General features: G+C 44.9%; 47 protein-coding genes and 2 pseudogenes (1 of these 49 running past the window's edge). 28 read left to right on the top strand and 21 right to left on the bottom strand.

Features of this window, described 5'->3' with window-relative positions:
• The 6 genes and pseudogenes from AB4493_RS05660 to xsc all read right to left on the bottom strand — a co-directional run.
• Positions 1 to 467, bottom strand: partial view of a BCCT family transporter gene (locus AB4493_RS05660; protein WP_017064293.1) — the beginning only. 1,141 nt of this gene lie to the left of the window's left edge; 467 of the gene's 1,608 nt are visible here — the first part of the coding sequence; it begins with the start codon at positions 465 to 467; the stop codon falls past the left edge of the window.
• Between the two features lie 486 nt (positions 468 to 953).
• Positions 954 to 1,526 (bottom strand): malate synthase, encoded by a 573-nt coding sequence (locus AB4493_RS05655; RefSeq protein WP_017070684.1) that lies wholly within the window; start codon positions 1,524 to 1,526, stop codon positions 954 to 956.
• A 236-nt stretch (positions 1,527 to 1,762) separates the two neighbouring features.
• Positions 1,763 to 1,954 (bottom strand): annotated as a pseudogene (locus AB4493_RS05650) (cache domain-containing protein); the annotation flags it as partial.
• Positions 1,948 to 2,334 (bottom strand): nuclear transport factor 2 family protein, encoded by a 387-nt coding sequence (locus tag AB4493_RS05645; RefSeq protein ID WP_372154650.1) that lies wholly within the window; start codon positions 2,332 to 2,334, stop codon positions 1,948 to 1,950. The pseudogene AB4493_RS05650 and the gene AB4493_RS05645, both read right to left, overlap by 7 nt.
• 264 nt (positions 2,335 to 2,598) lie before the next feature.
• Positions 2,599 to 3,414 carry an FRG domain-containing protein gene (locus AB4493_RS05640; RefSeq protein ID WP_372154649.1) on the bottom strand — a complete coding sequence of 272 codons (816 nt, stop codon included), beginning with the start codon at positions 3,412 to 3,414 and terminating at the stop codon, positions 2,599 to 2,601.
• A gap of 400 nt (positions 3,415 to 3,814) precedes the next feature.
• Positions 3,815 to 5,626, bottom strand: coding sequence for a sulfoacetaldehyde acetyltransferase (xsc, locus tag AB4493_RS05635; protein ID WP_372154648.1), 1,812 nt, complete (start codon positions 5,624 to 5,626; stop codon positions 3,815 to 3,817).
• A 262-nt stretch (positions 5,627 to 5,888) separates the two neighbouring features.
• On the opposite strand from xsc, the gene AB4493_RS05630 reads away from it, so the two are divergent.
• Positions 5,889 to 6,872, top strand: a complete 984-nt coding sequence (locus AB4493_RS05630) for a MoxR family ATPase (protein ID WP_017077362.1) — start codon at positions 5,889 to 5,891, stop codon at positions 6,870 to 6,872.
• Positions 6,873 to 6,875: 3 nt separating this feature from the next.
• Positions 6,876 to 8,597, top strand: a complete 1,722-nt coding sequence (locus AB4493_RS05625) for a cobaltochelatase CobT-related protein (RefSeq protein WP_372154647.1) — start codon at positions 6,876 to 6,878, stop codon at positions 8,595 to 8,597.
• A gap of 50 nt (positions 8,598 to 8,647) precedes the next feature.
• On the opposite strand, the gene AB4493_RS05620 is transcribed toward AB4493_RS05625, so the two are convergent.
• Both AB4493_RS05620 and pta read right to left on the bottom strand, forming a co-directional pair.
• Entirely contained in the window at positions 8,648 to 9,415 is a 768-nt protein-coding gene (locus AB4493_RS05620) for a TSUP family transporter (protein ID WP_372154646.1), read from the bottom strand.
• A gap of 71 nt (positions 9,416 to 9,486) precedes the next feature.
• Positions 9,487 to 10,560: a phosphate acetyltransferase gene (pta, locus tag AB4493_RS05615; RefSeq protein WP_372154645.1), complete on the bottom strand. Its 1,074-nt coding sequence runs from the start codon at positions 10,558 to 10,560 to the stop codon at positions 9,487 to 9,489.
• Positions 10,561 to 10,714: 154 nt separating this feature from the next.
• Between pta and AB4493_RS05610 the strand changes: the two genes are divergently transcribed.
• Together AB4493_RS05610 and AB4493_RS05605 are read left to right on the top strand one after the other, a co-directional pair.
• Positions 10,715 to 11,503, top strand: coding sequence for an IclR family transcriptional regulator (locus AB4493_RS05610; RefSeq protein WP_372154644.1), 789 nt, complete (start codon positions 10,715 to 10,717; stop codon positions 11,501 to 11,503).
• A gap of 216 nt (positions 11,504 to 11,719) precedes the next feature.
• A complete protein-coding gene (locus tag AB4493_RS05605; protein ID WP_372154643.1) occupies positions 11,720 to 13,147 on the top strand; it encodes an NAD-dependent succinate-semialdehyde dehydrogenase in 1,428 nt (475 codons plus the stop codon).
• A gap of 211 nt (positions 13,148 to 13,358) precedes the next feature.
• On the opposite strand, the gene AB4493_RS05600 is transcribed toward AB4493_RS05605, so the two are convergent.
• Both AB4493_RS05600 and AB4493_RS05595 read right to left on the bottom strand, forming a co-directional pair.
• Positions 13,359 to 15,542, bottom strand: a complete 2,184-nt coding sequence (locus AB4493_RS05600) for a malate synthase G (RefSeq protein WP_136981763.1) — start codon at positions 15,540 to 15,542, stop codon at positions 13,359 to 13,361.
• 155 nt (positions 15,543 to 15,697) lie between these two features.
• Complete coding sequence (locus AB4493_RS05595) at positions 15,698 to 16,651, bottom strand: LysR family transcriptional regulator (protein ID WP_017033103.1); 954 nt, start codon at positions 16,649 to 16,651, stop codon at positions 15,698 to 15,700.
• A gap of 130 nt (positions 16,652 to 16,781) precedes the next feature.
• On the opposite strand from AB4493_RS05595, the gene AB4493_RS05590 reads away from it, so the two are divergent.
• On the top strand, positions 16,782 to 18,380 hold the full coding sequence (locus AB4493_RS05590; protein WP_372154642.1) for an isocitrate lyase: 1,599 nt from the start codon (positions 16,782 to 16,784) through the stop codon (positions 18,378 to 18,380).
• Between the two features lie 196 nt (positions 18,381 to 18,576).
• Complete coding sequence (locus AB4493_RS05585; protein WP_017067975.1) at positions 18,577 to 19,155, top strand: hypothetical protein; 579 nt, start codon at positions 18,577 to 18,579, stop codon at positions 19,153 to 19,155.
• 103 nt (positions 19,156 to 19,258) lie between these two features.
• Here AB4493_RS05585 and AB4493_RS05580 read toward each other — a convergent pair whose 3' ends face one another.
• Positions 19,259 to 19,651 carry a cystatin domain-containing protein gene (locus AB4493_RS05580; RefSeq protein WP_017064277.1) on the bottom strand — a complete coding sequence of 131 codons (393 nt, stop codon included), beginning with the start codon at positions 19,649 to 19,651 and terminating at the stop codon, positions 19,259 to 19,261.
• Between the two features lie 668 nt (positions 19,652 to 20,319).
• Here AB4493_RS05580 and AB4493_RS05575 point away from each other — a divergent pair.
• Both AB4493_RS05575 and AB4493_RS05570 read left to right on the top strand, forming a co-directional pair.
• Complete coding sequence (locus AB4493_RS05575; protein WP_372057264.1) at positions 20,320 to 21,549, top strand: acyl-homoserine-lactone synthase; 1,230 nt, start codon at positions 20,320 to 20,322, stop codon at positions 21,547 to 21,549.
• Positions 21,542 to 24,151 (top strand): response regulator, encoded by a 2,610-nt coding sequence (locus AB4493_RS05570; RefSeq protein WP_372123924.1) that lies wholly within the window; start codon positions 21,542 to 21,544, stop codon positions 24,149 to 24,151. Before AB4493_RS05575 ends, AB4493_RS05570 begins: the two co-directional genes overlap by 8 nt.
• Positions 24,152 to 24,273: 122 nt before the next feature.
• Here the strand turns inward: AB4493_RS05570 and AB4493_RS05565 are convergent, their stop codons facing one another.
• Positions 24,274 to 24,912, bottom strand: coding sequence for an RpiB/LacA/LacB family sugar-phosphate isomerase (locus tag AB4493_RS05565; RefSeq protein ID WP_017067927.1), 639 nt, complete (start codon positions 24,910 to 24,912; stop codon positions 24,274 to 24,276).
• A 53-nt stretch (positions 24,913 to 24,965) separates the two neighbouring features.
• Positions 24,966 to 25,727, bottom strand: coding sequence for a 2-dehydro-3-deoxy-D-gluconate 5-dehydrogenase KduD (gene kduD, locus AB4493_RS05560; RefSeq protein WP_017067926.1), 762 nt, complete (start codon positions 25,725 to 25,727; stop codon positions 24,966 to 24,968).
• 317 nt (positions 25,728 to 26,044) lie between these two features.
• Between kduD and AB4493_RS05555 the strand changes: the two genes are divergently transcribed.
• Both AB4493_RS05555 and AB4493_RS05550 read left to right on the top strand, forming a co-directional pair.
• A complete protein-coding gene (locus tag AB4493_RS05555) occupies positions 26,045 to 27,376 on the top strand; it encodes an MFS transporter (RefSeq protein ID WP_017067925.1) in 1,332 nt (443 codons plus the stop codon).
• Positions 27,377 to 27,519: 143 nt separating this feature from the next.
• On the top strand, positions 27,520 to 28,401 hold the full coding sequence (locus AB4493_RS05550) for a multidrug transporter (RefSeq protein ID WP_372099890.1): 882 nt from the start codon (positions 27,520 to 27,522) through the stop codon (positions 28,399 to 28,401).
• Here AB4493_RS05550 and AB4493_RS05545 read toward each other — a convergent pair.
• Entirely contained in the window at positions 28,388 to 29,578 is a 1,191-nt protein-coding gene (locus AB4493_RS05545) for a GGDEF domain-containing protein (protein WP_372154641.1), read from the bottom strand. The two genes, AB4493_RS05550 and AB4493_RS05545, sit on opposite strands and share 14 nt — an antisense overlap.
• 319 nt (positions 29,579 to 29,897) lie before the next feature.
• Here AB4493_RS05545 and AB4493_RS05540 point away from each other — a divergent pair, with 319 nt between their 5' ends.
• The 3 genes from AB4493_RS05540 (at position 29,898) to AB4493_RS05530 (ending at position 33,902) form a co-directional block, all read left to right on the top strand.
• Complete coding sequence (locus AB4493_RS05540) at positions 29,898 to 30,686, top strand: phytanoyl-CoA dioxygenase family protein (protein ID WP_017059991.1); 789 nt, start codon at positions 29,898 to 29,900, stop codon at positions 30,684 to 30,686.
• 20 nt (positions 30,687 to 30,706) lie between these two features.
• Positions 30,707 to 31,696 (top strand): zinc-dependent alcohol dehydrogenase family protein, encoded by a 990-nt coding sequence (locus AB4493_RS05535; protein WP_017067922.1) that lies wholly within the window; start codon positions 30,707 to 30,709, stop codon positions 31,694 to 31,696.
• Positions 31,697 to 31,997: 301 nt separating this feature from the next.
• The gene (locus AB4493_RS05530) at positions 31,998 to 33,902 is read left to right on the top strand and encodes a bifunctional UDP-sugar hydrolase/5'-nucleotidase (protein WP_102321296.1); all 1,905 of its coding nucleotides are present in this window, start codon (positions 31,998 to 32,000) and stop codon (positions 33,900 to 33,902) included.
• Between the two features lie 190 nt (positions 33,903 to 34,092).
• On the opposite strand, the gene AB4493_RS05525 is transcribed toward AB4493_RS05530, so the two are convergent.
• Positions 34,093 to 34,722, bottom strand: coding sequence for a hypothetical protein (locus AB4493_RS05525; protein WP_372154640.1), 630 nt, complete (start codon positions 34,720 to 34,722; stop codon positions 34,093 to 34,095).
• A 542-nt stretch (positions 34,723 to 35,264) separates the two neighbouring features.
• Here AB4493_RS05525 and AB4493_RS05520 point away from each other — a divergent pair.
• The 5 genes from AB4493_RS05520 to AB4493_RS05500 all read left to right on the top strand — a co-directional run bounded on the left by AB4493_RS05520 (position 35,265) and on the right by AB4493_RS05500 (position 40,232).
• Entirely contained in the window at positions 35,265 to 35,963 is a 699-nt protein-coding gene (locus AB4493_RS05520; RefSeq protein ID WP_372154639.1) for an ABC transporter ATP-binding protein, read from the top strand.
• A gap of 8 nt (positions 35,964 to 35,971) precedes the next feature.
• Positions 35,972 to 38,506: an FtsX-like permease family protein gene (locus AB4493_RS05515; RefSeq protein ID WP_372154659.1), complete on the top strand. Its 2,535-nt coding sequence runs from the start codon at positions 35,972 to 35,974 to the stop codon at positions 38,504 to 38,506.
• A complete protein-coding gene (locus AB4493_RS05510) occupies positions 38,506 to 39,639 on the top strand; it encodes a lipocalin-like domain-containing protein (RefSeq protein ID WP_372154638.1) in 1,134 nt (377 codons plus the stop codon). The genes AB4493_RS05515 and AB4493_RS05510 overlap by 1 nt, the downstream gene beginning before the upstream one ends.
• Positions 39,640 to 39,843: 204 nt before the next feature.
• Entirely contained in the window at positions 39,844 to 40,053 is a 210-nt protein-coding gene (locus AB4493_RS05505; RefSeq protein WP_048609786.1) for a hypothetical protein, read from the top strand.
• Positions 40,050 to 40,232, top strand: coding sequence for a hypothetical protein (locus tag AB4493_RS05500; protein ID WP_065583542.1), 183 nt, complete (start codon positions 40,050 to 40,052; stop codon positions 40,230 to 40,232). Before AB4493_RS05505 ends, AB4493_RS05500 begins: the two co-directional genes overlap by 4 nt.
• Positions 40,233 to 40,332: 100 nt before the next feature.
• On the opposite strand, the gene AB4493_RS05495 is transcribed toward AB4493_RS05500, so the two are convergent.
• A complete protein-coding gene (locus tag AB4493_RS05495; protein ID WP_029235520.1) occupies positions 40,333 to 41,121 on the bottom strand; it encodes a helix-turn-helix domain-containing protein in 789 nt (262 codons plus the stop codon).
• 98 nt (positions 41,122 to 41,219) lie between these two features.
• On the opposite strand from AB4493_RS05495, the gene AB4493_RS05490 reads away from it, so the two are divergent.
• The 4 genes and pseudogenes from AB4493_RS05490 (at position 41,220) to AB4493_RS05475 (ending at position 43,836) form a co-directional block, all read left to right on the top strand.
• Entirely contained in the window at positions 41,220 to 42,113 is an 894-nt protein-coding gene (locus tag AB4493_RS05490; RefSeq protein WP_017064264.1) for a DMT family transporter, read from the top strand.
• Positions 42,114 to 42,161: 48 nt separating this feature from the next.
• Positions 42,162 to 42,416: pseudogene (locus tag AB4493_RS05485) on the top strand (peptide ABC transporter substrate-binding protein); the annotation flags it as partial.
• A gap of 406 nt (positions 42,417 to 42,822) precedes the next feature.
• Entirely contained in the window at positions 42,823 to 43,326 is a 504-nt protein-coding gene (locus AB4493_RS05480; RefSeq protein ID WP_019822926.1) for an acyl-CoA thioesterase, read from the top strand.
• Between the two features lie 237 nt (positions 43,327 to 43,563).
• Complete coding sequence (locus AB4493_RS05475) at positions 43,564 to 43,836, top strand: hypothetical protein (protein WP_019822928.1); 273 nt, start codon at positions 43,564 to 43,566, stop codon at positions 43,834 to 43,836.
• A gap of 561 nt (positions 43,837 to 44,397) precedes the next feature.
• Here AB4493_RS05475 and malG read toward each other — a convergent pair.
• From malG to malE, 3 genes are all read right to left on the bottom strand, one after another.
• Positions 44,398 to 45,288, bottom strand: a complete 891-nt coding sequence (gene malG, locus AB4493_RS05470) for a maltose ABC transporter permease MalG (RefSeq protein WP_017060050.1) — start codon at positions 45,286 to 45,288, stop codon at positions 44,398 to 44,400.
• Positions 45,289 to 45,299: 11 nt separating this feature from the next.
• Entirely contained in the window at positions 45,300 to 46,871 is a 1,572-nt protein-coding gene (gene malF / locus AB4493_RS05465; protein WP_372154637.1) for a maltose ABC transporter permease MalF, read from the bottom strand.
• 81 nt (positions 46,872 to 46,952) lie between these two features.
• Positions 46,953 to 48,137 carry a maltose/maltodextrin ABC transporter substrate-binding protein MalE gene (gene malE, locus AB4493_RS05460; protein ID WP_372154636.1) on the bottom strand — a complete coding sequence of 395 codons (1,185 nt, stop codon included), beginning with the start codon at positions 48,135 to 48,137 and terminating at the stop codon, positions 46,953 to 46,955.
• Positions 48,138 to 48,801: 664 nt separating this feature from the next.
• On the opposite strand from malE, the gene malK reads away from it, so the two are divergent.
• Positions 48,802 to 49,914, top strand: coding sequence for a maltose/maltodextrin ABC transporter ATP-binding protein MalK (gene malK / locus AB4493_RS05455; protein ID WP_017060047.1), 1,113 nt, complete (start codon positions 48,802 to 48,804; stop codon positions 49,912 to 49,914).
• A gap of 258 nt (positions 49,915 to 50,172) precedes the next feature.
• Here malK and AB4493_RS05450 read toward each other — a convergent pair whose 3' ends face one another.
• The gene (locus AB4493_RS05450; protein WP_010431457.1) at positions 50,173 to 50,373 is read right to left on the bottom strand and encodes a hypothetical protein; all 201 of its coding nucleotides are present in this window, start codon (positions 50,371 to 50,373) and stop codon (positions 50,173 to 50,175) included.
• 208 nt (positions 50,374 to 50,581) lie between these two features.
• On the bottom strand, positions 50,582 to 52,498 hold the full coding sequence (locus AB4493_RS05445; RefSeq protein ID WP_372154635.1) for a methyl-accepting chemotaxis protein: 1,917 nt from the start codon (positions 52,496 to 52,498) through the stop codon (positions 50,582 to 50,584).
• A gap of 456 nt (positions 52,499 to 52,954) precedes the next feature.
• Here AB4493_RS05445 and AB4493_RS05440 point away from each other — a divergent pair, with 456 nt between their 5' ends.
• The 5 genes from AB4493_RS05440 to AB4493_RS05420 all read left to right on the top strand — a co-directional run.
• On the top strand, positions 52,955 to 53,911 hold the full coding sequence (locus AB4493_RS05440; protein ID WP_017064262.1) for a MoxR family ATPase: 957 nt from the start codon (positions 52,955 to 52,957) through the stop codon (positions 53,909 to 53,911).
• Between the two features lie 10 nt (positions 53,912 to 53,921).
• Entirely contained in the window at positions 53,922 to 54,848 is a 927-nt protein-coding gene (locus AB4493_RS05435) for a DUF58 domain-containing protein (RefSeq protein WP_372154634.1), read from the top strand.
• Complete coding sequence (locus AB4493_RS05430; RefSeq protein WP_372154633.1) at positions 54,845 to 55,330, top strand: DUF4381 domain-containing protein; 486 nt, start codon at positions 54,845 to 54,847, stop codon at positions 55,328 to 55,330. The genes AB4493_RS05435 and AB4493_RS05430 overlap by 4 nt, the downstream gene beginning before the upstream one ends.
• On the top strand, positions 55,323 to 56,330 hold the full coding sequence (locus AB4493_RS05425) for a VWA domain-containing protein (RefSeq protein WP_017065686.1): 1,008 nt from the start codon (positions 55,323 to 55,325) through the stop codon (positions 56,328 to 56,330). Before AB4493_RS05430 ends, AB4493_RS05425 begins: the two co-directional genes overlap by 8 nt.
• Positions 56,323 to 57,671 (top strand): VWA domain-containing protein (locus AB4493_RS05420; protein WP_102428539.1); only part of this gene is annotated, 1,349 nt, incomplete at its 3' end. The genes AB4493_RS05425 and AB4493_RS05420, both read left to right, overlap by 8 nt.

The following is a 57,671-nucleotide window of genomic DNA, read 5'->3' as shown; positions in this document are numbered from 1 at the left end:
CGACCAGCGGCTGTGAAAGGTTCTGCGTCTAATGGCGTTCCGAACCAGTTAGTGAAGAACGCAGTTGGCTCTGCAACACCCCAGAAGATAAGTCCAATACCCATACCTGCTGCGAATAACATCGCAATCCAAGATGACATTGAATAGTCCGCCGTCGCGTCTTCGCCACCTAAACGGATTTTACCCAACGGTGAAAAAGCAAGAACAACAGCAAACGCTAGCATGATGTTAGCTCCCCACATAAACAGGAAGTCAAACTTTGATAGAACAGCACCCTTAATAGAATCAATTGCAGCTTTAGCATCTGCAGGAGGAAGAGCAAGAAGAGTGATGATGAAGAGAAGAGATAAGCCAACTGAGGCTACGAAAACTGTGTTATGGACATCCATGCCCCATTTACTGACGTTGTCTTGACCAACTTGATAGTCAGTAGAATCAATACTGTACTTTTTTGATTTAAAACTCATAAATTATGATGTTCGCATATCCGATTCAACGAATATAAGGACGCTCTCCATATCCAACTACTACTTGATTGGCTCGCCGCATCGCCTAAATAAAAGGCAATAAAAATCACAATAGTTAGTGATAAATGGACTTACAGGCTCAATCCCAAGGCGCACATTATAGCACAGCTCAAAGCATTTTGACTGATTTTTAGCTCAATAGTCACCCAAACCACCGTTGATAGTGATAGTTAACCCAATAAAAACAGAATAAAACAAAAGAATAAAAACCTTCAAATACAACAATTTAAATTAAAATGACGCACCGTAAAATCACATCCAAACTTTTTGCAGATAATTTTAATAATCACCCAATTTACTTATAGCTCTAATAAAAAAGCCCCGCTATAGGGGCGGGGAAAGTTACCAAAGGTAAAAGAGAAATCAGTGCTCAAATGTCAGCGCTGCGTCTCACAGATCAGCACTGCACATTTCAAAGACAGTTCGTTAGATTGCGAAGCAAAAACCTAGGTTATAGTCTTCACCATTTTTCGCAGTGAACTCTTTGTCTTCACTTGATGCATTCGGGCGGCCACTTTCATCGCCTTTTACTAAGCTCACCCAGTGACGGATGCCAGAAGAACGGCTGGCCTCAGTTTGACCAAACGTAGTGCACGTCTCTAATTGGATATCTTGAATATCAACCAACTCCAGACGGCCAGTGCCTTTACGAGCACCGATTGTCACTTCAACGTGCGTACCGCTTTCATCACGGAATAGGATTGCTGAAGGCTTAGATTTATCACCTGTGTAAGCCACAAAGTGTTTAGCGCGTTTCAGTCCAGTATGTTCGCCATTCTTGAAGTAAACCTGAACGTGTCGGTAATCGATCTCGTAGCTCACCGCGTCTTCGTGTGAACCCGCCTCAAGAGGAAATAAAGTATCAAGCAACTGTTTCGCCATTTTCTGTTTTTCGAGTTGCTTGTCTGCTTTCACCATTTCGACGGCAAAGACAGCTTCAGCAATAAATGTTGAATGGTTTCTGTGAAGTTCTGTTTTGTCTAGTGTCAGCATATTCATAGTCTATCCCTCGTACGGCTTTAAATTTCATTTAGGTCAAACATCCCAATAGACCCTTTTCAAAATTGTTCTTTACTGTGTGGTTTCCATGTTTTTCATACTACTGTTATTTTTGAAACAATTTCACAACAAAAATTACACAGTGTGAATTTTACTAAATTGCTTTTTTACACAAACCGGCATTTCGAGCCCCCAGCCCTTTATTTAACTGGGTTGAGGGTTCCGTAGAAACGCGTTTACGTGTTGTTTGAATTTGTGTAATAACCCACCCCAACCAACTTATTGTCGATAATTCGATAGTAAGTGTGCTTAGTTTCCACTTTGCTCGACAGCGGATTTAACCATCGATAGGTGTAAACGCCACGACCATTTTCTTTGGCTCGATTTAACATCTCAGTAAGAATTGGCTTATCGTCAGGGCTTAGATTTTTACGCTGATTTTTCCATCTTTCAGGGTAAACACATCAACCATACGAGCTTCGATGACGGTGCCATCTGGGTTAGTCGCAGAGAACGTTGATTCGCTTACCGCGCGGTCTCCACACACAAAGTGGACAGGATCGCTCCAGGCTGCATCTGGAAAGTTCTGCCAAACCAATTCAAAGCTATTGCGAACGGCTTCGTACCCTTCGATAGTGTTTCCAAGTTCGCCTTCTCCTGCCACGGTGTGGAAGACACAGTCTTCGGTCATAAACGACATTAGCGCTTCAATATCATGGTTATTCCATGCATCACTAAAAGACTGTAAAAAGGCGGTGTCGACTTGGTTTTCCAGCACGAATGTCGCTGCATTGGTTTGCATATTCATATTCCAGAATCCTTTATGTTTTCGTTATTGGTTTAAATTTCAGTAGCTTTTCGCCACTTTTTTATTAGAGTGTTTAAACTAGATCTGTAAAAATTTAACAACTTGATAACAAGATTCATCACTCTAACTTCGAGTTACTTTATAAACAATCTTTAAGCTCACAGATTTCATCTTTTTATAAATTAATTGGTGTTCTAATTTTATTTATCTCGTAATCACTAGATCTATATGAGCTCTAAATAAAATCAGTAGAAATATTAGACTTTAGTCGAAATCAAAATCTTGATGGTACTTTCGGCCATACTGCTCAAGCTGGCGATCATGAGTATTCACTTGTAATTCAATATTACCCTCACCTTTATTAATAACTTGATTGTTATCTACATGGGCTTCATTTTTTATATCAGTTAGCTTCTCTTCGATATAATCAGTCGGTTCATTTAAAACATTCATGGATATTAACTCCTTTATCAGGTTTACTTTCGCTGACGGAAAAATATGAACGAATACTAGACCGTTTGAATATTCTTTCTCATCGTACAAAGGCTGAATGGCATCATTACTGCCGTCCTTAAATGGATGAATGGAATACCACTTATCCGTTCGTTGCTCTTGCTTATCGCAGTCGGCTACTTTGAAGATCTGAGTTCTTTCAAGTTCATAGGGTGAGTTAAAAACACTAACCCTATGATAATTAATCGCTTTAACAATATTGATGCAGTCTTTACTTTGGCTATGGCACACAGACCACAACGCATTAATCAGGCTATCTGTCCATTCAAGTAAACGGGTGGGAAAGCCCTGCTTTTTGGCTAAACACATCAATAACCAATCATTTATGTCGTATGAGCTCAGCGAGTGACCACCGTAAACTCTCACTGTTGAAAGCAACTCTTGTTCGACACGGCGTATGTTCTTACGATTGGAACGGCCTAAACTTGGCATTAGATTATTATTTTCATAATCACACACGTTATACATCAAACCACGTTGGTCACTGCATTCATTCATTAATGAATTAATTATTTTATACATCTCTTCGAGTGAGCTTATATAACGTTTATTGTTCACAGCATGCATGTAATAGGTCACTTAATTTAAATTTATTACAATTAAAAATTAACTATCATGGTTAATCAGTATCGTTACGAATAATTTTAAAAATGACAATAGGTATATGTCTTTATCAATGGCCATATATCCTCATCAATAACTAACAGTTATAAAACCATTAACTAAGGAGCAATTAGCTAAGGGTCGATTAATAAGGAACGACAAAGTTTATATAACTAAAACCACTTATATATACAACAGTCATTTAATTCATGTTCTAACGTTTGACTAAGGATTATTGAAATACGGGTTGCCGGTATTCACTTAAGTACATTGCCAATACCCGTTAATATTGCCCGACCACATTCTCGATAGCACTTTCTCTAACACTCTCGAGATATCTACGGCCGGACAAACTTCCTATGACTTATACGTAATCTTTGTATTTATCTAGGAAACGAACCGGTGTTGATAGTGCATCTCGGCGGAACGGGTCACCCAATTCCTGAGTACACATGATTTCAATGATGGTTGTTTTGCCTTCGTTCATCTGCATGTCGATGGCTTTTTGCAAGGTTGGACCTACATCTTCTAGCTTATCAACCGTGATACCTTCAGCGCCCATTGCTCGTGCGATTTCAGCAAAGCTTTGGTTATCTAGCTCACCGGCAACAAAGCGTCGGTTGTAGAAGTCGACTTGGTTCTTCTTCTCTGCACCCCATTGACGGTTGTGGAATACCACGGCTGTCACTGGAATGTTATGACGAACACATGTCATGGTTTCCATCAGGCTCATGCCCCACGCACCGTCGCCTGCATAAGAGATAGCTGGGCGATGAGGTGCTGCTGCTTTCGCGCCAATGATGGTCGGGAACGCGTAACCACAGTTACCAAAACTCATTGCCGCAAAGAAACTACGTGGTTTTTCAAAGCGTAAGTAGCTGTTTGCCACCGAGTTGATGTTACCGATATCGGTTGAGACCATTACGTCTTCTGGCATCGCTTTTTCTAGCTCACGCAATACTTGGCGCGGGTGAAGGTATTCACCACCAGAGAACGGAGTCTCGTGTGAGTTTTCTTCAATCATATCCAAGCTGAACGAGTCACGTTCGTGTGTCCACTCATCAAGCTCTTTTTCCCAAAGTGCTTTCTCTGTTGCGACCGTGTCTTGACGATCGCCTTTATTGTCATCACACAACAATGCACGGCCTTCCAATCTTTCAGATAGAGCAACCGCAGCTGCTTTCGCATCACCACAGATACCAACTGAAATCTTCTTAACCAGACCTAGCATCTTGTTGTCGGCATCAATCTGAATGATTTTCGCGTTCTTCGGCCAGTAGTCCATACCATGTTGAGGCAAGGTACCAAATGGACCAAGACGTGTACCCAAAGCGATAACCACATCCGCTTGAGCCATCAACTTCATTGCTGCTTTCGAACCTTGGTAGCCTAAAGGACCACACCATAATGGGTGACTAGCAGGGAACGAGTCATTGTGCAGGTAGCTGTTCACTACGGGTGCGCCTAATCTTTCTGCCAGTGCCGCACACTCTTGAACTGCATCAGCCATTACCACACCGCCACCAGAAATGATGACTGGGAATTTCGCTTCAGCTATCAGGTCTGCTGCTTCATTCAGAGATTTCTCACCACCTGGACCACGGTCTAAACGCGCGGGTTTAGGGATCTCGGTTTGAGTTTCACCGTAGAAATAGTCACGTGGAATGTTCAGTTGAGTTGGACCCATTTCACTCATCGCACGGTCGAAGCATCGGCCTGTGTATTCCGCCATACGGTCTGGGTGCGTTACGTGTCCTTGATACTTAGTAAACTCTTGGAACATTGGAAGCTGGTTACATTCTTGGAAACCACCTAAGCCCATTGTTTTAGTGCCTGTCTCTGGCGTCACAATTACGACCGGGCTATGTGCCCAGAACGCAGCTGCAATTGCTGTTACACAGTTACTAATACCAGGGCCATTTTGCCCGATGACTACACCGTGGCGACCCGATACACGAGAATAACCATCTGCCATGTGGGCAGCGCCTTGCTCGTGTACTACTGGAACCAATCGAATGCCAGCAGGAGCAAAGATATCCATTGCGTCCATAAATGCCGACCCCATGATGCCGAACATATCGGTAACATCATTAGCAACCATAGTTTCAACGAACGCTTCTGATGGTGTCATTGTTACTGTGCCGGAAACAACCGTACGTTTTTCTTGCTCGCTCATTCTTCCATTCTCCTTGAGTTAACCAAAATTTCATTTTTCGGAATGAATTGTCTCTTTTTCGAATTCATTTTCACCTTGGTAGTAGAATTTTTGCGCGTCAACTTTTTATATTAAATTGGAACAATTCATTCTAATTAATAAAACTGGATCACATTATTGGTAGTTTTTCGTACAAAAAGTGCCGTTAACTTAACTGGAGCTGTTAATAATCGATGACATATCGCGATAGCAGCGACAAGTGATGAGCTATATAGAGGGAAATATGATGAAAGAGGCGGAATTGGTACCAACGCAGCCGGTAAGCGTGAGAGAACGCTTTGGCATCGACAGCAACCTAACGGTGATGGCATTTGAACACCCGGGTGAATATGTGCCGAAAGTCGACCCAAATTACTGTTTTGATCCTGAAGTGACGTTGGCTATATTAGCGGGGTTCACTTCAAATCGTCGTACATTGATACAAGGCACGCACGGAACGGGCAAGTCGTCTCACATTGAGCAAATTGCCGCGAGATTGAATTGGCCGTGTTTGAGGATCAACCTAGACGGACACTTAAGTCGATTGGATTTCATAGGTAAAGACAGCATCGTCATTAAAGACGGAATGCAGGTGACTGAGTTTAAAGAAGGCATTCTTCCGCAAAGCATTCAACAACCCATCGCACTGGTATTAGATGAGTACGACGCTGGTCGCCCTGACGTGATGTTTGTGATTCAGCAGTTATTAGAGCAAGACGGAAAGTACACCTCTTTAGAGCAAAACCGAGTGATCACACCTCACCCTTCTTTCCGCCTGTTTGCTACCTGCAACACGCTTGGCTTGGGTAACTTTTCAGGTTTGTATTCGGGTACTCAAGTGCTTAACCACAGTCAGTTAGATAGATGGAACATCATCGCCACGCTCAACTATTTAGATCCACAACATGAAACCAAGATCGTGTTATCCAAGCTTCCAGAGCTGAATAATGAAAGTGGCCGACAACTGGTTGAGAAAATGATCGCAACGGCAGGGTTAACGCGCAACGGGTTTCGGGCTGGCGACCTTTCAACGGTGATGTCTCCGCGAACGGTGCTCACTTGGGCTGAAAACATCCAAATATTCGATGATGTAGCCACCGCATTTAGGTTGTCATTCTTGAATCGCTGTGAAGACGAAGAGAAAGAACTGGTTAGCGAATACTATTTCCGTTGCTTTGGTGAAGCCTTGGAAACGCATACTCAAAACTATTCGCACTCGGAGTCGTAAACCATGGCCAATATTTCTTCTCAGCAGAAAAAGATCCTCGATATTGGAGTGTCTGTCGCCAGAGCAATCAGTGGTGAACTCGATCTGAACTATCGGGGAGAACGACTCTATAAAGGCAATAAGCCCTGTTATTACCAGTCTGCCCACACCAACGATCTCACCTTTGTATCTCGCCACGAGCTGAAAAACAGTAAGCTTTCGATGCAAGGCAAGATCGATTCATCGGCATTACGACTCTTGCTTTCAGATGCTGATCTTCACTACTCATTGCGACCGAAAAACGAGGTCGAACGTCTGTTATATGACTTCTGCGAGCAGGTGCGAATTGAATCGCAAGTTCCATCTTATCTAAAAGGCGTTACCACCAGCATTCAGTTCAACTTTGCGTATTGGAGCGACCAATATCATCAGAATGGCTTCACCGAATCACGAATAGGCATGTTGCTGTTTACTCTGATGCAAGTCATCCACACCCGCTTAACCGGTGTTCCGGTTTCGGAACCCATTGCTGAGACCATTGAATCGACTCGCGCCGGCATCGTGCCTACCTTCGGTCACAGCTTTAAACGCTTAAAGCAACATAGAACAGACCAAGAACAGTTTGCACACAGTGCCAATGAGCTTGCAGCCCTTGCACAAGAGTTAATCATCCAAGAACAGGAAAGTGATAACTCACCCACACCAACCGTTGAAGAAGACATCAAGCTCCTTGCACAGCTTGCCTTGATTGTTGATGGTGACATTCAAGATCAAGACGTCGATACCGACATCACAGGCAGTAGCAAGGTATTCGAGTTGTCGGGCGCCAATTATCAGGTCTTTAATTCAGAATTTGATCAAGTCATCGCCGCAGACAAACTCGTCAGGCGTACCCTATTACTCGAACTGAGGCAAAAGCTAACCGATGACATCATGGCGAGACAAGTCAACACTCACCGTTTAGCCGCTATGCTTACTAGCTTTGTTGCCACACCACAGAGGAACCGACGTCAGGACCATTTAGAAGAAGGCATTGTTAACGCCACCACCATCACCAAGCTCGTCACATCGCCATTGGATAGCACTGTCTTTTATCAACCTGACATCGGTACATCTCATCAATGTGCCACCACATTTTTGATGGACTGCTCTGGCTCAATGCAAAAGCACAGTCACAAGCTAAGCCTACTGATTGATACAATTCTCAAATCCGTTGGACTGGCCAACATCCCTTTCGAGATTATTGGCTTTACGACCAATAACTGGAACGGTGGCAAGGTCTATCGGCAGTGGCTTAAACAAGGCCAACCAAAGCACCCGGGCCGCTTAAACGAAGTTCGGCACATCGTGTTTAAGGATTTTGATACCCATTGGAGACGTTCTCGACTTGGCATTGCGAGTCTTCGTAAAGCCGACATCTTTAAAGAAGGGATTGATGGCGAAGCGGTTCAGTTCGCGAGTCATCGATTGCAGCAGCACACCGCCCAGCGAAAGGTTTTGATTGTGTTCTCAGACGGCTGCCCGATGGATACCGCTACCAGTACCGCCAACGATCAGTTCTATTTAGATAACCATCTCAAACAGGTGATTGAACGTGAGTCGACCAAAAACGGTATTGAGATTCATGGTGTGGGAATGGGAATGGATTTGAGCCCGTACTATCGCAGCAACATCACGTTAGATGTACAAGAGAGCTGCTTGTTTGGGCTATCTAGGAGCATATTTGAGATGCTAAAGCGTGTTTAAACAGGGAAGCTTAGGCTAGCGAATCACTAGCCTCCTTTGTCGAGAATGGTTTACGAGGAGCCAAACAACGACCATGCAGAGACAGCCATCAAATATCCGCCTATCAGCATTAACACCGTAAACACCAGCTTTCTGAGTTGATCATTAGACAACAGCGGTGGGAAACGCCGAGCAAACATTGTGACAAGCGCCACCAGAGGAACAGCAATAGCGGATAACCACAATATGCTCTGTTCCATGTCGCCCGCCGCATAGACATTGACCGTACGGGACATCGACGTACAAGCGAAAACCATCAGCAGTGTGCTTCGCACCAGATCGAGCGAAAAAGGTTGCCGATAGAGATGATAAACAATCGGTGGACCTGCCATCCCAAATAATCCCCCCGCTAACCCAGAGCTAAATCCTGAGACAAGGAAAGATACGGTTGTCGAACGGACCGTTCTAGTTTTAGGTTTAAACATAAAGCTCAAACCAGCGAACAACACCATGGCACCCAATAGCCCTCGTAGGATTTGGGTTGCCGACTCGCTCAACGCGTCCAGCAAGTACACGCCCATCGATACGCCGGGAATAATACCGATGACTAACACCACCAGAATCTTGAGTTCCCCAAGCAGTGGCTTACCCATCAACGCCACCAAGCAATTGAACAAGGTCACAATACTGACCACCCCGGCTATAACGGGTAGGGATACCAAATTAAGGCTGACCGTTAGCCCAATCACAATGATACCGAGACCAAATCCAGTGACAGTTTGGAAATAAGTACCTACCGCAATGGTGGCAAGAATGGCGAGTAAAACAGGTAACTCCATTAGCTATCCTAATTAGGTTATTTGGGGGTAAATATGAGTGCAAGATTCCGCATTAGTTTAAGCAACGAGTGTTAATACCGGAATTCAAACTCCGACTCTTCTCTTTCTTCAACATCAGCTTCAGAGTCAGCCTTAGAGTCAGATGCTTTCCCTTGCTGCGCTTGTACCGCGGTAACGGCAATGACATTAAAGATATCTTCGGCACTACAGCCTCTGGACAAGTCATTCGCTGGTTGATTCAGCCCTTGCAGCAACGGGCCAATCGCAACAGCCCCACCTAGCCTTTCCGCAAGCTTATAACCGATATTACCTGCTTCTAAGTTAGGAAATATCAACACGTTAGATTGACCTTTGACCTTTGAATCAGGCAACTTTTTCGCCGCTATTTCAGTGACAATCGCCGCATCTAATTGAACATCTTGGTCTACAGCGATTCCCAGGCAACGCTGTTTAACTATCTGCGCAGCACTGCGCACCTTGTCTACCGACTCATGTTTCGCGCTACCATTGGTAGAGAATGAAAGCATCGCCAACTTAGGCTCTTCCATTAACAATGCCTCAGCACTTTGAGAAGCGGCTACCGCGATTGATGCCAGCTCGGTTTCATTGGGGTTAATAACCAAACCACAATCGCTGAAAATCATACCGCCTTTAAGATTATGGAAAGGCTCACACAGCATCATCAAGAAGAAGCTGGACACCAACTCGCTGTCTGGCGCTGGCCCAATAATCTGCAGCGCAGCTCGCACCACATCAGACGTGGTATAAACCGCGCCATTAACTGTGCCGTCGACCAGCCCTTCCCTTACCATCAAATTGGCAAAAACAAGTGGGTCTTGAACCAGCTCTAGTGCGTCATCATAAGTCATGCCTTTGGCTTTCCTTAATGTATACAGCCGCTCAGCGAGCACCTCTTTGAGTGACGACGCCTGTGGAGAAACAATATGAATGCCAGCCAGGTTAATGTGATGCAGTTCTGCAGCAGCGATGATCGCCGATTCATCGCCTACAAGTGTGATGTGAGCGAGCTGTTTATCGATTGCCATTCTTGCAGCAGCTAGCACTCGCGGGTCCTCCGCTTCACTCAAAACAACACGCTTACGATCTAAATGAGCTTTATCAATAATCCGTCCAATCGCCCTCATCTTTAAATTCCATTTATTGAGATTAATTGTTCCATAATTTACATTTATATTATTTGAATAATAAAAAAGATCAAATTTTATTCAGATAATTGAAGAATAATGATTTGGTATGTACACTCTTAGGCATAGACATATCGCAAGGATGAATCACTGTATGCAAACAGAAACACCGCAAGTTCAAGGGGATACACCGACCCTCCGACTTTTTGCACTATTAGAGGTGATAGCGCAAAAAGACGAGTTTATTTCTCTGCAAGGTTTAGTCGAAGAGACCGGATTACCAAAACCCACGCTGCACCGAATGCTTCAGCAATTAGAAGCGGCGGGCATCATTCAAAGAGATGGCGACGAAAAGCACTACAGCTCAGGCATTCGACTAAGAAAACTTGCCGAAAACCTACTTTTGAATAGCACCATGCACAGCGCGCGACGCACTATCCTTGAGAACCTGAGAGCAGAGGTCGGTGAGAGTTGTAACCTGACGGCTCTTTCAAGTGGTGAAATCATCTATCTCGATCGTGCAGAAACTGAAGCTCCCCTTCGCTTTCACCTGCACCCCTGCTCTCGCGTTCCCGTACACTGCTCAGCTACAGGCAAGCTGTTTTTAGCGCACATGTCTAAGTCGCAGCGCAGACGATTAATTGAAAACGTGCCGCTGACTCAATACACCGTGAACACGATTACCGACTATTCGACTCTAGAGAAAGACATCGAAGAAGCAAAAATCCAAGGTTTTGCTATTGATGATGAAGAGTTTTTACCAGGCTTAGTCTGTATCGCTGTGCTGATACCCTCACCAACTGGTCAATCAAACCTAGGCCTAGCGATCCAAGCACCTGTGATTCGAGTGAAACCGGATGAAGCAATAAAATTCTTGCCCGCACTTCAAAAAGCAGCAAAAGCGCTGGCGAAAATCGAAGCTGATAATTGGAGTCAGCAGTAAGCACTTTCTTAAAGAATTTCGAAGTCCATGACTTAACTGATCATGGATTTCGAAAGCCCTACTTTGGTAAACAATGCTTGCGCAAACAAGGGCTTCAAAACTATCGAATTAACGACCACAATCTGCGACTAATCAACATTTGGTCGAAGTGATCTGAACACTCGCCAACCCGCACATCAGCAACACGTCTAAAGTAATCACGACAAAGGAATCACGATGCTAAACATTGATAACCAGCACTTACTCTCTTTTATGGTGACAGAAGCGAACAACGCAGTTGCAGTCACAAACCCAGCAACGGATGAACTCATCGGGAACGCACCGATATCATCAGAAACAGAGTTAGCGAACGCGATTGAACAAGCTCATGTAGCGCAGAAAGAGTGGGCAAAAATTCCTGCTAAATCTCGTGCTGCACTGCTTCATCGCTGGCACCAGTTGATCCTTGAAAACAAAGATGACCTTGCTCGAATCATGACAATGGAACAGGGTAAGCCGTTAGCCGAAGCGACAGGCGAAGTGGTGTATGGCGCGAGCTTCATTGAGTGGTTTGCAGAAGAAGCAAAGCGCACTTATGGTGATTCCATTCCTAGCACAGTCGCTGGCAAACGCTTGGTGACCATCAAGCAGCCTATTGGTGTCGCATGTGCGATTACGCCATGGAACTTCCCGATTGCAATGATCACTCGTAAAGCGGCTCCTGCCTTAGCTGCGGGTTGTAGCTTTGTCGTGAAACCTTCGGATGAGACACCGCTTTCTGCGTTTGCTGTGGTTGAACTGGCTTATCAAGCGGGTATCCCTAAGGATCTACTTCAAGTCGTTCTTGGTGAAAGCCCTGAACAAGTGGGCAACCTATTCACTTCGCATCCGTTGATCAAAAAAATCTCTTTCACTGGGTCGACCCGTGTGGGCAGCATTTTGATGGCTCAAGCTGCAAAAGGCATCAAACGCACCTCTATGGAGCTTGGTGGCAATGCACCTTTTATTGTGTTTGACGATGCTGACATCGACGCGGCCGTTCAAGGCGCAATGGCGTCAAAATTCCGTAATGCGGGACAAACATGTGTCTGTGCAAACCGTTTCTATGTTCACAGTAAAGTATACGATGAGTTCGTGGCTAAATTCGATCAAGCGGTTCAACAACTTAAGATTGGTAACGGCTTAGATGAAGGTGTCACCATTGGTCCTGTTGTCAGTCAGAATGCGAAGAACAACATCCAAGCATTATTAGACAGAGCGGTAGAACAAGGCGCGACACCTGTGACGCCAACTCAAGAGCTTGATGGGCTTTTCCTTCAGCCTGTCATACTTAAAAATGTGAAACACAGCATGGACATTGTTCAGCAAGAGATCTTTGGCCCAGTCGCGCCTGTGATGAAATTCGACACGGACGAAGAGCTTATCGAGATGGCCAACGATACCATTTATGGATTAGCGTCGTACTTCTACAGTCAGAACATTCATCGAGTATGGAACATCGCAGAGGCACTTGAGTACGGTATGGTGGGTATTAATGATGGCCTGATCTCAACCGAAGTCGCGCCTTTCGGTGGCGTGAAACAATCAGGTATTGGCCGTGAAGGTGCGAAAGAAGGCATCGATGAGTACATGGACATTAAGTATCTTTGCTTTGGCGGAAAATAAGGTTGGTAGTAACTAAGTTCTGGCAGTGATTAGGGCTCGGAAATAATTAAGTCTTAGTGATCACTAACCTGACCCACTTTCCACCTTTCCCTTCACAAAAATGAATCAAAAAAAAGCCGCGCTATAAAAGCGCGGCACCTTGGGCTCGGTTAAAGGGGGGGTTCTTTTTTTAGTATTTTACATTCTCTATTTTTGTTATTCAGTTGCTTCGCTATTCCTGTGCTTTCAGTTTTAGACGCATCGCGTGCAGTACTGGCTCGGTGTAACCGCTCGGCTGAGCACAGCCTTCGAATACCAACTGACACGCCGCTGAAAATGCAATGCTGTTTTCAAAGTCAGGCGCCATGTTACGGTAGCTCTGGTCGCCAGCGTTTTGCTCATCCACCACTGCGGCCATGCGCTTCATGGTTTTCATTACCTGAGCTTCCTCGCAAATGCCGTGACGTAACCAGTTCGCAATATGTTGGCTTGAAATACGCAGCGTCGCTCGGTCTTCCATCAAGCCGACATCGTTAATATCAGGTACCTTCGAACAACCAACGCCTTGATCAATCCAACGAACCACGTACCCCAGAATACCTTGTGTGTTGTTATCCAGCTCACTTTGAATATCTTGCGCAGTCAGCTTTTGGTTGCCCAGTAGCGGGATAGTAAGAATATCATCAACATTGGCTCTCACTCGCTCACGAAGCTCTTTCTGACGGCTTGGTACACTCACCTTGTGATAGTGCAGCGCGTGCAAAGTCGCGGCGGTTGGAGAAGGAACCCAAGCAGTATTAGCACCCGCTTGTGGATGTCCGATTTTCGCATCCATCATCTTCGCCATGTTGTCTGGCTCTGGCCACATACCTTTACCAATCTGGGCTTTACCTTGCAGGCCACAAGCTAAGCCAAGATCAACGTTTTGATCTTCGTATGCGCCAATCCAAGTCATGGTTTTCAGCTGTGTTTTAGGAGCGAATGGTCCCGCTTCCATACTGGTGTGAATCTCATCACCCGTTCGGTCTAAGAAACCTGTGTTGATGAACACAACACGATCTTTAGCCGCTCGAATACATTCTTTAAGGTTAACCGAAGTACGACGCTCTTCGTCCATGATGCCAACTTTGATCGTGAATCGATCTAGCCCTAATGCATCTTCAATGCGACCAAACAGCTCATTGGTGAACGCGACTTCTTCAGGACCATGCATCTTAGGTTTTACAATATTGATGCTGTTCGCGGTCGAGTTTTGGTAAGCACTGTTGCCTTTTAAATCATGCATCGCGATTAGCGAAGTGATCATGCCATCCATAATGCCTTCAGGCACTTCATTGCCTTCGGCATCAATAATCGCAGGGTTGGTCATCAGGTGGCCGACATTACGGATGAACAACATGCTGCGGCCTTTTAGTGAAATCTCACCACCCGTCACGCTGGTGTATTGGCGATCTGGGTTAAGGTTACGAACAATGGTTTTGCCGTTTTTCTCTAGTGATTCTTGTAGATCACCTTTCATCAAGCCTAACCAGTTACGGTAAGCCAATGCTTTGTCTTCACCATCAACTGCAGCAACCGAGTCTTCGCAATCCATAATGGTTGTTAGAGCGGCTTCGACTAATACATCTTTAATTCCCGCCACATCGACGCTACCAATCGGTGCGCTCGGGTCAATTTGAATTTCGATGTGCAGATTATTGTGTTTAAGAAGAATGCACGAAGGGGAACTTGCGTCACCTTGATAGCCAATGAACTGGTCGCTATCAATGAGAGTGACTTCTTCGCCGTTATCGAGTGTCGCTATTAATTTATTGCCGATGCTAGCGTTACTGATGCTGTATTTAGTGACGTCTTTATGGGAGACGCCGTTTAATGGCGCTGCGTCATCAAGGAACTCGCGAGCATAAGTCACGACTTTAGCACCACGGGCTGGGTTAAAGCTTCCGCCCTTTTCCGCGCCATCACTTTCACTGATCACGTCCGTTCCGTAGAGCGCATCATATAGGCTGCCCCAACGCGCATTGGCTGCGTTAAGTGCAAAACGTGCGTTCATGATTGGCACCACAAGCTGCGGCCCTGCTTGTGTTGCGATCTCAGGCTCTACGCTCGCTGTCGTCACTTGAAAGTCATCGCCTTCAGGAACCAAATAACCGATCTGCTGTAAGAACTGTTTGTACTCCACAGGATCGAGCGTTTGCCCAGCACGCTCTTGGTGCCAAACGTCAATTTGATGTTGAAGATCTTCACGCTTGATAAGCAATGCGCGATTTTTTGGAGCCAAATCTTCAAGGATGGTTGCAAATGATTGCCAAAAGTCTTCAGCGACAATGCCTGTTCCAGGAATCACCTGCTCATTAATTAATTGGTAGAGGGTGCTATCAATGTTCAAGCTTCCCTGTTGAATACGACTGCTCATAAAATCTCTCTCAAACTAATTTATGGCTACTCAATAAATTTTCGTGACTAGCTCAAATTTACTTTACTGACTTAAACTTACTTAACGGACATGAATTTAGCTAATTTATGCCGGTTATATTGGATATTCATATAAAAAATACCCTAAAAACTGTGTTATTCCGTTACTCCACTCTCGATTTCGTTAGCGACACTTTTAATCAAACGACGCATCCACTGGTGGTCTGGATTGGTTTGCAATAATGGACTCCACGCCATTTTCACTTCAAACGGTTCAATCGCAAATGGCGCGGGTTTGATCAACAGCCTTGGATTATTTCGCTGCAATTGCGCGGCTTTGGTTGGAATGGTCAGGATCAGATTCTTCTGTTGAGCGAAGAGAATGGCTGATAGGTAATGTCGAGTAAACACCGTAATATTGCGTGTTTTTCCGATACGAATAAGTGCTTCATCTATCCAACCGAGCTTTTGTGCTTCACTTGGATTTATCCCCACCCCCGTTCCCATACCTGTCTTACTTACCCAGATATGTTGCGCCTTTAAATAGGACAAAATATCGAAGTTGTCGGCTATCGGGTTGTCACAACTAAATAGACAAGAAAACCCGTCGTGCCAAAGGCTCATCTGGTGAAACGACTGAGGAATATCGTCAAATCGGTTGATAATTATATCAACAGTACCTTGCTCTACATCCTGATAACTCACGTCACTTGGCGTCATGATATCCAGTCGTATTTTCGGTGCGATTTCACTTAACCTTTTCAGAAGAGGTTGAATAATGGTCGATTCTGCATAGTCACTCGCCATGATACGAAATACGCGTTCACTGTCTTCTGCATTAAACTCTGCGGTCGGCTGCAGTGTCTTTTCTACATTTGCCAGGATGTTTCGAATCAGTGGCTGCAACTTATGTGCGCGTTCGGTTGGTATCATCCCTTCACTGGTTCTCACTAATAGCGGGTCCTCAAAGAGATCACGCAATCGGCGAAGGCCATTACTCATGGCTGGCTGAGTAATACCCAATTGATTTGCTGCTCGTGTAACGTTTCTTTCACGTAGCAACATGTCTAAATACACAAGTAAATTAAGGTCTATACGAGCAATATTCATAAGAAAAATACCGAATATAATAACTATAAATTAACAAAATTATCACATGCGTGGTTATTCTTTGTCCATAGCAAAGTTTTAATCCAAGCCAATTTGGCAACCATACCCCACGTGAAACTAAGGAATAGTTATGTCGCAAATTACACAAGATATCGAAATGATAGAAGTTGCAAAAAGCGCTGCAGGTGCTCCATGGGATGCAATTAATGCTGAATCTGCTGCTCGTATGCGAGCTCAAAACAAATTCAAAACAGGTCTGGATATCGCGCAATACACGGCAGATATCATGCGTGCGGATATGGAGGCTTACGACAAAGACAGCTCTCAATACACTCAGTCTCTGGGTTGTTGGCATGGTTTCATCGGCCAACAAAAACTGATTTCTATTAAGAAGCACTTTGATGGCAAGACTGACCGTCGTTACCTATACCTTTCTGGTTGGATGGTTGCTGCACTTCGCTCTGATTTTGGTCCACTTCCAGACCAATCTATGCATGAGAAAACATCGGTTGCAGGCCTAGTAGAAGAACTATACACATTCCTGCGCCAAGCTGATGCACGTGAACTGGGTGGTTTATTCCGTGAGCTAGACGCTGCACGTGAAGCGGGCGACGTTAACCAACAAGACCTTATCCAAGACAAAATCGACAATCACGTAACACACGTGGTGCCAATCATCGCCGATATCGATGCAGGTTTTGGTAACGCAGAAGCGACCTACCTAATGGCTAAGCAGATGATTGAAGCAGGCGCATGTTGTCTACAAATTGAAAACCAAGTTGCCGATGAGAAGCAATGTGGTCACCAAGACGGCAAAGTAACGGTTCCACACGCTGACTTCCACGCAAAACTTCGCGCACTTCGTTACGCTTTCCTTGAACTAGGCATCGACAACGGCATCATCGTTGCTCGTACCGATTCACAAGGTGCTGGCCTAACAAAAGAAATCGCAGTAGTGAAAGAGCCGGGCGACCAAGGTGATATCTACAACTCATACCTAGATGTTGAAGAGATCGATGTTGCAGATATGGCAGAAGGCGACGTTTGCTTTAACCGTGACGGCAAGCTAGTTCGACCTAAGCGTCTACCTTCAGGCTTATACCAATTCCGCCAAGGTACTGGTGAAGACCGTTGTGTATTCGACTGTATTGAAGCAATCAACGCGGGTGCTGACCTACTATGGATTGAGACTGAGAAGCCACACATCGGTCAAATCAAAGAGATGATGGACGGCGTACGTGAAGTTCACCCTAATGCGAAGCTGGTTTACAACAACTCTCCATCATTCAACTGGACGCTAAACTTCCGCCAACAAGCATACGATGCGATGGTAGCAGAAGGTAAAGATGTTTCAGCTTACGACCGTGCTAGCCTAATGAGTGCTGAATATGACGAAACTGAATTGTCTAAACGAGCTGATGACAAGATTCGCACATTCCAAGCGGATGCATCTCGTGAAGCGGGTATCTTCCATCACTTGATTACTCTACCGACTTACCACACTGCAGCGCTGTCAACCGACAACCTTGCAAAAGAATACTTCGGTGACCAAGGCATGCTGGGCTATGTTGCAAATGTTCAGCGCAAAGAGATACGCCAAGGCATCGCTTGTGTTAAACACCAAAACATGTCTGGTTCAGACATCGGTGATGATCACAAAGAATACTTCGCGGGTGAGAATGCACTAAAAGCCGCGGGTGAAGCGAATACGTCTAATCAATTTGATTAACCGCTAACGCTAAAGCCTCCCCCGTCCTTCTCTCTTACTTAGGTAAGATCCGGGGGAAGGCTTTGAGATAAAGCTTGTACTGCCAGCTTTATCTCAAAGCCTCAGATTTGTGTTCCACACCACGGTTAACCGAACAACTTCTGTTTAAGCTAACTGTATACGTATTTGTTAAGATTCTTATTTTTTGAGAGTGCCTATGACTTCAATACCTACACACCTACAAGATGCAAAAACACTGTTATCAGAGAATGGTTTCGCGACGGGTGATACTTGGTATCACGGCACATCTTCCGCTTTATTGGCTTCTATTCAAGGCCAAGGTTTAAAACGTTCTGGGGACAAAGCGCTCAACGAAGCAGCTTCAAAAACTATGGCGACCATCGGCAACAACTACACCGAATCGGTTGAGCCAGTGTTTCTCACCCAGAGCAAAGAACTGGCATATTACTGGGCTCAACAAACCGTTCGTGAGCGAGGCGTTCGCTTCGAAGGTGAAGAACAGCCTATCGTATTAGCGGTAAACTTATCTGAAAAGCAACGTGCCAAAGTAAGACCGGACGTAGGAGCAATGAGTCTATTGATGATGAGTGTGGGCGAGCAATTCATGTCTCACCTCACTGAAATTTATCAAGCCAATAACATTGCAGGCCCCGACATCGAGCTTCGCACTGCTGATCGCATGGACTACCTCAATAAACTCGGTATGGCCTACATTGATGAAGACATCAGCCGTGCTTGTGTTCAGGAGTTAGCTGAGCCCGAGTTGGCCGACTGAAAACGTTCAACAAATCAGTCTTCTTAAAAACAAAAATGGCTCCCAATACGGAGCCATTTTTATTTGCTATAAGCCTATCTCACAAGATACAGACGCATCTAGATTATGAGCACAGAAGACCTTTCTGTGCAGGTTGCGTCATTTCGATGTCACCTTGTAGAGAACGGTAAACGATGGTGTTCCACACTTCACCATTATCCATTTCAAACTCAATAGCGTAATTCAAACCCGCGACAACCTGAGTTCGAACACTCAAGATCTGCTTGAGCTCAGCTGAAGTGTTCATTTGGCTAAGAACTGCGTTTAAAGCTTGCTTGGCTTCTGGTGTTATCTCACTTTTCGACCAACCACCCGTCAGGTTTTTAGTGCTGCAGATGGGGTTCGCATTCTCTTGCGGTTGAGTTGGTACCTCTGATTTCTGACTACACCCAGCTAACGCCACGACACTAAACAAGGTTGCTGTTCCAAGTAATGATGTTAATCGTACGTTCTTCATAAATTCTCTCTACCTCAATCATTTACGAGGGATTACTCGCAATAATGTTTCATATGCAGGCAAGCTTAAACCTCGAATGTCATCACTTCATCAGAGATTATGGTGTAACTACTCTATAAACACAGGAGATTGTCAGGAAAACAAGACGAGCACTGGAGCTCTGCTTTTATCCACCTGATATTTAAATCATTAAAATGAGTAGCGAGAGAATAAGCGAGTAATAATACAGACATAATTAATCAGATAATTACATACTTCACACCAAAAACATTCCTATCACGATTAATAAGATGAGCTCATCTTGATGTGGATTATGATATTGGTTCAAAAAATAGATATTTGAAATTATTTTATAAATCCAAAAGTTTATGCTCGACTTGATCATGTCTGATTTTAAAACTGTGATCTAACCCTACAAGTTGTTGATAATAATGTATTTTGTTCATCTTTGAATTCATTCAAATATGGAAAATCTTTATTGTTGAGGGTGAGTGCAAGTAGTAAAATCTCGCCCGATTATGCAACTTACTTCTCACACCATGGACACAAGTAAAGTTACGATTGGCTCTCTCAAAGTAACGTAACTTCAAACACATACCTAAAATCAGTGTCCTATAGATAGTGCAGATCAAATAAAAATAATTATATAAACCTAGGCTAGGTTAAACATGAAATTAACGTCGTCTTTAGGCTCACTGTTGGCTAGCAGTCTGTCTATCGAAATAAAACAGCGAGCGCTGATAGAGCTCGTCATCAGCACTTATCAGCCACATGAGCGCACTGAGCTTTTTCAAAGCGTGACTGAATATCGTAGAAGCCAATTAGAATTGCTTTTCCCAGAGCATCAAAACAAAAGCTACTCTGTATTGTTTGAGGTGATGGACTACCGCGATCTGATTCTGCGCTATCCAAATACACTATCTGCAGAGATTGCTCTTCTAGAGCAGGCTGTAGGGCAGTGCTATATGCATTGGCTAGATTTCTGGTGTGAGTGTGAAATTGCTGCGATCAAAGCAAAATCTCCATTAAATCCAAGCTCCATTTCTCATGTCGACCTCCCTATCAATGACAGTGCTTATTACGGTGCGATCATCGAACAGATAGAACATGAGCCACTTTTGGTACAAACACCGAGTCACCCACAAGGAATGCCAATCAGCGATGCCATTGCTTTAAGCAATCTCGAGGTGTTCATCAAGGGCGAGAAATGGTTTGAGATGCTGCCTTTATTACACCTTTCTCAGGCAGGTAAGCATTTTATTCTGCTCAAGCATCCAGTCGATGAAGCCTTTCCAACACTGGTTTCCTCTGCGCTGATTCAAGACTGGTCTAAGAATGACACTTGGCTAAGTTACGCACCGCCGTTCAGCAATGAGCAATGGCAATACTGTTTACCCAATTACGGCTGCGATGAACTCGCAGGGTTACAACTTTTCACACCGCCTACACTGTCAAAATGTTACTCTCTCCCAGAATTTGACCAACAATTCCAGTTACAATTGTCCGACAAAGATGCCCTGTGTGAGGTGTTACGTCTGACAGTCAGTGGCAATACCCAACAAAAGCTCTATTTCCTCTACCTTTCTCAAAAAGAACTGATGAGTGTGTTACACCAAATAGGCTATAAGATTGGCTTCACTATTATCGAGCAACCTTTCATGCTTCAGTTTTATCAAACCATTGATTCCAATGCATACTTCCATTCTGGATATTGCGAATTAAATGACGATGGCACGACAATTTATCGTGGATTCTGGAATTTTGAGATGATGGTAAAAACGTTCAATAATGTCGATTTTCGAAGCTACAAACGCGCAGTGCGAGAAAGCAGAAAGTCATTAGAAAAGTCGCGCTCGGCAGGAAAAACTAGCTCGGTGAAAAAGGATGAACATGTTTGATTTCGGCCTAGAGGCGATCATCTATGCAAAAGCAATCACACTGCTTGCAACCGTGGCTGTGGTTGTCATGTGGTTGTTCTATTACTGCTATCGCCTGAAACAGAAGAACGAAGTGATCGCAGGGACACACCATGCCCCTTACATCGCGTATTCGATCTGCATTGTTGCGTGGATCAGCAGTAACGCTTATTTCCATACCGACTTATTACCGGAACTTGGGGCCTCGGCCGCCGTGTTCGCCGCAAAGTTTGCCAACCTCGCCTCGTTCTTTGCGTTTGCCTTTGCCTATTACTTCTCGTGCAAACTCGCCGCTGAACAACGTAATGGTAAGGTTCATGTGTGGCAGCAAGCCATTTTCGTCACCCTGACCGTCTACTCCTTCTTTATCAATTTAAGTCCGGGGTTAACCGTTGAACACGTCACCATTGCAGGCCCAAGCCAGTTCGTGATTGAGTTTGGCCCGCATACGCCGTACTTCTTTATTGGGATGATTAGCTTTGTAGTGCTAACACTACTCAACCTGGTGGCCATGCGCGCCAACAGCAGCAAGCTAACTTTAGCCAAAACCAACTATATGATCGCCGGCATTTTAGTCTTCATGCTGTCTACTGCGACGATCCACCTAGGCATGACCTACTTCTTGCGTGATTTCTCGCTCACTTGGCTGCCACCAGCTTTGTCGATAAGTGAAATGTTGTTCGTTGGCTATGCCCTGCTGACCTCGCGCTTCTACAGCGTGAAATACCTGGCGTACATGAGCCTAAATGCGATGTTGGTTTGTGCTATTTTGGTGATCCCTTTTGGCGCGATATTTATCCCGCTGACAGACGACAGTCAATGGCTTGTTGCTATCCCAATCTGCGCGATTATCGGCATCACGTGGCATGTTCTCTACAAGCGCGTAAGCCACTACGCCTCGTTCTTTGTCTACGGAAACAAGAAAACGCCAGTACAACAGATCCTCTCACTAGAAGACGATTTCAAGCTGTCGATTGATGATGCAATGCGTCGATTAGGTAGCCTATTGCAGATTCCCGAAGACAAGTTGCGTCTGGTGAACAGCAACTACAACGAAACCTTCTACGAAGATTACCTGTCTACCAACAAGTCCGTTTTAGTGTTCGATGAGCTGTCTCAGGAGCTTGATTACACCGCACCAGCCAAGCGCTCGATAAAAGCCCTATATGACAAGATGAGCTCAAACGACACCGCTTTGGTGATGCCTTTATTTGGTCAGGGGAAATCAGTCACGCACTTATTGGTCTCATCACATAAGAGCAACGATAAGATGTTCTCTAACGAAGAGATCTCTGCACTGCAAACCTTGTTAACTCGTGTACAAAGCACCATTGAAGCCGATAGACGCATTCGCCAAAGTCGCGCGCTTGCTAATTCTATCGCACACGAAATGCGTAACCCGCTGGCTCAAGTGCAGCTGCATTTTGAGGTGTTAAAACAGCACATTGATAACCAAGCCCCAGCTAAACAAATCCTAAAGGATATTGAGAATGGCCAAGCGGCGATTCAACGCGGGCGACAACTGATTGATATCATCCTGCGCGAAGTCAGTGACAGTACGCCTGAACACGGCCCTGTGGCCATGACCTCTATCCACAAAGCCGTAGATCAAGCCGTAAGCCACTATGGTTTTGAGAATGAAAAGATCATTGAACGCATTCGTTTACCACAACACGCTGATTTTGTAGCAAAGCTCAATGAAACCTTATTCAATTTCGTTATTTTCAACCTGATACGTAATGCAATCTATTACTTTGATTCTTATCCAGAAAGCCAAATTGAGATCAGCACCAACACAGGGCCTTACGAGAACGTTCTGATATTCCGAGATACCGGCCCTGGCATTGACGAAGCCATTGCACATAAGATCTTTGATGACTTCTTCTCTTACCAAAAAAGCGGTGGTAGCGGCCTAGGGCTTGGCTATTGCCAACGTGTGATGCGTTCATTTGGCGGCCGAGTTGAGTGCCACTCTAAACTTGGGGAGTTTACTGAGTTCCACCTGTACTTCCCGGTAGTACCCAATGCACCCAAAGCAGACGCACTTCGTACGCCTTACTTCAATGATTGGAAAAGTAATCAAACCACAACTGAAAACAAACCCAACGCAGAAGTTAAGCCAGATAACCAAGCGGAAACGCAAAGTTCAGAGCCAACAAGTACGCTAACCCCAGAGAACCATTTGGCTCCAACCGTGCTTATCGTCGATGATAAAGAAGTGCAACGCACGCTTGTTCAGATGTACCTGAGTCGACTTGGCGTAAATAGCTTACAAGCTAAAAACGGCGAGAATGCCGTCGAGCTGTTCAAAACACACAAGGTCGATTTGATCTTAATGGACGTACAAATGCCGATAATGAATGGTTTTGACGCAAGCCAAATCATCAAGGCACGCTCTCCTCAAACGCCGATCATTGCTTTGTCTGGCGAATCAGGACAGCACGAGTTAGATATGATCAGCAAGTTGATGGATGGTCGCCTAGAGAAACCAACCTCCTTGAACGTGCTGCAACACGTGCTCGATAACTGGCTTGAAAAAGACTGGGCGTCGAATGCTCCCAAAGAAACCGAAGATGAAGAGTAAATTCAGGAAAACACGAATCGCCATTTTTCCAGTTGATTACTGTCTGCCTCACAACTTTCCTTTAATTATTCATCAAAAAGCCAGCCGAACAAGGCTGGCTCTATCAGAACTAAACGCTCTAATTAATCTAAAAGTGAACGAACATAATCAGCGATTTCTTGGTTTTGGCAATGCTCAAAGAAGCATTGTTGGAAACGTTCGCTGCCAACCGCTGTTTTCACTAGATCTTGGTCGATGGCTCTCAGAGAATCAATAAAGTTATCTTTTACCACCGCCGCTTTCACTTCATTCAAAATTGCTGCATTACGTTGCTGTGGTTCTGCACGCTCTAGTGGATACCCATTACCACGCTCGCCTGTGAACGCTTTTTCAAAGATATAACGAATGTTGAGTTCACCTGCCCAGCCAAAGCCTTTAGCAAAAGCGAGAGCGAGAGCATTACCGTTGTTAATTTGGTTAAACAAGAAAGCATCTGATGGCTCTAGGCAGTAACCACAAACCACCCCCGGATGCAGGTTCAGTGACATCAAAGCACCTTGGCCAGTGCCACATCCTGTCACAACAAAGTCAACAGCCTTTGAGTTAATCAGAATGCTCGCCATAATACCTAGATGAATATACGTTAAGTGGTGATCGTTCTCGTCTGTCATTCCTAGGTTGAAGACATCGTGACCAAAACCACCAGCAACTGACTCTAGTTCAGCTGATACCATAGCATTTTTGCCTGCTTGACTGTTTTCCATCATTAAAGCGATTTTCATTTATCTTCTCCTGCAAGATTGCTGCAAACTCAAAATTTAGAATAAAAAACTAATTAGCGTGCTAACCAACCACCGTCAACAGCAATGGTATAGCCATTAATGTAATCCGATGCTGATGATGCTAAGAACACACAAGGACCTGCGATATCTTGCGGTTTACCCCAACGTTCAGCCGGAATACGCTCAAGAATCGCTTGATTACGCTCAGCATCTTCACGCAGAGCTTGAGTATTGTTCGTTTCCATATAACCGGGGGCTATCGCATTCACGTTGATATTATCGCGCGCCCATTCGTTCGCCATCGCACGTGTCACGCCCATCACAGCACTTTTTGAAGCCGTATAGGAAGGAACTCGAATGCCACCTTGGAATGAGAGCATCGATGCAATGTTAATGATCTTTCCGCCAGTACCTTGAGCCTTAAATTGCTTTGCAACAGCCTGAGACATAAAGAACACCGTCTTGGTGTTCACGTTCATTACGTCATCCCAATCTTGCTCTGAGAACTCAATAGCATCTTGGCGGCGAATAATTCCTGCATTGTTCACGAGAATGTCGACTTGGCCAAACTCAGCCAAAGTGCGCTCTATAACCCCTGGAATGCACGCTTGCTCGAGAAGATCAGCACTCACGTTTAGGAACGAATGACCTGCTGCACTCATTTTCTCAATAGTCTCTTCAGGCTCTGTTCGGTTAACACCGACAACCTTACAACCGGCTTCCGCTAGGCCTAATGCAATACCTTGCCCAAGCCCCGTGTTACAGCCCGTCACTATCGCTACTTTACCTTCCAGACTGAATGACTCTAAGATCATGCTCGCTTCCTCAATTACATTGGATTCATTGCGTATCGTTATTACCAATAATTAAATCATACAATAAGATGTAAATACGAGAGCGACGTTGTAGAAGTTCGATCTTGCACCAAAATCAGTCGAACAAGTGAAACGGCACCACAAACTAAATGAATAGGGGAAAGTGATTTGAAGACGAGAAACCTATAACCCACTATGAACAATGAGTTCGAAGATCACCCAAACCAGATATTTTAGGGATTTGGCAACAATTCCATGATTTAAAAGAGTAAAAGGGTTATACATAATAATGTGTTATCTAAATTACTGAAATTATCATGACGCTCAAAGAGATCCTTAAAATTCCCAATGTCCGCTACTTCTTGATGTTTAGAAGCAGCTACTTTGCGCGTTTTTACTACCCTATATTCACACTACTTTATTTAGATTACGGGTTAACCCTGTCTCAATTCGCGATGCTCAATGTAGTTTGGGCGGCCACCATTGTGCTTGCTGAAGTACCGTCGGGTGCATTCGCCGATACCTTAGGCCGCAAGAAACTGGTGGTGCTGTCTTCGATTGTGATGTTTGTTGAGATCGCAATGATCGCCTTAGTGCCAACCGGAAACCCCGACTTGGTGTTCATAGTCTTTCTGATTAACCGGATTCTCAGTGGCTTAGCGATGGCACTGGCCAGCGGCGCCGACGAGGCATTGGCTTACGACACCTTAAAAGAACAAGGTAATGAAGAGTTGTGGCCTCGAGTGCTGCAAATCCAGCTTCGTGTCGCCTCAACGGTCGGTATCTTTGTCACACTAATTGGTGCGGCGATGTACGACGTGAATTTTATGACGAACATCTTTCATTTCCTTGGACTAGCCGAACCAGAAAGCACTAAAGACCTGATGCGTATTCCTGTGTTCGCCACCCTATTTGTAGCGATGATCGCCATCTATGCCGCGATTAATATGCGCGAAGAGAAAAAGGTGATGCCAAGCGACCAAACCAAATTGGCAACCACCATCTCAAGTCTTAAATTGACGATCGATGCGGGTAAATGGGTATTCGCTACACCTTACGTGCTGTTCATCTTGCTCTACTACAGCCTATTCGAACACACCTCACGCATGTTCCTAACCATGAACAGCCAATACTATCTGGCGATTGATATTCCAATTATCTACTTTGGTTTTATTGGTGCGGGTATAAGTTTGCTTAAGATTATATTGGCAGGACAAAGCCGAAGATTAGCAGAGAGTATTGAGCCTAAAACCTTCATTGTGGTCATGGGTTTAGCAAGCATGGCGACTTATTACTGGATCAGTTTAGGTTGGTCGATTTACGGGGTCATTCCGGCGTTGGTGTTAATCTTTATCATCATGACGATGAACATTTTCATCAGCTACCACCTGAATAAAAAGACCGAATCGCACAACCGAGCCACCGTTCTTAGTTTCAAAGGTTTAATGTTTAACCTCGGATACGGGCTGATCGGGATCTTGTACGCTTACTACTATAAGTTGGTGTCTCAGGGCTTCACCGAACAAGAAATAGAACAGAACCTTGCCTTCTTGGCCTCACTGTCTTCGTTTTTCTATTACTTCACCTTACTGTTCATTTCGATCAGCGCGCTGTTCTATTTCAAAAACAAGAAACAGCCGATCTTCTGAAGAAAGCATCGAACTGTTGAAGATATCTCTACTGCCGAATAGAGAATAAAGGTGAGCCTGTGGCTATAAACAGATAATGACACTTCTTATCAAGTGATTTTTTGTTAGTATCACCACCAAATTACATAACACATGGACGCGTCATGTCTTTTAGTTGGATCGCCTTTACTCTCCTTGCCGCCTTTAGCCAATCTTGGCGCAATGCCTTTCAAAGTAAATTAAGTGGCACCATGAGCGTGGCTGGCGTAACGTTAGCGCGATTTATTTGGGCTAGCCCTATCGCCCTTATTTACCTCTGCGCCCTCTATCAATGGCAGCCCGTATCCGCACCGGATTTTTCGGGTGAGTTTGTTTTCTATATTGTTGCTGCCGCCATCATGCAGATCCTCGCGACCGGCTTAATGGTGATGCTGTTCAAGCTCGAAAACTATGCGATAGGCGCAGGCTTAGCCAAGTGTGAAGCCCCCGTATCTGCTGTGCTATCCGTATTGTTTTTTGGTACTGCTTTGACACTAACAGGTTGGGTCGGCGTACTTATTGGTACTTTAGGCGTGCTAATCATGAGTAGCGCTTCTGGCTGGCGAAGCTTGTCCCCGAAAGTGTTCTTATTAGGTATGGCGTGTAGCACCGCCTTTGCTTTAACGTCTCTTTGGGTACGGGAAGCAAGTTTGAGCATAGGGTTGCCCTTCCCTCATAGCGCTGCTTGGGTGCTGTTCCTCGTCATTTCCCTTCAGACAGTGATTATCTGTACGTATCTCTTTTTCAGAGAACGCGACACGCTGCGCCTGATATTCAAGAAGTCGAAACTAGTCATCATGACAAGCTTAGCGAGTGTTATCGGTTCTCTGGGTTGGTTTAGCGCGATGTCGCTTCAAGCCGTGCCGTACGTAAAGACACTCGGGCAAGTCGAAGTGATCTTCATGGTGTTGATATCCTATTTCTGGTTAGGGCAAAGCATCGCGCGCAAAGACATTCTTGCGCTCATCTTGCTTTCTATCGCAGCAGTATTGGTTATGTGGCAGTGACGAGCTCGTTAATATGACTAGGACAAATTGAAGTCATATTGCGACCGTTTGTTTTCGCTTGATATAACGCTTTGTCGGCTCGGCTAATAAACCCATTCCAACTCTCATGCGGGTGAAGCTGAGCAACACCAAAACTCGATGTCAGAAACATCTCATGTTCTTGTACTGCTGATACCTCTGAAATAGACAATCGTAACTTGCAGGCAATAACCTGAGCTTGTTGGAAATCGACATTAGGCAATAAAATCATTATCTCGTCTCCGCCAAAACGAAACGCACTGGCTTTAGGCGATGTTTTTATCGCACTTTGAACCATTTCAGCAAAAGACTTGATCACGAGGTCACCTACAATGTGTCCGTGTTGGTCATTGATCGACTTAAAATTATCAATATCCATCATAATGGCACTAACAGGTGCAGTTTCCGCCTGCTTCATGATAACTGGAACCATCTCATCTAATGCTCTGCGGTTTCCCAGTACCGTTAGAGGATCGCTGTAGGACAGCTCGTGAATAGAACTAAGCAACCTTGCGTTAATCAGCCAAAGCATTGTAAAGCTCATCGACACAATAAGAACGATGCTCACTAAAAAGGCAAGTTGATGAATGAGTGCGGCTGCCATGAAATCCTGAAGCTCAGCTGAAAATAGCGTCACCAATACTCGGAAAACCATAAACCCGCCATATATCAAAAATGATAAGGCCATCATCCGAGTAGCTAAGTTCAAGTCATCACGTTGACCCTTTAACACCACAAAGGCAGTGCAAAGAGTGACAAAGGCTAAATAGAAACTAATGAGAATAATTCGAGCCTTGATGGAAGGTTCATAGTACGTGAAGTGAATAAAACCTAGCAGAAGAGCCAACATCATCAAGCTGCTGAGGTAGGTACATTTTAAAGAGTATTCTCGAAACAGACATAAGCTATACAAGGCGAGATGAAAACCAAGCGCAATGACCATATTGGCACCAATAACGGTGACCCAATCAGGGAACTCCCCTCTTAGGCTCAACATCAACGGCCCAGTTCCGATAACAAATATTGAAATGGAAAAGATTGAAAGCCCTTTAATGGACTGTTGAGTGAATTGAAATAACAACAAGCCAATACAGTAAATGAAAGAGAACAAAATAATAATAAAATTAAGTGTTCTCATATCCAGCGAAAAACCATCCATGATTTTCTATCTTCCATACGCAACCAAATTTCAACATGGTCAATAATCATGCAAACCACAAAAACATTCACCATGTGAATCTTTTTATTTTATAAAAAAAGGGGGTAGATCACATATGCGGAGATTTTTATCGCATGAGTCCATGATATGGATAGGCATGTAACACTCGCCCCCATAGAGTTTTATCGCATCACTGAATCTACAGGCTTCTGCACTCGTTACTTGGTTGAATGACGACTGTCTGGCATTATGCGCCCAAGAAATCTCTAGGGCTGTTGACCTTAGTTATTATACAGCAAAGAATGAACGAAGGTAGTCAGTGGTAGAAAACAGCCAACAATTAAGTGACCGTTACGACGAACATGGTTACTTTGTTATCAGAAATTATTTCAATGAAGCTCAAATTGCATCGCTTAGAAAAGTCGTGCTGAAATTTCATGAATCATGGAAAGCAGACAACGAAGAGTTCTATAAAGAAGAAGCATTTAACTCGTCTTTAATTACGGGAAGCGAGTATTTGCCTGCCGACGATAGAAGCGTGCTTTTCGACTTCATCAGCTCGAAACAAGTGATGGATGTGGTTGATGCGGTGATTCCGAACAAGCCGGCATTCATGAATACACAGCTGTTCTTCAACCCAGTAAACCCGCAGCAAAAAGACTTCTGGCATCGTGACTGTCAATACGACTACGACATTGATGACCAGATGAAAGTCATCATGGAAACCCAAGTATTGCATCTGCGAGTGCCCCTTTTTGATGAGCCCGGCATGGAACTTATCCCCGGCACGCACAAACGTTGGGATAACGAAGAAGAGTACAATGTTCGCCAAGAAGAAAACGGCAAAGTGAGCAGCGATGACATCTCTGGTGGTAAGCAGATACCGTTAGCCGCAGGTGACTTATTGGTGTTTTCAGCGGATATGATCCACCGAGGCCGATATGGCTTGGATCGTTTGGCTTTGGATATTTTGATCTTCGATTCGGCGGCAGACTATGTCGACTACGTTGATGACGACTGTTTACCGACGCCAGCTATGTTAAGCAATATTAGCGACCCAAGGTTGTTTATGAACACGCTACACTTAAAATCAATGCAGTACTCATAATCCATAAAGGTGCCCAAACTATGACTGACACTAAGCAAAATACCCGAATTAGCCAGTTCCGTTTCGGTCAGCCAAAAGAATCTCTCAAGTTAGAACATGTCGCTTTAGGGGTACTAGACAAAGATAAAGTTCGCGTACAAATTGAAGCGACTAACATCAACCCTAGTGATCTGTTGTCGATTTATGGTGTGGGCCAATACAAACATAGCCATCAGCCGCCGAGAGTACCGGGATTTGAAGCGGTAGGAAGGATTGTAGAATCCAGCAGTGCTAAGTTTATAGTGAATCAACGAGTGCTTGTGGCAACCAGTGGAACATGGCAGAACTATGTCGATGTATCACCAGATGATCTGTTCCAAATTCCTCAACATTTAGACAATGGCTACGCCTGTCAGTTGTACATTAATGCGCTAACCGCATGGGTGCTAACGACAGAAATAGCCAAGCTGACCCAAGAGGATGTGTTGATCATCAACGCGGGCAGTTCAGCCATCGGTAAGATCTTCTCCCAGTTATCAGCATCACTCGGCTTCAACATCATTGTCGTTACATCACAGCAGACACAATACCCTGCCACTTCCTGTTGGGTGATAGATGCGAACGCTGATCTAGTTTCTCAAATTAAGGCATTAGGCTTGCCTATGCCAACCGTTGCCTTTGATGCGATTGGCGGCTCACCCGGAACCGATCTTGTTCACACCCTTGGCAACAACGGGCGCTTTATCAACTATGGGACGCTGTCGTTGGATTTTTACGAGCCACGCTTCTTTGAGTACGCGAAAAACCAACACATCGATTTCAGCACCTTCTTCTTGCGTTATTGGGAGGAAGCAGAAGGTAAAGATGTTCGCCGTGATAAGTTCACGACCATGCTAGATCACTTCATCACAAACGACATTCAGCTCGACGTTGACCGCTATCTACCATTCGATGAAGTGCAAACCGCGATTGATCTCATTGAATCGAAAACCACACGCCTAGAGGGCAAGATCATCTTACTGCCACAGTAAGTGAGAGTTGGACGATATATACCTTGTTTATTTCAACAGGCAAGACGTTCAACAGCTTACAAGCGTGCTTGTTAATACACCATCGCTTAGGAAGTTTGATTAAAGAAATCGAAGATTGAAAAGATAGCGAAGAGTTGTGGTGCATTTCTCCATAACTTAAGTGGTTACGAGATGGTCATGAATCACATTTATTTGAAACATCAATTAGTTATATCATTAGAAATATGATACTGATCACCCATAAAACAACCTCGATTCTATATGGTAGCGTCATACTTAAAACCACGATGTGAACATACTTATGAAAAGACACATACTATCAAGCGCCATCCTACTCTCTCTAGCCTTTCCCACCTTTGCAGCTGATGGCGATATACACGATGTCACGATACTGGGTACTTCAGATATCCACGGTCATTTCATGGCGTGGGATTACGCGGCAGATAAACTCAACACTCGTGGTAGCTTGAGCCAAATCGCGACCAAAGTTGGTGAGATCCGCAAAGAGCAATCTAACATTATCCTTGTCGACGCTGGCGATACCATCCAAGGCAACTTCGTAGAAACCTTCAAAGACGAGCCCGTTGATCCAATGATGCTTGGCTTTAATCACATGAAATACGATGTGTGGGTTTTAGGTAACCACGAATTCGACTTTGGCCTCAAAACCCTCAACAGGGCCGTTACCCAATTTAAAGGGCAGTCTCTCGGTGGCAACATCAAGAACAAAAACGGAAACCCATTCCTGCCTGGTTACACCATCCTAGAACGCGGTAGCATTAAGATCGGCGTGATCGGAATGGATACCCCAATGACGGAGGTCTTTGCGCAAGGTACCAACCGTTTAGAAGGCGTCACTTTCACTAATCCAACCTTGGAAGTGAAGAAAATCGTCAAAGAGATTGATGATAAAGTGGATGCCATCATATTGGTTGCCCATATGGGAATTGAGAACGAGAATGACATTGCCGACACCGGTGTCACCGACATTGCCAATGCAAACCCAGAGCTTGATGCCATCGTCGCTGGCCACATGCACACTCGCATCGATAAAGCCGTTGTAAATGGCGTTATTATTACTGAACCCGACAGATATGGCCGCGCCCTATCTCGTATCGATCTTCAATTTGAAGAGCGCGATGGCACATTCACTCTCGTCAACAAAGACAGCTTCACCTATAAAATTAAAGGTATCGACTCTGATGAGAATATGGATGAGTTATACCAGCCTTACCACAAACAACTCCGAGAAATGGCGAACAGACCTGTCGCTCAACTTACCGGCGTTGATTTAGTCCCAGAAAACGAAATCCGCGGTATCCCTCAAGTCCATGTTCAAGACACAGGCATCAGTGCGCTATTCCAAGAAGCGAGCTTCTTCTATGCACCCAAAGCCAATGTCATTGCACTTCAAATAGACAACGACAATGCAGAGCTCGATGTTGGCCCAATCAAAGCCAAAGACATCGCGTACAACTACCAATACGCAGGTGGCGAAATCACTGTCTATCAGATGACAGGCAAAGAGCTGAGAACCTACATGGAATGGTCTGCAGGCTACTTCAACTCAGTACAACCTGGCGATGTGACCTACAGCTTTAACCCTGAACGTAGAGCTTCAAAATATTCGACCAATGACTTCTTCGCGGGCGTGACTTATACCATCGACCTCACTCAACCTGCAGGTACCCGCATCACCAACCTCGCGTTTGCTGATGGCACACCGGTTACTGATCAAACAGAGATCCGTATTGGTATGAATAGCTATCGAATGGGTCATCTAACCAAGAAAGGCGGCGTGCTAGAAGGTGAATCATTCCCTGTACTCTTTGATACGGAAGCAGAGTATGGAGAAGAAGCAGGCACGATTCGTAACATGACTATCAAGTATCTTAAAGAAGAAAAGAACGGCCAGTATGAGGGTAAGCCTCAACAACGATGGGCACTTTCTGGTTTAGAGAGTCGTTACAATGAACAGCGTGAGATCGTAAAATCATTGATTAATGATAAAACCATATCAATCCCAACCAGTGACGATGGCCGCTACACAAACATCGCTTCTATCAACGTAAAAGAACTGATGTTCAAATCTGACGAAGCCAAACAAGCAGCCATAACCACACGCGAAAAGAAACTGGCGCAGGCGACTGAGCAAGAGAGTAAGCAGATCAAACGCGAAATCACTCTGATCGAAGCACTCAATTAACCCCTGACCTCAACCAATAACGACTTAACGACGCTTAGAGCGTGGTTAGGTCGTTGTCGTTCCCATCTTCCAACACCACATCTGTACTGAGCAAAACGGTTGATATTGGATGAATGAGCTGCAAAGGCTAACTCATAGTTGGTAAAGTACTATGAGTTAAAAATCAGCCTGTCACTGTTTTTAGAAATGTTTAATTTGAGTAACAAGATTTTATGGATGCTAAAAGCAGAAATAATTTCAAGCAATCAGTTTTATTGTACGAGCTCTCTCTGCGACCATGGGCTGAAACATGTCTATTTAAAGTAATGTCGCATTCACTAGCATCGAACCGCATCGGTGAAAACAGTTCCTCAGTTGTGTTTGCGATCTGAAAAAGCTTACTCTTTAGACCTAAGTGTAAAACTTCAGAACTTTCTCTTTTTCTAATTCCAGAAACGTAGCGAATATTATTGTATTCACCTTTGTTTGCAAGATGCATTAACGCTGATTCGATGATACTAAATAAACTCGGTATACAAATATTATAAAAACCTAAATTAAACGATTTGATAGATTCGATTAACATGTCACTGTAAGGTGGGATCAATAGTCGAGTTTCTCTTTCTAACTCAACTTGTAATAATGATTCAAAGCGCTCAGTCAATAGCTCTTCTATTGCTTGAACTTCACTTAGCTCATGTTCCCGTATGTAATCAAACAGTTCATTTTCTAAAGTTTCGGAAGTAATACACCAACCTTGCTTTCTTAATTCATCACTTCCGCACCATATTGCTTGATCTAAAACTCGTTGAAATAGCTCGATAACATAATGTTCATTCATCTAAATTTACCTAACAGATAATTTCCATACCGAATGTAAAATCTTCATCCCACTTCGTAGTAGATTGATTCTACTAAAATTTCTTACTTCATTAAAATCTCTTATGCTATTTTCGAGTTTTCAGCACCTCCAGTATAAACTTTTCTACATAGTGATATGTTCAAGAGCTACCGTGCAAGATTGCAACTAGATCAGAGTTATTTGAGTGCTGCTAGATAGGTATAATTTCCCCCGAGATACAACGCGAGGATTCACAATGAACAGCATTAGAAGAATGGAACAGGAACAAACTAGAGAAACAGCACGAACCGTCTGACGAAAAATCCAAAAGCCTCTGAGGTGACTCTAAGCTCCCACAAACACCTGTATTCCTCCTCACACTGATCTATTTCTCTCTTTTCGCAGTACAAGTTATTAATTATTCGATATAAATCGCTTTCTTTTTCAAATTGTTGTCTACAGTTTTATAGAGCTTGTCGCTTCAGTAATTGCCACAAGTAACGACACCTTTTGATGGTAGGTTTTGGTTATAAGGAAAGGAAATGGAAAGCCCAATTGTCACACTTACACATGCCAGCAAAAGCTTTGTTGATGGCAACGATACCCATCACGTGCTGGAAAATGTCGACTTCGCTTTGGCGACAAGCGCAAGCGTGGCTTTAACAGGGGTGAGTGGCAGTGGAAAGAGTACTCTGCTTAACATCATTGCGGGGTTTGAACCTCTATCCGGTGGAGAATTGTGGCTTGATGGCGAGAACACATCAAATTGGAAAGATCCACAATGGAGCCGATTTCGTCATCAAAAATTGGGCGTTATCTTTCAACAGTTCAACTTATTGACCCCACTCAACGTAAAACAAAACATCGCCTTCCCTCTTCATTTAAATCAACAGAAATGGAGCGACTGGTGCGATTATTTAGTTGATGCATTGGGCATCAGTGAGCTACTCGAAAGGCACGTATCCGCACTCTCTGGCGGTCAGCAACAACGGGTGGCAATAGCGCGTGCGCTTGCCCATAAACCCAAACTACTGCTTGCCGATGAACCCACAGGCAACCTCGACCACAAAGCAGGCATTGAGGTAATGAAGCTGCTGAGTGAAATCACTACACAAGGCAACACTGCCGTGCTTTTGGTTACGCACAGCCCAGAATGCGCCAGCTTTATGCAGACAAAATTGGTGTTAGACGATGGTTGTTTAAGGAACGTAGATCTAACCCCAAGAGCAGCAACGTTGTGAGTCATTCAATGAAGCAAACTGGCTTTGCTCAGAACCAGCTCACCCATACCAAACTGACTCTGAATCTATTCGCGGCGCACTATCGTCAATCACCATTGCAAGCCGCAGCGATTCTGATCGGCATTGTGTTAGCGGTCACCTTGTTTGTCGCAGTGCAAGCCATCAACCTCAATGCCAAGCGCAGTTATGCAGAATCGACCGAGCAACTTAGCGCTCAAGCGCAGAACCTTATCATTCCACCAGCAGGGCAAAACTATTTGCCGGAATCGCTCTACTTCAGCTTAAGACAAAGTGGATTAAGCGCAGCGCTACCTGTTATTGAAGGGCGAGTAAGAGACGAGCAAGGTCGACGTTGGTCAGTTCAAGGCAGTGAGTTGATCGCCGCCCTCACTTCAAGATCTCGTCACGCTCGCGTCGACGAACAAAGCAACACTCAAACCAAAGAACCAAACATTTCCCTGTTCGACAATGCCTTACCTTTGCCGCAACTCTTAGCGGGTGAACCCATTGTGATGATGAGCCAGTCGCAGCACCAGAACTTGGGAGGAGTAGACACACTCACTTTGGATGAAGTGCTCATTCAAGTGGTAGTGCTACCAGATGAATGGCAGCTAGGTAGCCGAATGTTGATGGATATTGGGTTCGCTCAGCAACTGCTTAACAAGCAAGGGCAACTGAGCTACATCGCTATTTTTGACACTAAGAGCGACACTAACAGCAATGCTCAGGATAAATGGCAAAGCCTTATTGGCGAGCAAGGGCAATGGATATCCAACAACCAAAGCACGGATCTCGGCTCAATTACCGATAGCTTTCACCTTAACCTCACCGCCATGAGTTTGTTGGCGTTTTTGGTTGGCCTGTTCATCGCTTACAACGGTGTGAAGTACAGTTTGCTGAAACGTAATCGGCTGTTGGTACAAATTCAACAAGCTGGGATTGCGCCAAGCATCGTATTTTCAGCTCTGTTAGTCGAGCTGACTGTTTTAGTCACACTGGGCGCGTCGCTTGGTTTCATTCTCGGCATTCAACTCAGCCATTGGCTACATCCCACCGTCGCAATAACGCTTGAGCAACTTTATGGTGCAACACTGCTTCCCGGCACATGGCAGTGGCAACGGTTAGTGCAGGCACTGCTACTCACGCTAGCCGCAACGCTTGTCGCGTGTTGGCAGCACTTTAAACAGCGAGTGCGACAACCCCTCTCTTCCCATGGCGGTTTCTATCAAGCGCCGGAAACGTCTAACGAAAATCAGCTGTTTGTTATCGGGTCAGTATTAACCATTGTCGCGTTAGCAGGGTTATGGCTGAGCGAACATCATCGCTTCACCATGGCATGGCTCGGTGTGTTAGTGGTGTCGATTCCTTTGTATTTGCCCAAAACACTCAGCGTGCTAGCGAACTGGAGCGAAAAACGTACCCAATCGGGGTTAATACAATATCTGTTCGCTGAGCTGCGTGAACTTATCTCCCCTCTCTCACTTGCCATGATGGCGTTGCTTCTCGCCGTCACCGCTAACATGGGAATGAATACCTTAGTCGGCAGCTTTGAATCCACGTTAAAGCAATGGCTTGAACAGCGCTTACATGCCGATATTTACGTTAGCCCTGCTCAAGGTGAAATCGCGAATGTGGAACGTGCGTTAGAGCAGTTTGAAAATGTTGAAACCGTTTATAAGCAATATTATGTCGACGATAACTTGCAGGGCTTACCTACTTTGCTCGGCACCAAAGACAAAGACACACTTGAGCAAACCATGGTGTTCCAATCCTACCTTAATGACTTCTGGACGCGCTTTTACCAAGGTGAGTTCGTGGCAATCAGCGAACCTACGGCGGTGAAGCTCGGCTTGTCCCTTGGAAGCCAACTCAAACTCGACGCGATCCAAGACAAAACACTCATCGTCGGGGCGATTTTCCACGATTACGGCTCACCGAATGGCGAAGTGTTGCTTGCGCCTAATCTATGGCTCGAAAGCGGATTTACTGACTTACCCACCAGCTTGGGAATCAAGGTCTCTGGCGACCCACAAGTGGTGTACGAACAGCTACGCCAACAACTCAATCTGCACCCAAGTCAGCTTTACGATCAAGCACAGATCAAATCGATCGCTTTAGAGATCTTCTCACAAACCTTTGCTATCACTCGGGCGCTTAATGGCGTCACTTTAATGGTGGCGGTGATTGGGTTGTTCTGCGCCTGTTTCATGTTGCTCGATGCACGCAAAGCCGCTATTGCAAGGTTGTACGCGCTCGGTGTTAGTCAGCAAAAATTGATGGCGATGGTGGTCGGGCAAATCGTAGTTCTGGTCGCCTTCACTCTGGTTATCGCCTTACCACTCGGCGCTATGGTCGGTTATGTGTTGACGGACATCGTTACCCTACGCGCCTTTGGTTGGAGTTTAAATTATGTATGGAATTGGAGTGACGCACTCAGCATCGCAACCATCACCATTTTAGTGGCGGTGATTGCGACCTTGATTCCACTGTGGCGTTTGGTCAGTAAACCCGTGGTATCCAGCTTGCAAAGTGAGGTGTTGTGATGAATCGATCAATGAGAGTTTTCGTTCTCACACTTGGCATCTTACTCCTTTTAGGGTGTGAGGAGTCCACTCAACCATCAGCTCAAAATATGGGTTCGATACTGGGCACTGGAAAACAAACCGACGATGAAACACAAAAAGAGACTGATCAATTCACACCGGTAGTAAAAGGTATCGACATCACCTTTCCTGTCGACCATCAAGCACACCCTGATTTTCGTCATGAATGGTGGTATTTAACCGCAAACTTGATTGATGAGAATGGTAATGCTCTGGGCGTACAATGGACACAGTTCCGCTTTGCGGCTGCACCACAGGAAAGTGGCAATAGCACCAAGGAAACCACGTGGCAAAGCCAGCAAATCTACATGGCGCACAGTGCTGTCACCACTAAAGACAAACACTATGCCGATGAAAAATGGTCACGTGACCAAGCTGAACTTGCGGGTGTCAGCACTTCACCGTTTCGGGTCTATCTCGATGATTGGCAATGGACGTCGACGACCGATGACCTGTTCCCAGCTACATTGGTCGCTAACTCGAGTCAATTTGGATACTCGCTTAAGTTAACCAACAACGCGCCTTATCAAAAGCAAGGCGAACAAGGCTACAGCACTAAAAGTAGCGATGGCAAAGTGGCTTCCTATTACTACAGCCAACCATTCATCAATGTATCGGGCGAGGTAACTATTGATGGCGTCACCCATCAAGTTTCCGGCAAAGGTTGGATAGACAGAGAATGGAGCTCGCAGTTTTTACTCGACTCGCAACAAGGTTGGGATTGGTTTGCGCTAAAGCTGAGTGATGAAACCAGCTTGGTGGTATTTCAACTTCGAAACTCAACTACAGGCAAAGCCAGCTATTCTCATGCGAGGTTGATGAATCAAGATGGCTCCGGCATCGCGATTAAGCAGCAAGACATCAGCTTAACCGCCATCAAGCAAACTAAAATCGACGGGCGTGACTACCCAACAGAGTGGCAAGTTTCGATTCCAAGCCAGCAAATAGAACTGACCGTCTCGGCACTCAATCCAAATGCCAAAATGCCGCTGTCGGTTCCTTATTGGGAAGGGCCAATTGAAATCAAAGGTTCTCATTCTGGGTCTGGCTATATGGAGTTGACTGGGTATTAGATTGTGTATTAATACAGGTGGAATCTAACAACAAATACATCGCGATAACCATCAACTAAAACACTTTCAACCAAAACCTCCACCACGGAGGTTTTTTGTTATTCCATATGTTCTATTTACCTTAACGCCTGTTGAAAAATATCTAATTTAACCAAACACTGGGCTCCCCTAAAATACCAATCAAATGGTTAGAGGAGATAGAACATGCTTAGCTCAGTGCACAATGACGAACTTAACAGATACATCGAGAAACTAGACTTAAACCTTACCAAGGATCAGGTTCGTGAACTTGGTTGGCAGCAAAGTAATGAAGAGGTAGGAAAAGAAAAAACAGTATTAGGCTCGTGGTTTTTCTTTTCTTTCTTTGGCTTATGTACGTCTGCATGTCTTGCGCTGCTAATGTATATCTCATGAAGATAAACAAAACAATGACCACGTATAACCAGCATGGAACCTTCAATTGGTTCGAGGTCGACGGAGAAACGTACATACTGTTCAAAGTGAGCAGCAACAGTGCTCTATTGAACCAACACTATGAGGATGTCACCGAACAACAGAGCGAAATATATGGGCTGTTAGGGGCGATTCCATAAGCTCATACTGCACGTATTCACTTATGGTCTATCTATTCACTTGTGGTCTATCTACGCACTAACTAGCGCAAACATCCGTTCTTTTGGCAACAAGACCGAGCTACAACAAACGGTTCTTATACTGCTCTGGCGTTTGGTTCGCGTAACGTTTGAACATGGTGATAAATGGGCTTGCTTGGTTATAACCCAATGTAAGAGCGACCTCTTTAACCGATTGGCCGTTTCTCAACAAGTCCATTGAGTATAGGTAGCGCACTCGCAGTCGCCACTCGGTAAAGCTCATTCCAAGCTCGGTCTGGCAGTGGCGAGAAAGGGTTCTTTCCGTGGTGTGGACACGTTCAGCCCAATCTTTCAGCGTCACTTCATCGGTTGGGTTCTCTTCAACAGAAGCCAATATAGGCGCTAGATACTTATTATCGGTTGAAGGCAAGAAGTGGTGTTCAACCTCACGCTGCGCAAGTTGGTCAAGCAGTACCTGAACGAGCCTTTGGTCTTGCTCGGTTTCCGCAACATTGATCCCACGATCGCGAAAATCATCGATAATAGAAGACACAATCGGCGTGATCTTTATAAGGCTGGTTTTATCTGGCAGGTGTTGCGTGAGTTCTGGGGCGATATTTAGTGAACAGTAGTCCAAAGGCTTACGGTTATAACTGCAATGCATCACCCCGGCCGGTACCCAAATCGCTAGATGTGGTGGCGCTAGAAATCGAGTGCTTTCCGCTTCCATCTCTAATATACCACCACTGATCAATTGAACCTGTCCCCATGAGTGGCTATGAACTCGGGTTTCAGTGTTCGAAAGAAACGCTTCAAAATTCATAAATACGTTGGATGGTGCCTTATCAATTAATAAGGATGGATGAAGGTTTCTGGAGTGTTTTTTCAAACTTGTCTTCCTATCGCGCTTAATGTCTTTCTAAAGATACTTGTAAGTATAACGACCTGTCAAACTAGCCGCACCAACTCATTCGCCACGGAATTCACATGCATTACCTATTACCATTTTTTACAGTCTGTATCTGGGGCGCCAATGCAATCGTCAACAAGCTTGCTGCAAGCACCATAGAACCTAGCGCAATGAGTTTTTACCGCTGGTTTTTTGCGATGTTAATTCTCACGCCTTTCTGTATTCGCCCAGTGATGAAACAGTGGGCTGTCATTAAGCCAAACTTATCGAAATTAGCGTTCCTCGGCTTTTTAGGCATGGTGTTGAATCAATCTCTAGGTTACTACGCCGGCTTAACCACAACCGCTTCCAACATGGCATTGATCACGTCTTTAGTCCCGTTGATCAGTGTATTTTTAAGCGTCCCTTTGCTGCACAAGTCGATTTCTAGTTTGAGTATTGTGGGTGGTGTATTGTCGCTGTCAGGCTTAGCCCTGATGTTAGGTAAAGGCGATCCGTTATTCTTCATGCATCAAGAATTGACTCAAGGCGATGGCTATATGCTAATTGCAGCCTTTGTTTATGCTTCGTACTGTGTACTACTGAAACGCTGGAAAATGCCAATCAGTAGCTGGGTGGTGATTTACATTCAGGGTCTGTTTGCTGTCGCGATGCTTACGCCACTTTGGCTTACCAGCGAACAACTTTTACCACCGCAACAAGCGCTCCCATTGATAGCTTACGCAGCGGTTGCCGCTTCGATTTTAGCGCCTTGGATGTGGGTGAAAGCGATTGACACCATTGGTGCTGACTCAAGCGCGATGTTCATGAACTTGCTTCCGGTTGTAGCGATCGTATTAGCCGCTACATGGCTTGGCGAAGAGATTAACCAGTTCCACATCATTGGTGGTGTGATGGTGATTTCAGGTGTCATCCTTGCTCAAATCAGAAGAAAACCAAGGCTTGAGGCTCCTCTCCCTCAACAAAGCTAAACGCATTACCCAACGCTCACATTAGGGTAAAAATTCAAACTCACGTTTCACACAGCAAATGAGAGTGGCTACTGTAATCCATACTATGATGAGCCCTTACAGCAAGCGAGTAAAACGGAAGATTAGTCTAAACGCTTTACTTTATATCAGCACGATGAGTCGTTACTCAACTATTCTTCAGCAGTTATACCTTTATATCATTACAATCACACACGATTAGTGCGAAATACACTAAAAGGCTTCCCAAACAATAATCCGAAAGGAAATATCTACGCGAAGGATCTATACTTTTTAAAACAGTAAAAGTGAGCTGATAAGAAAACAATAATCACTACCACTTTAGTGGTATCTGAGATACAGCCACTTTAACTAAACCAAATCAACAGCGGTTGGTTGGCTAACACAAAAAAGTACCGACATGAGTACCACACGGCTTAGAAACACCTAGCATTACGCTAGGTGTTTTTTTTGCAATCGACCTATCTAGTGACTTAATCAGTATTTCTATTCTCTTGCTTGATATCACTTCATCCATGTTTGCCATTCGCCTGATACGCCTTTAAGCACCAATATTCATCAACTGATCATCTGTTTGAAAAAAATAGTCTTAACCATGAGATTATCCGCTTTAACTTATGTCATCTTAAGTATATTGTTACTAGCAAGTAACAAGCATGTTACGCAGCAAAATAATAATGAAGGAAGATAGATGAGCAGTAGCAATAGCCGACAAGATGGTAAACGAGACGTTACTCTGCGTTTTTTAGCTGAACCCGGGGATGTGAACTTTGGTGGTAAAGTTCATGGTGGTGCAGCAATGAAGTGGATCGATTTAGCAGCCTACGCTTGTTCCGCAGGTTGGAGCGGTAAATACTGTATAACAGCCTATGCAGGCGGAATTCGATTCGTTGCCCCAATTCATGTAGGCAACCTTGTGGAAGTAAGTGCAAAGGTCATTTACACAGGTTCATCTTCAATGCATATCGCTATCGACGTGCAAGCAAGCGACCCTAAAGAGCTCAATAACCGCCTAACAACTCACTGTATCGTTATTATGGTCGCTGTCGATGAGAATGGTAATCCGACTAAAGTGCCAGAGTGGATACCAGAGACGCCAGAAGACATCGAATTACGAGATTCGGCTATTCGCCTAATGAACATGCGAAAACAGATTGGTGAAGAGATGGAAGCTCACGTGAAGTACCTTAAGTAAGGTCCACCAGCTGCCCTCCCCCTACAAAACCTTATTACAATGCCAAGCGCCTGCTTGGCATTGATCTATTTGATACCTTCGTGCTCTACACAGCCAAATCCGCTGCACACCCAATACAGACGATAAGAGCGTGATACCCAGCCAAAGGTTGAAATGAATCGGCACTTGTTCACTGATTTATTTTGACTGTAATAAAGTCGTCATTTTGCTCTGATTAAATACCGCCAATCATAATAGATGCATTTGAATTTCTTGGAGCCACTCTTGAGCGTCATACGCCCCACTCTTAGCGAGTCTACACTGAACAATTTAAAGGCTGTTGAGTACCAATGGGTTAGAACTTTGTACGTCGAAGGCTACGACAGCAATGAAATCAACCACTATATCCAAACGTGTTTCGGTGGAGATCCGACATTTGCCGATCTATTTCGTCGCGTGGCACTCGATCAAGAAAGCATCTATGTGCTATTGCAACACTTAGGTTGTGCTCCTTCTAGTAAAGAGTTCTAACTTCTAAGTCCCACCAAAAACCAGAAGCATAAATAAACCTACCTCCATAACCCTCATGAATGTCACTTGAATATTCTGTAACTACCTCTCGCTTACCCATACATTTTCAGTGCAATTTCAGGTTTTGTTGCATACAAATCATTGAAGTATCACGCATTGGAATATTCACAACATATCAATAGTACAACAGCCACTTATACTGAGTGTCTGATTTGTGAGACTAGTTCATTTCTACAAGTAACCAAAATGAAGTGGTCGGTATTTAGGAGAGAAGTAACTCGAAACTTTGGGTTTTAAAGTAGATATGAGCGCGATAGTTAACGAGTAACGCTGACACAAAAAACAAAAAGTAGCAGGCATAAAAAAACCCAAGTAAATACCTGGGTTAGAGTTACAAAAACCACTAATCATTAATAGCGTAAGGAACCTGATTAGTAGCCAGCTATGCGTAACCTGAGGGTTATTTTTATTACTGATCGGCGGCCAAACCAAATGATGTAATAAAAATGCCAATATAGAGCGACCTAACGGTCGCTCTTTTTCTTTCTTATAGAGTACAGCTTATCCTTTTACACCACCTGCCGTCAAACCACCAACTAACCAACGTTGAGCAAGTAAGAACACGATAGTAATCGGAAGTGCTGATAGTACAGCCGCTGCCGCAAAGTCACCCCATAGGTAGTTCTGAGGGTATAGGTACTGCTGCATACCTACTGCTAGCGTGTAAGAGTTCACATCTGTAAGTAGGATAGACGCTACTGGCACCTCACCCACTGTCGCGATGAAAGATAAGATAAACACAACCGCTAGGATTGGCACAGACAGCGGTAGTAGAACCAGTCTGAATGCTTGCCAAGGCGTTGCACCATCAAGGGCTGCTGCCTCTTCCAGAGAGTTATCAATCGTCTCAAAGTAACCCTTAATCGTCCATACGTGCAGTGCAATACCACCTAGGTAAGAGAAGATTAGACCACCGTGTGTGTTCAAGCCTAAGAACGGAATGTATTGACCAAGTTTGTCAAACAGCGCGTAGATTGCTACTAGAGCCAATACTGCTGGGAACATTTGGAAAATCATCATCGCTTTCAGGATTGTGTTCTTACCTTTAAAGCGCATACGAGCGAACGCGTAAGCCGATGTCGTAGACAGTGTCACAATCAGAATCGATGTGATACCTGCAACCTTCACTGAGTTCCATAACCAAGTTAGCACAGGGAACGGAGGTGACGTTACCGAGCCATCTGCGTTCGTTACTGACATACCCAATGCTAACTTCCAGTGTTCCAATGATGGGTTATCTGGAATCAAACTACCGGTTGCGAAGTTACCTTCACGGAACGAGATCGCGATGATCATCAGTAGTGGGAAGATAATCATTGCCAAGAAGCACCACAACACTGCATGCGTTGCCCACACTCGGTATTTAAGGCCTTTACCTTGTACCATAGCCATTGTCGTGCTCCTTAATCTTGAGACAGTTTAGTGAAACGAAGGTTTAGTAACGCTAGTGCACCAACCAATAGGAAGATAAGCGTTGCGATAGCACTTGCTAGACCGAAGTCTTGACCGCCGCCGCCTTCGAATGCAATTCGGTACGTGTAGCTTACAAGCAAATCTGTGTAACCCGCTGGCTCAGAAGTACCAATCATGTTCGGGCCACCGTTCGTCAATAGTTGAATCATTACGAAGTTGTTGAAGTTAAAGGCAAACGCTGCAATCAATAGCGGTGTAAGCGGTTTAATCATCAATGGGAACGTAATGCGCTTGAAGTTATCAAGGAAGTTCGCACCATCGATTGCTGACGCTTCGTATAAATCATCAGGAATCGCTTTAAGCAGACCCATACATAGAATCATCATGTAAGGGAAACCTAGCCATGTGTTAACCATCAACACCATGGTTTTCGCTAAGATAGGGTCTGAGAACCAGTTCGGGCTTAAGCCGAAGATATTCTCGAGCACCATGTTGATCTCACCAAAGCTTTGGTTGAATAGACCCTTAAAGATAAGAATCGAGATAAACGCGGGTACGGCGTAAGGCAGAATCAGTAGAACACGATAAATAGAACGACCTTTCAACTCTTCCCATTGCACGATGTTAGCCAATACAAGGCCGATAACTAGCGTGAACGCTACGGTACATACCGAGAAGATAACCGTCCAAATAAAGATGCTGATAAACGGTTCTTTAATGCCGTCATCTTTCCATACACGCTCAAAGTTATGCGTACCAATGCTAACCACGAAACCTGGAGAGATGGTATTACCCGTAAACTCACCATTTGCATCAACAGGCTGGTAGAAACCCACATCCATATTTGGCTTGAGAACTTCACCCGTTTCATTGTTGATTAACGTTTCTTCATCGTCTTGTAGCGTGTAAAGCGGAGCAACAGAAGCAAACTTACGTAAGCCACTCATGCGGATGTCACCACCGTCAGGTAGAATGAAATCAACACCACTGATTGCTGCTCGGTTTTGAATGATCGCTTTGATCTTCTCTTTTTCACCTTGCGCAGACTCAATAACAGATAGGTCCATCTCTGTTTCTGTCATATTGTCTAGAGAAAATACGTCAGTCGCTAACAGTTGATCGCCATCTTTTACAACGATCTGGTGACCGTCATCTGTCTTGTACAAAGTAAATGGGTAGCTCTCACCGCTTTGGAAAGAACGGTCTAAAAGAACGGTTTGAGTACGCTCTAGAGAAAGTTGGTTTTTCGCGCTGTAGTTAGTAAACGCAAGCCCTACGGTGTATGCCAATGGGAAAAGAATGAACAAGATCATTCCGGCAATACCTGGGTAAATATAACGGTGGGCGTAAGTTTTTTTACTACCAAAAATGTAAAGTGCCAAAGCCGTTAAGATCACTGTAAGCAGCGCAAAAGCGAGCTCACCGCGAGAATACATTAGAATTGTAGCGTAGCCGTTTATTAAGCCAACGCTACCAAGCAACCCCCATTTAATGAAGACGCTTTTACTGCCTGGAAGGCTTGATGGTGCTGGGATAGCATCTGTACCTTGAACTGACTGCATAGAGGAACCTGCTAGCGATATAGATAAAAAATAGAAAAGTAAGGAGAGGTTACCCTCTCCTTAAAAGGTAGTGCCTGGGTGTTACTTAACCATACGACCTTCAGCAGCTTTTAGTGCTTGGTCTACTGATTGACGGCCGTCAACTACGTTGCCGATCGCTTCTTCCATGCTGTACCAGAATGTTGTGAACTGAGGGATGTTAGGCATGATTTCACCGTTCATCGCGTTGTCCATTGTTGCTGCAATACGAGTATCGCTGTCTAGTTGACGTTGGAAAGAGTTAAGAGCAACAGCGCCTAGTGGCTTGTCGTCGTTCAGGCTCTTCATACCTTCATCTGTTAGTAGGTAGTTTTCCATGAACTCAACAGCTAGGTCGCGGTTTGGAGACGCAGTGCTGATACCACCTGCCCATACACCAACGAAAGGTTTAGACGCTTTACCGTTGAACTTAGGTAGTGTTGTTACGCCGTAATCTACGCCAGCTTTCTTGATGTTTTCCCAACCCCAAGGGCCGTTGATTGTCATTGCAACGTTACCCGCAACAAATTCAGACTCAGCAACTGAGTAATCCATGTCTGCAGAGATAACCTTGTCTTGTACCATCTTCTCGATGAAACCTAGAGACTTCTGAACACCATCAGTCGCTACGCCCGCATCTTTAATGTCGTAACCTTCTGCAGTCTGTTTGAATGCGTAACCGCCGTCAGCTGCAAGTAGAGGCCATGTGAAGTAAGCGCCGCCACGTAGAGGCCACATGATCGCTTTCTTGCCGTCTTTTTTAAGTTCAGCATCAAGTGTTGGGATTTCTTCCCAAGACTTAGGTGGGTTAGGAACAAGCGCTTTGTTATAAATTAGAGAAACTGACTCAACAGCAACAGGGTATGCGATTGTTTTACCTTCGTATGAAACAGCATCCCATGCGAAGTCTACGATACCTTCTTTAGTTTCTTTAGAAGGTTTGATATCAACAAGAAGTCCCGCTTCTGCATAGCCGCCAAAACGGTCATGTGCGTAGAAGATCATGTCTGGGCCATCGCCAGCTGCTGCTACTTGAGGGAATTTTTCTTCTAGCTTGTCAGGGAAAGCGACGGTTACTTTAACACCAGTATCTTCTTCGAAGCGTTTACCTACTTCAGCCATGCCTTCATAAGCTTTGTCACCACCTACCCAGATTGTTAGTTGTCCTTCTTCGATAGCAGCATTTGCACCAAAAGAACCCAGAGCAACTATTGTACCTAGAGCTACAGCGCTTAGAGCGTTTTTCATGTGAATATCCTTTTTATATTTATACGTAGGGCACATCTACCAAGACGAGCCAGTTTTCGGAGGTTATGATCTGAGAAAACAGACCCTAGCTCATCATCCTAGCCACTACGCCCTAGCTATTATGGCTTAAATTCGTGATCGCCATCCGGTCAGATTAGAGACTGCAATCACAAAACGTATACTCATCGTGATCAACATCACCGTTACGCGGTGGATTTATTTGAACTGGATCGCCAATTATTAATAACCCCATTTATCTACTCCTCCCCTCCTACTCCCCCTAGTTAATTTTCCATTAGGAGGATGTACCCTTACGCCAATTCACCGAAACTGCATTCATCCAAGAGTGGATAGTAAGAACCCTTTACCGGCAAGTGTTATGCGTTGACGCATTATTCATTTAGTTGGCTTCACTGCCCGCTGGTGTCTTATATTAGCATCGAGCTAAATCTGTGATTGAATCACGGGGGAGGTTTAGCTGGATGTGGGGGAAATGGGCATCAGTTTGGCTATGACGGGTGGGCTTGGTTAAAGAAGCCAAGTCTCACCCACTTTTTTCTTACTCACTCAATACTTACCAATTCCTACAGTTACTGCTGACCCAAAAATTTCTTATAATGATAAGCAGTAAAACTTAAAATTTGATCGATCGAGGACAAGCTAGATGGCGAGTGTCACGTTAAAAAACGTTTATAAATCATATGGTGATGTACAGATTTCTAAGGACGTAACCTTAGACATCAACGAAGGTGAATTCGTAGTATTCGTTGGACCATCAGGTTGTGGTAAATCGACGCTATTACGTTGTATCGCAGGTCTAGAAGACATTACGTCTGGTGATTTGTACATTGGCGACCAACGCATGAATGACGTTGAACCGTCAAAGCGTGGCGTAGGTATGGTATTCCAGTCTTATGCGCTTTACCCTCACCTTAACCTATACGACAACATGTCTTTCGGTCTTAAGCTAGCAAACGCAAATAAAGCTGAGATCGACAAACGCGTTGAACATGCTGCAGAAATCCTTCAGCTTGGTCACCTTCTTGAGCGCCAACCTAAAGCGCTTTCTGGTGGTCAACGTCAACGTGTTGCGATTGGTCGTACTCTGGTTTCTCAACCAAACGTATTCCTACTTGATGAGCCTTTATCAAACCTAGATGCCGCGCTACGTGTTCAAATGCGTTCGCAAATCACCAAGCTACAGCGTCAACTGGGTTGTACCATGATCTACGTTACCCACGACCAAGTGGAAGCGATGACAATGGCGGATAAGATCGTTGTTCTGGATGGTGGTTATGTATCTCAAGTCGGTAAGCCGCTTGACCTTTACCACTACCCTCAAAACCGTTTCGTTGCTGGCTTTATTGGCTCACCGAAGATGAACTTCATGTCGGTACACATTGAACAAGCTGAAGCAGAACGCGTATTGGTACAACTTTCTAATGGCATGACTTTCTGGATCCCTGTTGATGGTACGACTGTCAATGCTGGCGATCGTATGTCTCTGGGTATTCGCCCTGAACACTTGATGTCTGCTGAATCAGGTGACGCGACGATTGAAGCTGACGTGATGATGGTAGAGAAACTAGGTAACGAAACTCAGGTTTACCTAAACCTTGAAAGTGCCGATGCTGATGTTATCTATCGCCAGCCAGACACGTTGAAAATCGAATCAGGTGACAAGTTGGCGATTGGTATTCCAGCGCACCGTTGTCACCTGTTCCACAGCGATGGCCGCGCATGTCGTCGTTTGTACAAAGAATACGGCACAGACTAATCGCTTAGCCTTTTAGGATATAACTTGCCCATATCAAATCCCTCTTACTCAGTAAGGGGGATTTTTTTATGTGCTGGATATTTTTATGTGTTGGATACGAGTTTCACTTACATTGAATAGTTCATGAGTCAGCCACTCGGTCTTTCGCTAGCGGCAATAAAAAAGGTCTAGCAAGCGCTAGACCTTTATCTGTTAGTTAGGCTATGAACCCAACCGCTAATATCACTTCTTTCAGACATGAAACCTGTCTAAATCAACTTAGTGAATTGGCGTATCATTCTGTTTGTTGAACTGGCCAAAATGCTTCTCTAACACTTCAGGAGTCAGTTTGCCTTCCGCCTCTAGTCGCTTGAACTCAGCAACAATTGCTTTTTGCTCTTCAAGTGATGGCAGTTTCACCTCAGGCTCATCGCCCATCTCTTGAGTCATCTGCTCTAGTTCTTTTTCAAAATCGCTCATGATACTTACCTAAATATTAAACCTAACCAGATTTTACTCATTTACGCCCTATGATGCTAGGGCGATTGAGTGCAAAGCCCGAAACCAGATCAAGCTAAAGGCAGTTAGAGGCAAATTAGCGCACTAATAAAAAGAGCCGGATTCACGATGAAATGACCCCAGATCTTCGTCTATATCCCTTTCTAAGTCATGTTACAGCTTGAAAGAATTAAAGCTTAAATGAACCAACCATCTTATCTAGACGAGACGATAGATCACGAAGCTCTTGGCTCGCTTCAGCAAGTTGCTCAGCCGTGCCCGTTGTCACTTCGTTGATTGCGTTAATCTCTTCAATGTTCTGGTTGATGGTGTGAACTACGGTTGATTGCTCTTCCGTTGCCGTTGCCACTTGAGTGTTACGGTCTGTGATATCAACGATACGGTCTGAAATGCCACTCAGCACGTCTACCGCTTCATCCGAAGCCGATACACCTTCAAGGGTAATCACCTTACCCGCACTCATTGCCGTAACCGCATCTTTAGCATCGCTTTGCAGTTGGTTGATCATCTTTTGAATCTCTTCCGTTGAATCTGCGGTACGGCTTGCTAGGTTACGTACTTCATCCGCTACAACCGCAAAACCACGACCTTGCTCACCAGCACGGGCGGCTTCAATTGCAGCGTTTAATGCGAGTAAGTTAGTTTGCTCTGAAATATCACGGATAACACCCAGAATAGAGCCGATGTCTTGAGTTGTAGAAGCCAGTTGCTCTACTACCTGACCCGTGCTTTCAATATCTTGCGCCAAACGACTGATCGCGTCTTTTGCTTTGTTCACCACAGAGCGGCCTACTTCCGTATTGCCTGAAGCTTGAGTTGCCGTTTCTGCTGCGGTTGCCGCGTTCGATGCAATCTCGCTGATGGTCATACCCATTTGGTTAATGGCAGCCACCACTTGAAGCGTTTGGTCGCGCTGTTCTTGGCTGTTGTCGTGGGTGATGTGGGCTTTGTTAGAAACACTCTCTGCCGCCACTTGAAGCGCTTGGCTTGTCGAACACACCTCTTTCATCGACTCGTGAATCTTTTCAATGAATCCGTTGAAGCCTTTTGAAAGCTGTGCAATTTCATCGTTGCCTTTCACTTCGATACGCTGTGCAAGGTCACCGTCGCCTTCACCTAAGTCGCCGAAACGCTTAGCCAAAAGCTTGATCGGTTGAGTAATGCTGTTCGCCAGAACTACGCCCATTAGGATAAAGACTAACGCCACAACCGCAGTCATGATCAGCATCTTCTGCGCAGTCGCATCAAGCTCAGCAAACACTTCACCGGTTGGTACCACACCAATAACGAACCAGTCCATTGAAGACACATACAAGCTCGCCACGAACAGCTCTTGGCCTTGGCTTTCTGTAGTAATCAGGTTGAAGCCCGACTTGTTCAGTAGTTGGCTTGCTTGAGGACCGTAAAGTTGTTGAAGTGAAGAGTCACTGCGAGAACGCTCACGGTGAATTTGAACATCACCTTGGCTATCGGTTAAGAAGACAAAACCGGTATTTTCAATCTTGAAACCGTTCAGCAGGTTAACCATGTCATCCATCGACTTTGATAGACCAGACATAGCCAAACCAGAAGGCTGTTGGTAGTTAGCAAACATCTTCACTTCGCCATTGGCTTCTTGGAACATGCTCACCATGGTCGGCTGTCCAGATTGCGTAAAGCCAAAGAACCAACCATCTTGCTGTTGGTTTAACTGACGTAGGAAGCCATTTTGGTTCCAGTAGTAAGCAGTTTGACGGTTCGCCACTGAGGCATCGTTCAACTGATACTGGTTACGAACATTGTTCAGCTGTTTCACCAGTTTATTTTCTAGTGCGGGATCGCGATCGGTCGATTCGATAGCATCAGAAATAAATTCATTTGAAGCAATTTGCTCCGCCGCTAGTAATAGCTGAGAGACTTCTCGGTCAATTTCACCATTGATTCGCTCTAGCATTCCTGGAAGTTCAATATCGATCAATCGATGACTTAATACATCTCTTGCTTGTTGTTGTGCCATTACGCCGACAATCACTGTCGATGCAAGAACCGCAAAGGTAATTCCAAGTACAACTTTTTGCTTGATACTCAGAGAGTTAGTTTTAAACATATTTGGACCTTTAAAAAGAATCGCTCGTTATTGGTATACCCTGAACAGGACTTTTTTAGTGCACTCCAACAAGCAATGCACAATCTGAGTGATGTATCGGCCACAACCAATAAAACTAGATACTTTCTTCTCAAAAAACTGCAAATATGATGTAACAATTAGAAATATTCACCTTGAGCATGAATTAACTAAGCAAATACCGCATTGTCGAGAGTCAATTTTAGTTCTCGCCCCCTGAGACCCAACCGAACTCAAACCACTCCCCACCGCCGAGCTTTTGTATATAAAAACCAATTGATATAGTAATAATCACAACCTAACGATTTTTTTAGCTAACCACTTGTAAATATTTCCAATTTTGAAAAAATAAATTACGCAAATGTACTGGAACTTTTTCCTCGAAATCAGTGACCAATACTCAAAATAAAAATCAAATGGATACCCAGAGAGTCCAAAATGCACAAAACAAATTTCGAAGTCCTTCAAAACTATCTAGAGTCTCAAATCATTGGTCAAAAAGAGCTCGTTAAGCAACTGATGATCGCCCTTTTAGCGGATGGTCATATCCTCGTTGAAGGACCTCCCGGCTTAGCAAAAACTCGCGCAGTAAAATCATTGGCTGATTGTGTTGAGGGTCACTTCCACCGCATTCAATTCACTCCCGATCTGTTACCTGCTGATTTGACGGGTACCGACATCTTCCGTCCTGAGACTGGGGAGTTCACTTTCCAATCAGGCCCGATTTTCAACTCGCTGATTCTAGCGGATGAGATCAACCGAGCTCCGGCGAAAGTTCAAGCGGCAATGCTGGAAGCAATGGCAGAGAAACAAGTAACTGCCGGTCGAAAAACCTATGCGCTGCCTGAGTTGTTCTTGGTAATGGCAACACAGAACCCAATTGAACAAGAAGGGACTTACCCGCTACCGGAAGCTCAGTTAGACCGATTCTTGCTTCACCTAGAGGTTGAATACCCAGATATGGAAAGCGAGCTTGAGATCTTACGACTCAACCGTGGTGAGGCTCAAGGTAACGAATCAGCTCAGCCACAACAGATATCTCAGCAAACGATCTTTGAAGCGCGCCAAGAAGTGCTCAACATTCACATGGCAGACACCATTGAGCAGTACATCATCAGACTGGTTATGGCGACTCGCCAACCTAAGCAATACAGTGACCAACTTGATCAATGGTTAGACATGGGTGTCAGCCCGCGTGCAACCATTGCGTTAGACCGTTGTGCCCGCGCTCACGCTTGGCTTGCAGGACGAGATTACGTCACGCCACAAGACGTTCAAGCGATGGCATTCCCTGTGTTACGCCACCGTCTACTGCGCAGCTACCACGCACAAGCTGAAGGTGTCACCGCAAACCAAGTGATCGCACACCTTATTTCATTGGTTGGCAGCGCATAGGGATACGCGCATGAATAATCAACTACCCAACCATAGTGACGGCGTCACGTTAAATCTGGATGAGCTGCTGCAATACAAAGCGCAGTCTGTTCGCTGGTTGCCTCCCGCCAAGAGCCTTTGGTCACAGCTTAACGGCCAACACGAGAGCAACCGTAAAGGTCGCGGGATGAATTTCTCTGAAGTTCGTCAATATCAAGCGGGTGATGACATACGCAGCATTGACTGGCGAGTAACCGCAAGAACAGGCAAAGCGCATACTAAGCTGTTCTCTGAAGAGAGAGAACAACCTGTCATCTTGTATTTAGATTTATCAAGCAGCATGATTTTCGGCTCAACCTTGTTGCTGAAATCGGTTCAACTTGCACACTTTGCTAGCCAACTGTGCTGGCTTACTGTGGCTCAAAAAGATCGAATTGGCGCGGTGATCGATACTGGCAAAGAGGTCATTGAGATTAAGCCAAGTGCAAGCAACCATGCTCCACTGCGTATTTTGCAAAAAGTCATAGAAATCAATAATACGGCACTGACTAATCACGACAATCATAATGACACGACCTTAGAGCATGGACTGAAATCTCTGCACCAGCTTTGCCCTAAAGGAAGCGATATTATTATGCTCAGTGACTTTGTGCGTTACCAAGAAAGTGACTACTCACTTATCAGTCAAATTCGCCGACACAACAGAGTACGTCTTGTGCATTTCTACGACCCGCTAGAGCAAGGTGAAACCACCTATAAAGGCTCTAAACAGGTCACCGATGGCAGCAAAACTCAATGGTTTAATTTCTCTTCTAATAAAGAAAAGCAAAAGCTTAACCATGCTTTTTCGCTTAAGAAACAGCAGCTGCAACAGATGGGGTTATCTCTCGCGATACCTTATAGCTCGCTGTCGAGTGCGCAGTCACTCATGGGCCAGATATCAGGAGCTCAGTCATGAAACAGCCCTTAGATTTAAGTCCGGTGATTGCGCCAGACGCCCCGACTTGGTGGCCTTTGGCGTGGGGTTGGTGGGCAGTCATTATCACAGCCATTTTCCTGATTGCTTTGGTGTTTTTCATTCTAAAACGTAGAAAAAACAATCAACAGGCGAAACAAGAAGCGCTGTCTTACTTTAGTAATAGTCAGTCCCAAGATGGCTTGTCTCTGAGCAAAGCTCAAGACATCGTTCGTCAAGCAGCACTGAGCTATTTCCCTCGTGAAAAAATTGCAGGTTTGTCTGGTGATGATTGGTTGAAGTTCTTAGATGCGCAATTGGCGAAGCCGTTATTTGTAGCAAAACAATCCCAGTGGCAACAAGCGCTCTATCAAGATGTAGCCCTAATGAACGACGAACAGAAAAAGGCTCAACAGCAATTGGTTAATGATTGCGAAACTTGGCTTCGCAAAGCACTTCCTCCAAAGCGAGGTCGTTATGAGTGATTTTCTAAGCACTATGTTTCTAAGCAGGGACTTGCTAAACATCGAGTTCGTTTGGTGGTGGATGTTCTTCATCGCGCCACTGCCGTTGCTCGTTTACTTGTTCTCACCAAAGTCAGAATCGAGCAATGCCCTAAGGCTTCCATTTCTGCCAGAAGACAGCAATACCAAAACACCGAGCAGTCGCTTACCAAAGGCGTTGTCCGTGATTATCTGGCTTCTGCTGGTTACGGCGAGCGCACGCCCTGTATGGTATGGCGAACCGGTGGAGTTTCAGCCGAAGCATCGTGATTTAATGTTAGTTGTCGACCTCTCCTACTCCATGAGCCAAGAGGACATGCAATTCAATGGCGAGTACATCGACCGCTTATCGGCGGTGAAACGCGTATTGAGTGACTTTATTGAGCGACGAAAAGGCGACCGAGTTGGACTGGTGTTATTTGCTGATCACGCCTACTTGCAGACCCCGCTTACGCTAGATAGAGATACGCTTTCACAACAGCTCAATCAAGCGGTGTTAAAGCTGATTGGTACTCAAACAGCGATTGGTGATGGTATTGGTCTTGCCACCAAAACCTTTGTCGATAGCGATGCACCCCAACGTGTAATGATTCTACTCAGCGACGGCAGTAATACCGCCGGGGTATTAGACCCATTAGAAGCGGCGGATATTGCAAAGAAATACGACGCAACGATTTACACCGTGGGTGTCGGTGCAGGCGAGATGATGGTCAAAGAGTTCTTCATGACGCGCAAAGTCAATACTGCTCAAGACTTGGATGAACGTACACTAATAGAAATTGCCAAACGCACCGGCGGTCAGTACTTCCGAGCGCGTGACAGCAAAGAGTTAGCGACGATTTACGACACCATTAACCAGTTAGAGCCCGTGACGAACGCCACTAAGATCTGGCGACCGCAACAAGAGTGGTTTGTATGGCCACTGTCGGCGGCAATGTTCTTCGCATTTATGCTGTTAGCCATTAGGAGAAACAATGTCTAACTTTACTTTTATCTACCCATATTGGTTCTTGGCGCTTGCCGTGCTGCCCGCTATTTGGTGGCTGAGCAAGACACAGTCCAAACAAGGATTACTCGCGTCACACATCGCCCGTTACTTGGCGCCAGAATCAAGCAAGCCATCGAAAAATCGCAGTACTTACTTCGGTATTTGGTGGCTGGTCGGCGTTATTGCGTTAGCTGGGCCAAGCTTCGAGAAAAACGAACAACCAAGCTTTGAAAAAACGCAGGCACGAGTTGTGATCATGGACATGTCGATGTCAATGTATGCCACCGATATTAAGCCGAATCGCTTAACTCAAGCGCGATACAAGGCTCTTGATCTGCTTTCATTATGGAAGGAAGGGCTAACAGGCATGGTGGCGTATGCTGGGGATGCTTACACCATTAGCCCGCTAACGTCAGACATCAACACCATCAAAAACCTAGTGCCTAACCTATCGCCAGATATCATGCCTTATCAAGGTGGTGATGCCGCATCAGCCGTTAAGCTTGCGATTGATATGATGACTCGCGCGAAGATCTACCAAGGTGATTTGGTATTGATTGCTGATGACATCGATGACCAAGAGAAGAAGCAGATCGACTCCCTACTCTCTGGCAACGATTGGACATTGTCGATTCTAGCTGTAGGGAGTGAAAACGGTGCGCCAATCTCGTTACCTACGGGGTCGATGCTGCAAAGCGACTCAGGACAAACCGTGGTGGCAAGAACCAACTTGAAGAACATGCGCGAGCTTACACGCCGCTATGGTGGCACGTTCACTGAAGTTCAATTTGATAACTCAGATGTTGAACACATCGCGAGCTACCTCGACCGCGTTGCAACAACATCGGAAGTAACCAAGACCAAGAACTCACTCAACACCAGAGTGAACAACGGTTTCTGGTTACTGCCTTTGCTATTACTTCCGGCACTTGGATTATTCAGGAAAGGGGTTATTTGGTGTGCCTTAGCTGGAGTTATCTCTTTTAGCCAACCAAATACTGCGTTTGCGAACCCGTGGAAAACCAATGATCAAGTAGGCTATCAGCTGTATCAGGACGAGGACTTCCAACAAGCTGCTGAACAGTTCACCCAACAAGAGTGGAAAGGCATTGCTCAATACAAAGCCGGTGATTTCGAAGCCGCAGAGCAGACGCTGCAAGAGCTTTCTAGTGAAGATGCTCGCTACAACCTTGCTAACGCTCAAGCCCAACAAGGTAAGTACGACCAAGCGATCCAAGAGTATCAACGTATTCTTGAAAGCAACCCTGAACATGCTTATGCGAAGAAGAACCTAGAGATTGTCGAACAGGCTCAGAAGCAACAGCAACAGCAACA

Source organism: Vibrio sp. 10N.222.55.A1, assembly GCF_041473835.1.
GTDB lineage: Bacteria > Pseudomonadota > Gammaproteobacteria > Enterobacterales > Vibrionaceae > Vibrio > Vibrio crassostreae_C.
Note: the sequence above shows the minus strand (reverse complement) of the source record. Positions and strands in the feature narration are given on the sequence as shown.

What these genes read in the sequence shown, in the direction of transcription:
- AB4493_RS05655 (WP_017070684.1), bottom strand. Translation starts at nt 1,526, where the DNA reads ATGAATATGCTGACACTAGACAAAACAGAACTTCACAGAAACCATTCA.
- AB4493_RS05645 (WP_372154650.1), bottom strand. Translation starts at nt 2,334, where the DNA reads ATGAATATGCAAACCAATGCAGCGACATTCGTGCTGGAAAACCAAGTC.
- AB4493_RS05640 (WP_372154649.1), bottom strand. Translation starts at nt 3,414, where the DNA reads ATGCATGCTGTGAACAATAAACGTTATATAAGCTCACTCGAAGAGATG.
- xsc (WP_372154648.1), bottom strand. Translation starts at nt 5,626, where the DNA reads ATGAGCGAGCAAGAAAAACGTACGGTTGTTTCCGGCACAGTAACAATG.
- AB4493_RS05630 (WP_017077362.1), top strand. Translation starts at nt 5,889, where the DNA reads ATGATGAAAGAGGCGGAATTGGTACCAACGCAGCCGGTAAGCGTGAGA.
- AB4493_RS05625 (WP_372154647.1), top strand. Translation starts at nt 6,876, where the DNA reads ATGGCCAATATTTCTTCTCAGCAGAAAAAGATCCTCGATATTGGAGTG.
- AB4493_RS05620 (WP_372154646.1), bottom strand. Translation starts at nt 9,415, where the DNA reads ATGGAGTTACCTGTTTTACTCGCCATTCTTGCCACCATTGCGGTAGGT.
- pta (WP_372154645.1), bottom strand. Translation starts at nt 10,560, where the DNA reads ATGAGGGCGATTGGACGGATTATTGATAAAGCTCATTTAGATCGTAAG.
- AB4493_RS05610 (WP_372154644.1), top strand. Translation starts at nt 10,715, where the DNA reads ATGCAAACAGAAACACCGCAAGTTCAAGGGGATACACCGACCCTCCGA.
- AB4493_RS05605 (WP_372154643.1), top strand. Translation starts at nt 11,720, where the DNA reads ATGCTAAACATTGATAACCAGCACTTACTCTCTTTTATGGTGACAGAA.
- AB4493_RS05600 (WP_136981763.1), bottom strand. Translation starts at nt 15,542, where the DNA reads ATGAGCAGTCGTATTCAACAGGGAAGCTTGAACATTGATAGCACCCTC.
- AB4493_RS05595 (WP_017033103.1), bottom strand. Translation starts at nt 16,651, where the DNA reads ATGAATATTGCTCGTATAGACCTTAATTTACTTGTGTATTTAGACATG.
- AB4493_RS05590 (WP_372154642.1), top strand. Translation starts at nt 16,782, where the DNA reads ATGTCGCAAATTACACAAGATATCGAAATGATAGAAGTTGCAAAAAGC.
- AB4493_RS05585 (WP_017067975.1), top strand. Translation starts at nt 18,577, where the DNA reads ATGACTTCAATACCTACACACCTACAAGATGCAAAAACACTGTTATCA.
- AB4493_RS05580 (WP_017064277.1), bottom strand. Translation starts at nt 19,651, where the DNA reads ATGAAGAACGTACGATTAACATCATTACTTGGAACAGCAACCTTGTTT.
- AB4493_RS05575 (WP_372057264.1), top strand. Translation starts at nt 20,320, where the DNA reads ATGAAATTAACGTCGTCTTTAGGCTCACTGTTGGCTAGCAGTCTGTCT.
- AB4493_RS05570 (WP_372123924.1), top strand. Translation starts at nt 21,542, where the DNA reads ATGTTTGATTTCGGCCTAGAGGCGATCATCTATGCAAAAGCAATCACA.
- AB4493_RS05565 (WP_017067927.1), bottom strand. Translation starts at nt 24,912, where the DNA reads ATGAAAATCGCTTTAATGATGGAAAACAGTCAAGCAGGCAAAAATGCT.
- kduD (WP_017067926.1), bottom strand. Translation starts at nt 25,727, where the DNA reads ATGATCTTAGAGTCATTCAGTCTGGAAGGTAAAGTAGCGATAGTGACG.
- AB4493_RS05555 (WP_017067925.1), top strand. Translation starts at nt 26,045, where the DNA reads ATGACGCTCAAAGAGATCCTTAAAATTCCCAATGTCCGCTACTTCTTG.
- AB4493_RS05550 (WP_372099890.1), top strand. Translation starts at nt 27,520, where the DNA reads ATGTCTTTTAGTTGGATCGCCTTTACTCTCCTTGCCGCCTTTAGCCAA.
- AB4493_RS05545 (WP_372154641.1), bottom strand. Translation starts at nt 29,578, where the DNA reads ATGGATGGTTTTTCGCTGGATATGAGAACACTTAATTTTATTATTATT.
- AB4493_RS05535 (WP_017067922.1), top strand. Translation starts at nt 30,707, where the DNA reads ATGACTGACACTAAGCAAAATACCCGAATTAGCCAGTTCCGTTTCGGT.
- AB4493_RS05530 (WP_102321296.1), top strand. Translation starts at nt 31,998, where the DNA reads ATGAAAAGACACATACTATCAAGCGCCATCCTACTCTCTCTAGCCTTT.
- AB4493_RS05525 (WP_372154640.1), bottom strand. Translation starts at nt 34,722, where the DNA reads ATGAATGAACATTATGTTATCGAGCTATTTCAACGAGTTTTAGATCAA.
- AB4493_RS05520 (WP_372154639.1), top strand. Translation starts at nt 35,265, where the DNA reads ATGGAAAGCCCAATTGTCACACTTACACATGCCAGCAAAAGCTTTGTT.
- AB4493_RS05515 (WP_372154659.1), top strand. Translation starts at nt 35,972, where the DNA reads ATGAAGCAAACTGGCTTTGCTCAGAACCAGCTCACCCATACCAAACTG.
- AB4493_RS05510 (WP_372154638.1), top strand. Translation starts at nt 38,506, where the DNA reads ATGAATCGATCAATGAGAGTTTTCGTTCTCACACTTGGCATCTTACTC.
- AB4493_RS05505 (WP_048609786.1), top strand. Translation starts at nt 39,844, where the DNA reads ATGCTTAGCTCAGTGCACAATGACGAACTTAACAGATACATCGAGAAA.
- AB4493_RS05500 (WP_065583542.1), top strand. Translation starts at nt 40,050, where the DNA reads ATGAAGATAAACAAAACAATGACCACGTATAACCAGCATGGAACCTTC.
- AB4493_RS05490 (WP_017064264.1), top strand. Translation starts at nt 41,220, where the DNA reads ATGCATTACCTATTACCATTTTTTACAGTCTGTATCTGGGGCGCCAAT.
- AB4493_RS05480 (WP_019822926.1), top strand. Translation starts at nt 42,823, where the DNA reads ATGAGCAGTAGCAATAGCCGACAAGATGGTAAACGAGACGTTACTCTG.
- AB4493_RS05475 (WP_019822928.1), top strand. Translation starts at nt 43,564, where the DNA reads ATGCATTTGAATTTCTTGGAGCCACTCTTGAGCGTCATACGCCCCACT.
- malG (WP_017060050.1), bottom strand. Translation starts at nt 45,288, where the DNA reads ATGGCTATGGTACAAGGTAAAGGCCTTAAATACCGAGTGTGGGCAACG.
- malF (WP_372154637.1), bottom strand. Translation starts at nt 46,871, where the DNA reads ATGCAGTCAGTTCAAGGTACAGATGCTATCCCAGCACCATCAAGCCTT.
- malE (WP_372154636.1), bottom strand. Translation starts at nt 48,137, where the DNA reads ATGAAAAACGCTCTAAGCGCTGTAGCTCTAGGTACAATAGTTGCTCTG.
- malK (WP_017060047.1), top strand. Translation starts at nt 48,802, where the DNA reads ATGGCGAGTGTCACGTTAAAAAACGTTTATAAATCATATGGTGATGTA.
- AB4493_RS05450 (WP_010431457.1), bottom strand. Translation starts at nt 50,373, where the DNA reads ATGAGCGATTTTGAAAAAGAACTAGAGCAGATGACTCAAGAGATGGGC.
- AB4493_RS05445 (WP_372154635.1), bottom strand. Translation starts at nt 52,498, where the DNA reads ATGTTTAAAACTAACTCTCTGAGTATCAAGCAAAAAGTTGTACTTGGA.
- AB4493_RS05440 (WP_017064262.1), top strand. Translation starts at nt 52,955, where the DNA reads ATGCACAAAACAAATTTCGAAGTCCTTCAAAACTATCTAGAGTCTCAA.
- AB4493_RS05435 (WP_372154634.1), top strand. Translation starts at nt 53,922, where the DNA reads ATGAATAATCAACTACCCAACCATAGTGACGGCGTCACGTTAAATCTG.
- AB4493_RS05430 (WP_372154633.1), top strand. Translation starts at nt 54,845, where the DNA reads ATGAAACAGCCCTTAGATTTAAGTCCGGTGATTGCGCCAGACGCCCCG.
- AB4493_RS05425 (WP_017065686.1), top strand. Translation starts at nt 55,323, where the DNA reads ATGAGTGATTTTCTAAGCACTATGTTTCTAAGCAGGGACTTGCTAAAC.